54 protein-coding genes and 1 pseudogene (2 of these 55 only partly in view) are annotated in these 54,759 nt (G+C 69.3%); 29 read left to right on the top strand and 26 right to left on the bottom strand.

Annotation, left to right across the window (positions count from 1 at the left end):
• Nucleotides 1-1,671, bottom strand: the 5' portion of a protein-coding gene (locus tag DBV10_RS13305; protein WP_124514099.1) for a feruloyl-CoA synthase. It extends 207 nt beyond the left edge of the window; only the first 1,671 of its 1,878 coding nucleotides appear in the window; the start codon lies at nt 1,669-1,671; its stop codon lies beyond the left edge, outside the window.
• 57 nt (nt 1,672-1,728) lie between these two features.
• Complete coding sequence (locus DBV10_RS13300; RefSeq protein WP_124514098.1) at nt 1,729-2,511, bottom strand: crotonase/enoyl-CoA hydratase family protein; 783 nt, start codon at nt 2,509-2,511, stop codon at nt 1,729-1,731.
• A 159-nt stretch (nt 2,512-2,670) separates the two neighbouring features.
• On the opposite strand from DBV10_RS13300, the gene DBV10_RS13295 reads away from it, so the two are divergent.
• Entirely contained in the window at nt 2,671-3,561 is an 891-nt protein-coding gene (locus tag DBV10_RS13295) for an amidohydrolase family protein (protein WP_124514097.1), read from the top strand.
• Here the strand turns inward: DBV10_RS13295 and DBV10_RS13290 are convergent, their stop codons facing one another.
• Complete coding sequence (locus tag DBV10_RS13290) at nt 3,562-4,059, bottom strand: MarR family winged helix-turn-helix transcriptional regulator (RefSeq protein ID WP_124514096.1); 498 nt, start codon at nt 4,057-4,059, stop codon at nt 3,562-3,564.
• A 131-nt stretch (nt 4,060-4,190) separates the two neighbouring features.
• Nucleotides 4,191-5,735, bottom strand: a complete 1,545-nt coding sequence (locus DBV10_RS13285; RefSeq protein ID WP_124514095.1) for a YifB family Mg chelatase-like AAA ATPase — start codon at nt 5,733-5,735, stop codon at nt 4,191-4,193.
• Nucleotides 5,736-5,949: 214 nt separating this feature from the next.
• On the opposite strand from DBV10_RS13285, the gene DBV10_RS13280 reads away from it, so the two are divergent.
• The 12 genes from DBV10_RS13280 to DBV10_RS13225 all read left to right on the top strand — a co-directional run bounded on the left by DBV10_RS13280 (nt 5,950) and on the right by DBV10_RS13225 (nt 16,436).
• Complete coding sequence (locus DBV10_RS13280; protein WP_124514094.1) at nt 5,950-6,657, top strand: TorF family putative porin; 708 nt, start codon at nt 5,950-5,952, stop codon at nt 6,655-6,657.
• A 43-nt stretch (nt 6,658-6,700) separates the two neighbouring features.
• Nucleotides 6,701-7,039 carry a P-II family nitrogen regulator gene (gene glnK, locus DBV10_RS13275; RefSeq protein ID WP_108615702.1) on the top strand — a complete coding sequence of 113 codons (339 nt, stop codon included), beginning with the start codon at nt 6,701-6,703 and terminating at the stop codon, nt 7,037-7,039.
• A 36-nt stretch (nt 7,040-7,075) separates the two neighbouring features.
• Complete coding sequence (amt, locus tag DBV10_RS13270; protein ID WP_124514093.1) at nt 7,076-8,629, top strand: ammonium transporter; 1,554 nt, start codon at nt 7,076-7,078, stop codon at nt 8,627-8,629.
• A 271-nt stretch (nt 8,630-8,900) separates the two neighbouring features.
• Complete coding sequence (gene glcE, locus DBV10_RS13265) at nt 8,901-10,031, top strand: glycolate oxidase subunit GlcE (RefSeq protein WP_124514092.1); 1,131 nt, start codon at nt 8,901-8,903, stop codon at nt 10,029-10,031.
• 32 nt (nt 10,032-10,063) lie between these two features.
• Nucleotides 10,064-10,873 carry a YoaK family protein gene (locus tag DBV10_RS13260; protein ID WP_124514091.1) on the top strand — a complete coding sequence of 270 codons (810 nt, stop codon included), beginning with the start codon at nt 10,064-10,066 and terminating at the stop codon, nt 10,871-10,873.
• 45 nt (nt 10,874-10,918) lie between these two features.
• Nucleotides 10,919-12,172: a glycolate oxidase subunit GlcF gene (gene glcF, locus DBV10_RS13255; RefSeq protein ID WP_124514090.1), complete on the top strand. Its 1,254-nt coding sequence runs from the start codon at nt 10,919-10,921 to the stop codon at nt 12,170-12,172.
• Between the two features lie 130 nt (nt 12,173-12,302).
• On the top strand, nt 12,303-13,265 hold the full coding sequence (locus DBV10_RS13250) for a ProQ/FINO family protein (protein ID WP_233589910.1): 963 nt from the start codon (nt 12,303-12,305) through the stop codon (nt 13,263-13,265).
• 17 nt (nt 13,266-13,282) lie between these two features.
• Nucleotides 13,283-13,921 (top strand): alpha/beta fold hydrolase, encoded by a 639-nt coding sequence (locus DBV10_RS13245; protein WP_124514088.1) that lies wholly within the window; start codon nt 13,283-13,285, stop codon nt 13,919-13,921.
• A gap of 156 nt (nt 13,922-14,077) precedes the next feature.
• Nucleotides 14,078-14,365: a DUF2798 domain-containing protein gene (locus DBV10_RS13240; RefSeq protein WP_124514087.1), complete on the top strand. Its 288-nt coding sequence runs from the start codon at nt 14,078-14,080 to the stop codon at nt 14,363-14,365.
• Between the two features lie 186 nt (nt 14,366-14,551).
• On the top strand, nt 14,552-15,049 hold the full coding sequence (locus DBV10_RS13235; RefSeq protein WP_124514086.1) for a GyrI-like domain-containing protein: 498 nt from the start codon (nt 14,552-14,554) through the stop codon (nt 15,047-15,049).
• A 99-nt stretch (nt 15,050-15,148) separates the two neighbouring features.
• A complete protein-coding gene (locus DBV10_RS13230; RefSeq protein ID WP_124514085.1) occupies nt 15,149-15,883 on the top strand; it encodes a YafY family protein in 735 nt (244 codons plus the stop codon).
• A gap of 67 nt (nt 15,884-15,950) precedes the next feature.
• On the top strand, nt 15,951-16,436 hold the full coding sequence (locus DBV10_RS13225) for a GNAT family N-acetyltransferase (RefSeq protein ID WP_124514084.1): 486 nt from the start codon (nt 15,951-15,953) through the stop codon (nt 16,434-16,436).
• A gap of 27 nt (nt 16,437-16,463) precedes the next feature.
• On the opposite strand, the gene DBV10_RS13220 is transcribed toward DBV10_RS13225, so the two are convergent.
• From DBV10_RS13220 to lplT, 3 genes are all read right to left on the bottom strand, one after another.
• Entirely contained in the window at nt 16,464-16,949 is a 486-nt protein-coding gene (locus DBV10_RS13220) for a glutathione peroxidase (RefSeq protein WP_124514083.1), read from the bottom strand.
• Between the two features lie 43 nt (nt 16,950-16,992).
• Nucleotides 16,993-17,889, bottom strand: coding sequence for a DMT family transporter (locus tag DBV10_RS13215; RefSeq protein WP_124514082.1), 897 nt, complete (start codon nt 17,887-17,889; stop codon nt 16,993-16,995).
• 197 nt (nt 17,890-18,086) lie between these two features.
• Entirely contained in the window at nt 18,087-19,391 is a 1,305-nt protein-coding gene (gene lplT, locus DBV10_RS13210; RefSeq protein WP_124514081.1) for a lysophospholipid transporter LplT, read from the bottom strand.
• Between the two features lie 153 nt (nt 19,392-19,544).
• On the opposite strand from lplT, the gene alr reads away from it, so the two are divergent.
• A complete protein-coding gene (gene alr, locus DBV10_RS13205; protein ID WP_124514080.1) occupies nt 19,545-20,660 on the top strand; it encodes an alanine racemase in 1,116 nt (371 codons plus the stop codon).
• 344 nt (nt 20,661-21,004) lie between these two features.
• Nucleotides 21,005-21,907, top strand: a complete 903-nt coding sequence (locus DBV10_RS13200; protein ID WP_124514079.1) for a hypothetical protein — start codon at nt 21,005-21,007, stop codon at nt 21,905-21,907.
• 73 nt (nt 21,908-21,980) lie between these two features.
• Here the strand turns inward: DBV10_RS13200 and DBV10_RS13195 are convergent, their stop codons facing one another.
• The gene (locus DBV10_RS13195; protein ID WP_124514078.1) at nt 21,981-22,463 is read right to left on the bottom strand and encodes a MarR family winged helix-turn-helix transcriptional regulator; all 483 of its coding nucleotides are present in this window, start codon (nt 22,461-22,463) and stop codon (nt 21,981-21,983) included.
• 74 nt (nt 22,464-22,537) lie between these two features.
• On the opposite strand from DBV10_RS13195, the gene DBV10_RS13190 reads away from it, so the two are divergent.
• A complete protein-coding gene (locus DBV10_RS13190; protein WP_124514077.1) occupies nt 22,538-23,347 on the top strand; it encodes a siderophore-interacting protein in 810 nt (269 codons plus the stop codon).
• A 20-nt stretch (nt 23,348-23,367) separates the two neighbouring features.
• Here DBV10_RS13190 and DBV10_RS13185 read toward each other — a convergent pair whose 3' ends face one another.
• Nucleotides 23,368-24,255, bottom strand: coding sequence for a LysR family transcriptional regulator ArgP (locus DBV10_RS13185; protein WP_124514076.1), 888 nt, complete (start codon nt 24,253-24,255; stop codon nt 23,368-23,370).
• Between the two features lie 77 nt (nt 24,256-24,332).
• On the opposite strand from DBV10_RS13185, the gene DBV10_RS13180 reads away from it, so the two are divergent.
• Together DBV10_RS13180 and DBV10_RS13175 are read left to right on the top strand one after the other, a co-directional pair.
• A complete protein-coding gene (locus tag DBV10_RS13180) occupies nt 24,333-24,941 on the top strand; it encodes a LysE/ArgO family amino acid transporter (protein ID WP_124514075.1) in 609 nt (202 codons plus the stop codon).
• A gap of 73 nt (nt 24,942-25,014) precedes the next feature.
• The gene (locus DBV10_RS13175; RefSeq protein WP_124514074.1) at nt 25,015-26,595 is read left to right on the top strand and encodes an ABC transporter substrate-binding protein; all 1,581 of its coding nucleotides are present in this window, start codon (nt 25,015-25,017) and stop codon (nt 26,593-26,595) included.
• A 179-nt stretch (nt 26,596-26,774) separates the two neighbouring features.
• Here DBV10_RS13175 and DBV10_RS13165 read toward each other — a convergent pair whose 3' ends face one another.
• The 3 genes from DBV10_RS13165 to DBV10_RS13155 all read right to left on the bottom strand — a co-directional run bounded on the left by DBV10_RS13165 (nt 26,775) and on the right by DBV10_RS13155 (nt 29,334).
• The gene (locus DBV10_RS13165) at nt 26,775-27,398 is read right to left on the bottom strand and encodes a glutathione S-transferase family protein (RefSeq protein WP_124514073.1); all 624 of its coding nucleotides are present in this window, start codon (nt 27,396-27,398) and stop codon (nt 26,775-26,777) included.
• Nucleotides 27,399-27,473: 75 nt separating this feature from the next.
• Nucleotides 27,474-28,451 (bottom strand): 2-dehydropantoate 2-reductase, encoded by a 978-nt coding sequence (locus tag DBV10_RS13160; RefSeq protein ID WP_124514072.1) that lies wholly within the window; start codon nt 28,449-28,451, stop codon nt 27,474-27,476.
• A 49-nt stretch (nt 28,452-28,500) separates the two neighbouring features.
• Nucleotides 28,501-29,334, bottom strand: coding sequence for an aldolase/citrate lyase family protein (locus DBV10_RS13155; protein ID WP_124514071.1), 834 nt, complete (start codon nt 29,332-29,334; stop codon nt 28,501-28,503).
• Between the two features lie 154 nt (nt 29,335-29,488).
• Here DBV10_RS13155 and radA point away from each other — a divergent pair, with 154 nt between their 5' ends.
• On the top strand, nt 29,489-30,871 hold the full coding sequence (gene radA, locus DBV10_RS13150; RefSeq protein WP_124514070.1) for a DNA repair protein RadA: 1,383 nt from the start codon (nt 29,489-29,491) through the stop codon (nt 30,869-30,871).
• 8 nt (nt 30,872-30,879) lie between these two features.
• On the opposite strand, the gene DBV10_RS13145 is transcribed toward radA, so the two are convergent.
• A complete protein-coding gene (locus tag DBV10_RS13145; protein ID WP_124514069.1) occupies nt 30,880-31,569 on the bottom strand; it encodes a DUF4124 domain-containing protein in 690 nt (229 codons plus the stop codon).
• Nucleotides 31,570-31,711: 142 nt separating this feature from the next.
• On the opposite strand from DBV10_RS13145, the gene DBV10_RS13140 reads away from it, so the two are divergent.
• The 6 genes from DBV10_RS13140 to DBV10_RS13115 all read left to right on the top strand — a co-directional run bounded on the left by DBV10_RS13140 (nt 31,712) and on the right by DBV10_RS13115 (nt 36,455).
• Complete coding sequence (locus tag DBV10_RS13140; RefSeq protein WP_124514068.1) at nt 31,712-32,131, top strand: glycerate kinase; 420 nt, start codon at nt 31,712-31,714, stop codon at nt 32,129-32,131.
• A 115-nt stretch (nt 32,132-32,246) separates the two neighbouring features.
• On the top strand, nt 32,247-33,185 hold the full coding sequence (locus DBV10_RS13135; RefSeq protein ID WP_124514067.1) for a branched-chain amino acid transaminase: 939 nt from the start codon (nt 32,247-32,249) through the stop codon (nt 33,183-33,185).
• Nucleotides 33,186-33,190: 5 nt separating this feature from the next.
• Nucleotides 33,191-33,397 (top strand): zinc-finger domain-containing protein, encoded by a 207-nt coding sequence (locus DBV10_RS13130; protein ID WP_124514066.1) that lies wholly within the window; start codon nt 33,191-33,193, stop codon nt 33,395-33,397.
• Nucleotides 33,398-33,400: 3 nt separating this feature from the next.
• Nucleotides 33,401-34,216, top strand: coding sequence for a glycosyltransferase family 2 protein (locus DBV10_RS13125; protein ID WP_124514065.1), 816 nt, complete (start codon nt 33,401-33,403; stop codon nt 34,214-34,216).
• Nucleotides 34,216-35,469 carry an O-antigen ligase gene (locus tag DBV10_RS13120; RefSeq protein ID WP_124514064.1) on the top strand — a complete coding sequence of 418 codons (1,254 nt, stop codon included), beginning with the start codon at nt 34,216-34,218 and terminating at the stop codon, nt 35,467-35,469. Before DBV10_RS13125 ends, DBV10_RS13120 begins: the two co-directional genes overlap by 1 nt.
• An 11-nt stretch (nt 35,470-35,480) precedes the next feature.
• The gene (locus DBV10_RS13115; protein WP_124514063.1) at nt 35,481-36,455 is read left to right on the top strand and encodes a glycosyltransferase; all 975 of its coding nucleotides are present in this window, start codon (nt 35,481-35,483) and stop codon (nt 36,453-36,455) included.
• Between the two features lie 84 nt (nt 36,456-36,539).
• Here DBV10_RS13115 and DBV10_RS13110 read toward each other — a convergent pair whose 3' ends face one another.
• Together DBV10_RS13110 and DBV10_RS13105 are read right to left on the bottom strand one after the other, a co-directional pair.
• Nucleotides 36,540-37,643, bottom strand: coding sequence for a nitronate monooxygenase family protein (locus DBV10_RS13110; RefSeq protein WP_124514062.1), 1,104 nt, complete (start codon nt 37,641-37,643; stop codon nt 36,540-36,542).
• A gap of 12 nt (nt 37,644-37,655) precedes the next feature.
• Nucleotides 37,656-38,543: a LysR family transcriptional regulator gene (locus DBV10_RS13105; RefSeq protein WP_124514061.1), complete on the bottom strand. Its 888-nt coding sequence runs from the start codon at nt 38,541-38,543 to the stop codon at nt 37,656-37,658.
• A gap of 71 nt (nt 38,544-38,614) precedes the next feature.
• On the opposite strand from DBV10_RS13105, the gene DBV10_RS13100 reads away from it, so the two are divergent.
• On the top strand, nt 38,615-39,883 hold the full coding sequence (locus DBV10_RS13100; RefSeq protein ID WP_124514060.1) for a YbfB/YjiJ family MFS transporter: 1,269 nt from the start codon (nt 38,615-38,617) through the stop codon (nt 39,881-39,883).
• A gap of 23 nt (nt 39,884-39,906) precedes the next feature.
• Here the strand turns inward: DBV10_RS13100 and DBV10_RS13095 are convergent, their stop codons facing one another.
• The 3 genes from DBV10_RS13095 to DBV10_RS13085 form a co-directional block, all read right to left on the bottom strand.
• The gene (locus tag DBV10_RS13095; protein ID WP_124514059.1) at nt 39,907-41,190 is read right to left on the bottom strand and encodes an ATP-binding protein; all 1,284 of its coding nucleotides are present in this window, start codon (nt 41,188-41,190) and stop codon (nt 39,907-39,909) included.
• A 145-nt stretch (nt 41,191-41,335) separates the two neighbouring features.
• Complete coding sequence (locus DBV10_RS13090) at nt 41,336-42,058, bottom strand: response regulator transcription factor (protein WP_124514058.1); 723 nt, start codon at nt 42,056-42,058, stop codon at nt 41,336-41,338.
• Between the two features lie 154 nt (nt 42,059-42,212).
• On the bottom strand, nt 42,213-43,589 hold the full coding sequence (locus tag DBV10_RS13085; RefSeq protein WP_124514057.1) for an AmpG family muropeptide MFS transporter: 1,377 nt from the start codon (nt 43,587-43,589) through the stop codon (nt 42,213-42,215).
• A 33-nt stretch (nt 43,590-43,622) separates the two neighbouring features.
• On the opposite strand from DBV10_RS13085, the gene DBV10_RS13080 reads away from it, so the two are divergent.
• Nucleotides 43,623-44,474 carry a M48 family metallopeptidase gene (locus tag DBV10_RS13080; RefSeq protein ID WP_124514056.1) on the top strand — a complete coding sequence of 284 codons (852 nt, stop codon included), beginning with the start codon at nt 43,623-43,625 and terminating at the stop codon, nt 44,472-44,474.
• A 76-nt stretch (nt 44,475-44,550) separates the two neighbouring features.
• Here DBV10_RS13080 and DBV10_RS13075 read toward each other — a convergent pair whose 3' ends face one another.
• The 7 genes and pseudogenes from DBV10_RS13075 to DBV10_RS23395 all read right to left on the bottom strand — a co-directional run.
• The gene (locus DBV10_RS13075) at nt 44,551-45,705 is read right to left on the bottom strand and encodes a GGDEF domain-containing protein (protein WP_233589909.1); all 1,155 of its coding nucleotides are present in this window, start codon (nt 45,703-45,705) and stop codon (nt 44,551-44,553) included.
• A 134-nt stretch (nt 45,706-45,839) separates the two neighbouring features.
• The gene (locus tag DBV10_RS13070; RefSeq protein ID WP_124514055.1) at nt 45,840-46,142 is read right to left on the bottom strand and encodes a DUF2218 domain-containing protein; all 303 of its coding nucleotides are present in this window, start codon (nt 46,140-46,142) and stop codon (nt 45,840-45,842) included.
• A 33-nt stretch (nt 46,143-46,175) separates the two neighbouring features.
• Nucleotides 46,176-46,958: an ABC transporter ATP-binding protein gene (locus tag DBV10_RS13065; protein WP_124514054.1), complete on the bottom strand. Its 783-nt coding sequence runs from the start codon at nt 46,956-46,958 to the stop codon at nt 46,176-46,178.
• Nucleotides 46,955-48,016, bottom strand: a complete 1,062-nt coding sequence (locus tag DBV10_RS13060; protein ID WP_370451170.1) for a FecCD family ABC transporter permease — start codon at nt 48,014-48,016, stop codon at nt 46,955-46,957. The genes DBV10_RS13065 and DBV10_RS13060 overlap by 4 nt, the downstream gene beginning before the upstream one ends.
• 83 nt (nt 48,017-48,099) lie before the next feature.
• Nucleotides 48,100-49,050, bottom strand: coding sequence for an alpha/beta hydrolase (locus DBV10_RS13055; RefSeq protein ID WP_124514053.1), 951 nt, complete (start codon nt 49,048-49,050; stop codon nt 48,100-48,102).
• Nucleotides 49,050-49,970, bottom strand: coding sequence for an ABC transporter substrate-binding protein (locus tag DBV10_RS13050; protein WP_370451169.1), 921 nt, complete (start codon nt 49,968-49,970; stop codon nt 49,050-49,052). The genes DBV10_RS13055 and DBV10_RS13050 overlap by 1 nt, the downstream gene beginning before the upstream one ends.
• Nucleotides 49,970-50,026, bottom strand: a pseudogene (locus DBV10_RS23395) (hypothetical protein); the annotation flags it as partial. The gene DBV10_RS13050 and the pseudogene DBV10_RS23395, both read right to left, overlap by 1 nt.
• A gap of 418 nt (nt 50,027-50,444) precedes the next feature.
• Between DBV10_RS23395 and DBV10_RS13045 the strand changes: the two are divergent.
• Together DBV10_RS13045 and DBV10_RS13040 are read left to right on the top strand one after the other, a co-directional pair.
• Nucleotides 50,445-51,461, top strand: coding sequence for a helix-turn-helix transcriptional regulator (locus DBV10_RS13045; RefSeq protein WP_370451166.1), 1,017 nt, complete (start codon nt 50,445-50,447; stop codon nt 51,459-51,461).
• 392 nt (nt 51,462-51,853) lie between these two features.
• Entirely contained in the window at nt 51,854-54,025 is a 2,172-nt protein-coding gene (locus DBV10_RS13040) for a TonB-dependent siderophore receptor (RefSeq protein ID WP_124514052.1), read from the top strand.
• 163 nt (nt 54,026-54,188) lie between these two features.
• Here the strand turns inward: DBV10_RS13040 and DBV10_RS13035 are convergent, their stop codons facing one another.
• On the bottom strand, nt 54,189-54,759 hold the 3' portion of the coding sequence (locus DBV10_RS13035; protein ID WP_124514051.1) for an MBL fold metallo-hydrolase. Its footprint extends 68 nt past the window's final position; the window shows 571 of its 639 coding nt (coding positions 69-639); the start codon falls outside the window, past its right edge; its stop codon occupies nt 54,189-54,191.

Here is a 54,759-nt window from a genome sequence, read left to right as displayed (position 1 = left end):
CGCCTCGATGCGCTGGCGCACGGCGGGGTGGGCCACCACGTCGGCCCAGGGCGCGTCCGGGCCCAGGCCCGCCACTTCACGGCAGGCGGGCGATGGGAACAGCAGGGCGCCCACTTCCTTCATGTTCAGGCCGGTGAGCACCACGTCCTGGATGTAGGGCGCGCCCGCCACGATGATCTTGGCCCGCATGGGGCCCACGCTCACGAAGGTGCCGGTGGAGAGCTTGAAGTCTTCGGCAATGCGGCCGTCAAACGCCAGGCCCCGGTGGATGTCGTTCTCGTCGATCCACTTCACGGCATCGCCCGTGCACAGGTAGCCCTCGTCGTCGAACGCATCGCGCGTGGCCGCGTCGGAGCGCCAGTAGCCGGGCGTGACGTTGGGGCCCCGGTAGCGCACCTCGGTCTTGCCATCCACCTCCACCAGCTTGAGCACCATGCCGGGCACGGGCGCACCGATGTGGCCGGAGCGCACGTCGGGGCTGTTGCAGAACATGGCAGATGGTGCGGATTCCGTCATGCCCAAGCCCGTGCACATCACGATGCGCTCACCAATCGCGGCCTCTTGTGTGGCGTGCAGGCTGTCCCACACCGGCTGGGCCAGGCCCGCGCCGGAGTAGAAGAACAGGCGCACGCGCGACAGCAGGGTGCTGCGCAGCTGGGCATCGGTCTTCATCGCCTCGGCAATCATTTCAAAGCCGGTGGGCACGTTGAAGTACACGGTGGGTGCGATCTCGCGCAGGTTGCGCAGGGTCTCGCCGATGAGGGCTGCCGTGGGCTTGCCGTCGTCGATGTAGAGCGTGCCGCCGTGCTGCAGCGTGAGGCCGAAGTTGTGGTTGCTGCCGAAGGTGTGGTTCCACGGCAGCCAGTCCACCAGCACGGGCGGGGCCTCGGCCAGCACGGGCAGCGACAGCGTGATCTGCTGCAGGTTGGCGCACCACATGCGCTGGGTGTTGATGACCGGCTTGGGCATCTTGGTGGAGCCGCTGGTGAACAAAAACTTCACGATGGTGCCGGGGCCGGTGGCATGCATGGCCGCATCCACGGCGGGCGTGGCCACCGTGTGTTTCAGGCTCTGGAAGGTGCTGGCCTGGCGGCCTTCGATGGCGCCCTGGGCCAGCACCACCTCCACGTCGGCGGCAATGGTGGCTGCAATGGCCTTGCCGTAGCGTGCGCCATCGGCGGCAAACACCAGGCCGGGGGTGAGGGTGTTGATGACGTGGCGCAGCTTGTCGTAGTCCTGGCTCACGGTGGCATAGGCGGGCGACACGGGGCAGTAGGGAACGCCCGCGTAGATGCAGCCCAGCGCCAGCAGCGCGTGTTCGACGGTGTTCTCGCTCAGCACCACCACCGGGCGTTCGGCGCTCAGGCCCCGGTTCAGCAAGGCCTGGCCGATGCTGCGGGCGGCTTCCAGCGCCTGGGCGTAGCTCACAGCCTGCCAGTCCCCGGTCTTGCCGCCGGGCAGCTGCTCGCGCCGCGCCAGAAAGTTGTGGTCGGGCGTGGCCTCGGCCCAGTGCACCAGATAGTCCGTCACACGCCGGGCAAAGGCGCCCAGGGGCAGGTCGGCCTGCAGGTAGCGCACGCCCGGTGCACCGTCACGCAGGCTGACGCGGGTCACGCCGAAGTTCACGGGGCGGTAGCGGGCCGGGGCGAGGGGGGTAGAGAGGTCGCTCATAAGGAGTCCAGCGGGGCGAGGTCGGGGGAGGGGCTTGGGGGAGGTACGGCGCGGGGCTCAGTCCTTGCGGACTTTTGCGGCGCGGCCTTCGAGGAAGTCGGCCAGGCGGGCTTTTGCCTCGGGCGCGCTCTGGGCGATGGCGGCCATCATGGCTTCGGTGAAGAAGCCCTGGTCGGCGGGCTGCTCGGCAATGCGGGGCAGGGCGTGCATGAGTGCGTAGTTGGTCAGCGGTGCGTTCTGCGCCACGCGCACGGCCAGCTCAAAGGCCTTGGCAAACGCCTGGCCCTCGGGCACGAGGTACTGGGCAAAGCCCACCTTCTCGCCGTCTTGCGCGTTGTAGACGCGGCCGGTGAGCATCATGTCCGTCATGCGCGCCGCACCGATGAGCTTGGGGATGCGCACCGCACCGCCGCCGCCCACGAAGATGCCACGCGAGCCTTCGGGCAGCGCGTAGAAGGTGGATTCGTCGGCCACGCGGATGTGGCAGGCGCTGGCCAGCTCCAGGCCACCGCCCACCACGGCGCCATGCAGCGCGGCGATCACGGGCACGGGGCCGTACTGCACACGCTCCAGCGCCGCATGCCACATGCGCGAGTGGTGCAGGCCCTGGCCGGCGTCGCGCTCCTTCAGCTCCGACAGGTCCAGCCCCGCGCAGAAATGCGGGCCGTCGCCATCGATGACGGCAGCGCGCACGGTGCTGGGCATTTTTTCGAACAGGTCGCGCAGCGCGAGGATCAGGCCGTCGTTCAGCGCGTTGCGTTTGGCCGCGCGGGTGAGGCGGATCACGGCCACTTCCTGGTGGTCGCCGGAGAGCTCGAAATGGATGTCTGGATGGGTCATAGAGGCTTTCGTAATGGGTGAATTGTGGTTATAGTTAATAACCAATTCAAGCAAGCCAAGCCCGTTTTTTATTGGTATTTACCCTTGATCTGCGTCATGCACCGTGGCGCATGCTGGGGGTTGAACCAGCCCAGACGGGTGCCAACCCAGGAGACACGCATGGACCACGAAAACCTGCTCGCCATCGACATCCACACGCACGCCGAGGTGAGCTGCTGGAACCCGTTTGACAACTACGGCGAGGAATACGACCGCGCCGCCGACAAATACTTCAAGAACGGCCGTCGCCCCACGATTGCCGAGACGGTGGCCTACTACCGCGAGCAGAAGATCGGCCTGGTGATGTTCACCGTGGACGCCGAGTCCAAGATGGGCCGCCGCCGCATCCCCAACGAAGAGATCGCCGAGGCGGCCAAGGCCAACAGCGACATGATGATGGCGTTTGCCAGCATCGACCCGCACAAGGGCAAGATGGGCGCGCGCGAGGCCCGCCGCCTGATCGAAGAGCATGGCATCCGGGGCTTCAAGTTCCATCCCACGGTGCAGGCCTACCACCCCTACGACAAGATGGCCTGGCCCATCTACGAGGTGATTGCTGAGTACGGCATGCCCGCCATCTTCCACACCGGCCACAGCGGCATCGGCAGCGGCATGCGCTGCGGCGGCGGCCTGCGGCTGGAATACAGCAACCCCATGCACCTGGACGATGTGGCGATCGACTTCCCCGACATGCAGATCGTCATGGCGCACCCGAGCTTTCCGTGGCAGGACGAGGCCCTCTCCGTGGCCACGCACAAGCCCAATGTCTGGATCGACCTGTCGGGCTGGAGCCCCAAATACTTCCCCAAGCAGCTGGTGCAGTACGCCAACACGCTGCTGAAGGACCGCATCCTGTTCGGCAGCGACTACCCGCTGATCACGCCCGAGCGCTGGATGAAGGACTTCCAGGAAGCGGGCTTCAAGCCCGAGGTGATGCCCGGCATCTTGAAGGGCAATGCGGTGCGGCTCTTGGGGCTGGACAAGCCGAAGCCCGCCACCGCCACCGCCTGATCAGTCATACACCTTCTGCAAAAGGCGGATCAGCGTCTTGCGCTCGGCCGCCGTGAGGCGGGCCGTGGCGTCTTCTTCGAGCTGCGCGGCGGTCTGTTCTGCCTGCGCGGTCAGCTCCACCCCGGCGGGCGTCAGGTGCACGCCCATGGCGCGCCCGTCGCTCGGGTGCGGGCGGCGCTCGATCAGGCCGCGCCGCTCCAGCGCGGCAATCAGGCCCACCATGTTGGGCGGCAGCACGTTGAGCGTGGCACACAGCTGGCGCGAGGTGAGGCCCGGGTTGTGCGCCACCAGCGACAGCACCGAAAAATCCACCACCTTCAAGTGATAGACCGCCATGCGCTCCATGAACAGCGCAATGATGGACAACGAGGCGCGGCGCGCGTTGTAGCCCACCAGTGTGCGCAGCAGGCCGGTGTCCACCGGCTCATTGGCGGGGGCTGCGGCGTCTGCGGGAGCGGCGGAAGGCGTTGATTTCTTGCGGGGGCGGGCGCTGGACATGGGGGGATTGTGCCGGCCGCCGCGCGCGGGCGCGGGCCATGTTCGCCGGGTTTGATAAAAATCAGGCGCTGCGGCGGGCGGGGAAAGCGCTATGTGCTATCAATTTAATACTGAATGGATGGCGTGGCGGTTCAGCCCGGGCTGCGCAGCACACGCCGGTATTGCACGGCCTCGGCCACGTGGCGGACCTCGGTGGTGACCGCGCCTGCCAGGTCGGCGATGGTGCGGGCCACCTTCAGGGCGCGGTGCGTGCTGCGGGCCGACCAGCCCAGGCGGGCGGCGGCCGTGTTGAGGAACTTGGCGGCGGTGTCGTCCAGCTGCAGGTGGGTGTCGATGGCCTGCCCTTGCAGCGCCTGGTTGGTGCAGCCCTGGCGCGCCAGGGCGGCCGCGCGGGCGCGCTCCACCCGGGCCCGGATGGTGGCGGTGGCCTCGCCCGCAGGGGCCTGCACCAGCTGGTCGGCGGGCAGGGCGGGCACCTCCACATGCAGGTCGATGCGGTCCAGCAGCGGGCCGCTGAGCTTGGCCTGGTAGCGGTTCACCTGGTCGGGCGTGCAGCGGCAGGCGCGCTGGGCCGAGCCCAGGAAGCCGCAGGGGCAGGGGTTCATGGCCGCAATCATCTGGAACCGGGCGGGATAGTCCGCGCGCTGGGCCGCTCGCGCGATGGTGATGTGGCCGGTTTCGAGCGGTTCGCGCAGGGCCTCCAGCGCGGCCCGGGGAAACTCCGGCAATTCGTCCAGAAAAAGCACGCCCTGGTGGGCCAGGGAGATTTCGCCAGGGCGGGGCGGCGAGCCGCCGCCCACCAGGGCCACCGCGCTGGCCGTGTGGTGGGGCTGGCCGGTGGGCCGCTGGCCCCAGGCCTCGGGGCGAAAGCGCCCGGCCAGGCTGGCAATGGCGGCGCTCTCCAGGGCCTCCTGCACGGTCATCGCGGGCAGCAGGCCGGCAAAGCGCAGCGCCAGCATGGATTTGCCCGAGCCCGGCGGGCCGGCCATGAGCACGCTGTGCCCCCCGGCCGCGGCGATCTCCAGCGCGCGCTTGGGCGCAGCCTGGCCTTTCACGTCGGCCATGTCGGGGCCGGTGGTGCAGGCGGCCATGGGGGTGGGCTGCAGGCGGGTCCAGCCGTCGTTGGCGATATCGGCGTCGCCGCCCGCCACGCTGCCCGGCGGCAGAAAGGCGCGCACCACGTCGAGCAGGTGGCGGGCGCGCTCCACCTGGGCGGCGGGCACCAGGGCGGCCTCTTCGGCGCTGCCCGGGGGCAGCACGAGCTGGGCGTCGATCTGCTGCGTCTGCAGCGCCAGGCTGGTGGCGAGTGCGCCGCGCACCGGGCGCAGCGCGCCCGACAGCGACAGCTCGCCCGCAAACTCGTAGCCCGCCAGGCGGCTGGCATCCACCTGGCCGCTGGCCGCGAGGATGCCCAGCGCAATCGGCAGATCGAAGCGGCCGGAGTCCTTGGGCAGGTCGGCCGGGGCGAGGTTGACGGTGATCCTCTTGTTGTGCGGAAACTCCAGCCCCGCGTTCTGCAGGGCCGAGCGCACGCGCTCGCGCGCCTCTTTCACCTCCACCTCGGCCAGCCCCACCAAAGTGAAGCTGGGCAAACCATTGGCCAAATGCACTTCCACGGTGACAGCAGGCGCCTGCATCCCCAGAAGGGCGCGGCTTTGCACCAAAGCAAGACTCATGAAGCGATTTCTCCCCAGATGGGTGCGTTTTGTGGTGATTTGGCGGGGTGCGGTGGCTTTTTGCACCAGTTGGGTGCAACATGGCCGGCGCATCCACCGCCACTGTACTGGGGATTGTTGTAACGCAACGCAACGGTGCGCGGCCCCGTGCACCGCAGAGTGGCACGGTCCGTGCTTAAAGCGCATGTCCCTACTTTGTCCAACCGGAGGAAACATGACCCGCGCCATCATCAAGACCCTGGGCGTTGCCCTTGTTGCAACCCTTCCCATGCTGGCCAGTGCCCAGCTCACCGGCAACGTCAGCCTGACTACGAACTACAAGTTCCGTGGCCAGGACCAGGACGCCTCCAAGGTCAAAGCCGTCAAGCCCGCGCTGCAAGGCGGTTTTGACTACGCCTTCGGCGAAACCGGCTTCTACGTCGGCAACTGGAACTCCAGCGTGAACTGGCTGTCGGGCAACTCCATCGAATCCGATGTCTACGGCGGCTACAAGTTCAAGGCCGGCGATGTGGATCTGGACGTGGGCGCCCTGACCTACATCTACCCCGGCAACAGCAAAGGCAACACCACCGAGGTCTATGGCGCCGCCACCTTCGGCCCCGTGACGGCCAAGTACTCGCACACCCTGTCCAAGGACTACTTCGACTACGCCGGTTCCGGCAAGGGCCGCAACACCGGCTACCTGAACCTGGCATTCGCCCAGGAAGTGGCTCCCAAGATCACGCTGAAGGCCTCGGTGGGCTTCACCCGCTTTGGTGGCGACATCACGGCCCCCAACTTCATGGACTACAGCGTGGGCGGTGCCTACGATTTCGGCTCGGGCGTGTCGCTGGGCGCTGCCGTGGTGGGCGCCAACAAGAAGGACTACTTCGGTCCCGTCAACAAGTCGCGCGTGATCGTCACGCTCACCAAAACCCTGTAAGTCTCAATGGGCGCCGCTGGCGCCCATTCCGGAGGATCTGAAAATGAAAATGGTGACAGCCATCATCAAGCCCTTCAAGCTCGACGAGGTGCGTGAAGCACTCTCCGACATCGGCGTGCAAGGCATCACGGTAACCGAGGTCAAGGGCTTTGGCCGCCAGAAGGGCCACACCGAGCTGTACCGCGGTGCAGAGTACGTGGTGGACTTTCTCCCCAAGGTCAAGATCGAAGCCGCCATCGCGGACGACCTGGTGGACCGCGTGATCGAGTCCATCGAAAGCGCCGCGCGCACCGGCAAGATCGGCGACGGCAAGATTTTCGTGACCCACCTGGAGCAGGTGGTGCGCATCCGCACGGGCGAAACCGGCAAGGAAGCCCTGTAAGGGCCCGGCTGCTACAGACACAAGAGAAGAAATGCCATGAAAAAACTGCTTGCTTCCTTCATTCTGGGGCTCGGTCTGCTGACCATGGGCAATCTGTCCCTGGCCCAGGCCCCTGCCGCCACCGAGCCGGCCGCCGCTGCACCTGCGGCGGCTGCGCCTGCTGCGGATGCTGCTGCGCCCGCAGCCGCTGCAGCGGCCCCCGCCGCAGCCACTGCCGCCGCTCCTGCGGCGGCGGCTGCCGAAGCCCCCGTGCCGGTCCCCAACAAGGGCGATACCGCCTGGATGATGACCTCCACCCTCCTCGTGATCCTCATGGTCCTGCCTGGCCTGGCGCTGTTCTACGGCGGCCTGGTGCGCAGCAAGAACATGCTGTCCGTGCTGATGCAGGTGATGGTCACGTTCTCGCTGATCGTGGTGCTGTGGTTCCTCTACGGCTACAGCCTGGCCTTCACCGAAGGCGGCGCCTTCATCGGCGGCTTCGACCGCCTGTTCATGAAGGGCATCTGGGACAACGCCGCCGGCACGTTTGCCAATGCGGCCACGTTCAGCAAGGGCGTCGTGATTCCTGAAGTGGTGTTCGCGGCCTTCCAGGCCACGTTCGCCGGCATCACCTGCGCCCTGATCGTGGGGGCGTTCGCCGAGCGCATCAAGTTCAGCGCTGTCATGCTGTTCATGGTGCTGTGGTTCACCTTCAGCTACCTGCCGATTGCCCACATGGTGTGGTTCTGGGCCGGCCCGGATGCCTACGTCAGCAAGGAAGTGGTGGACAAGGTCAACGCCACGGCCGGCTACATCTGGCAGTCCGGCGCGCTGGACTTCGCCGGCGGCACCGTGGTGCACATCAACGCCGCTGTCGCGGGCCTGGTGGGCGCGTTCATGGTGGGCAAGCGCATCGGCTACGGCCGTGAAGCCATGGCGCCTCACAGCCTGACGCTGACCATGGTGGGCGCCTCGCTGCTGTGGGTGGGCTGGTTCGGCTTCAACGCCGGCTCGGCACTGGAAGCCAACGGCTTTGCCGCCCTGGCCTTCATCAACACGCTGGTGGCCACCGCCGCCGCCGTGCTGGCCTGGTGCATGGGTGAAGCGCTGATGCGCGGCAAGGCCTCGATGCTGGGTGCCGCCTCGGGTGCCGTGGCCGGCCTCGTGGCCATCACGCCTGCCGCTGGCAACGTCGGTATCGGCGGTGCCCTGGTGATCGGCCTCGTGGGCGGCTTTGCCTGCCTGTGGGGTGTGAACGGCCTCAAGAAGCTGCTGGGCGCGGACGACTCGCTCGACGTGTTCGGCGTGCACGGCATCGGCGGCATCGTGGGGGCCCTGCTGACCGGCGTGTTCAACGCGCCTGGCCTGGGTGGCCCGGGCTATGTGGCTGACTGGGTGACGGCTTCCATGGTCACCGCCGCCGACTACTCCATCGCTGCCCAGGTGTGGACGCAGGCCAAGGCCGTGCTGCTGACCATCGTGTGGTCGGGTGTGGTGTCCTTCGTGGCCTACAAGATCGTTGACCTGACGGTGGGCCTGCGTGTCTCGGAAGAAGACGAACGCGAAGGCCTGGACATCACCTCGCACGGCGAAACGGCGTACAACCGCTGATCCGCTGCTTGCGCCCTACGCGCTGCGGTGTCTGGTGGCACCGTGGCGTGGTAAGCAGAACAACAAGCGAGTTACTCTTCTCGGTTCTTTGGCCCGCCGACCACCGGCGGGCCTTTTTCGTGCCGGCAGGGGCTCGCGGGTTGTCTTTGGCGGCGGGGGCTTGGCGCCCCCTGCCGGCCCGCCACCAGGCCGTTGCCCTTCACAAGCGCTGTTCAAAAAATTCACGCGCCCTGCCTGCCGTGCCGCACACCGCTGCCGCTACGATGCACGGATGGATTTTTCCCTTGCCCCGATTGCCGAGCGTGTGCGTGCCGCTGCGGCCGACCAGACCCCGTTGCGCATCCGTGGCGGGGGCACCAAGGACTTCCATGGCCTGGCCCTGCACGGCGAGGTGCTCGACACCCGGGGGCTGCGCGGCATCGTGAGCTACGAGCCCAGCGAGCTGGTCGTCACCGTGCGCGCCGGCACGCCGCTGGCCGAGCTGGAAGCCGCCTTGGCCGAGCGTGGCCAGTGCCTGCCGTTTGAGCCGCCCCATTTCTCCAAAGGCCCGCAAGAAGCCGCCACCGTGGGCGGCATGGTGGCGGCAGGCCTGTCGGGCCCCGCCCGCGCCAGCGTGGGCGCGGTGCGCGACTACCTGCTGGGCGTGACGGTGCTCAACGGCAAAGGCGAACTGTTGACCTTCGGCGGCCAGGTCATGAAAAACGTCGCGGGGTATGACGTGTCCCGCCTCATGGCGGGCGCCTGGGGCACGCTGGGCCTGCTGACCGAGGTGAGCCTCAAGGTGCTGCCCGTGGCGCCCGGCGAGGCCACGCTCCGGTTCGAGGGCATCGCCCAGGCCGGCGCCCTGCGCCGGCTGCACGCCTGGGGCGGCCAGCCGCTGCCGCTCAACGCCAGCTGCTGGGTGCCGGATGAAGGCGTGGGCACGCTGTATGTGCGCCTGCGCGGCGCCGTGGCGGCGGTGGAGGCCGCGTGCAAGACCATGGGTGGCACGCGCATGGACGACAACGCCGCCGTGGCCGCCGACTGGGCCGCCTGCCGCGAGCAGACCCTGCCCTGGTTCAGCGCTCGCGCCGCGCACCCCGAGCACGCGCTGTGGCGCCTGTCCGTGCCCGCTACCGCTCCGGTGCTGGCCCTGCCCGGCGGTGCCGAGCCGCTGGTGGAGTGGCATGGCGCACTGCGCTGGGTGCAGGCCCCCGAATCGGCGGGTGAGGCCCTGCGCGAAGCTGCACAAGCCGTGGGCGGAAATGCTTCTGTTTTTGTAGCTGCTGGCGCAGGTGGCACCAGCGCAAAAGGCATATTCGATCTTCAATCCAGGGCGTTGGAGCAGATCCACGCGCGGCTCAAGCACAGCTTTGACCCGGCCGGCATCTTCAACCCGGGCCGGGTGGCGCGGGCCTGGTAGGCGCTGCCGCAGCCACCGCATACCGACCCCGCATGAAACGCCTGCGCCACCTCACCGGACACCGCCGCACGGTGGCCAGCAACCGCGTGCTGGGCCTGCTGCTGGCCTTCAATGCGGGGGCCGTGAATGCCGGCGGGTTCCTGGTGGTGCACCTGTACACCTCGCACATGACCGGCTTTTTGTCCTCGCTGGCCGACAACCTGGTGCTGGGCCAGATGAAGCTGGTGCTGGGTGCCATCGGCGCGCTGTGGGCCTTCCTGTCGGGCGCGGGCACCACGGCCATCATGGTCAACTGGGCGCGCCAGCGCAGGCTGCGCAGCACCTATGCGCTGCCGCTGCTGCTCGAAGCCGTGCTCATGCTGCTGTTCGGCCTGGTGGGCGCGATCACGCTCAGCTGGCCCACGCCGTTTGCCGTGCCGCTCACGGTGCTGCTGCTGTCCTTCATCATGGGCCTGCAGAACGCCACGGTGACCAAGATGTCCTCGTCCCAGATCCGCACCACGCACATGACGGGCGTGGTGACCGACCTGGGCATCGAGATGGGCAAGATGCTCTACTGGAACCGCACGGGCACCGCGCCCGAGTCGCAGGTGCGCGCCAACCAGGCCCGGCTGCGGCTGTTTGCCGGGCTGCTGGGGATGTTCCTGGTGGGGGGCATCGCGGGGGCCGCGGGCTTCAAACATGTGGGGTTTGTGTTTGTGGTGCCGCTGGCGCTGGTGCTGCTGGCCCTGTCCCTGCCCCCGCTGTGGGCCGACCGCGCGCGGCTGCACCACCCCTGGCGCAAGGCGCTTGTGCAGGGCGCGCAAATCGACCCGCCGCTGGACCCGCCGGCCGCGCGCTGAATCCGTTCTGAACTCTCTTTCCGCTTCCCCGCCCAGGCATGCACCATGCAAACCCAGCTTTCTCCTGAATACCGCGCCCGCGCCGATGGCCTCGCGGCCGAATCCATCCTGCGCAAATGTGTGCACTGCGGCTTCTGCACGGCCACCTGCCCCACCTACCAATTGCTGGGCGACGAGCTGGACGGCCCGCGCGGCCGGATCTACCTCATCAAGCAGGTGCTCGAAGGCGAAACGCCCACGCGCAAGACCCAGATGCACCTGGACCGGTGCCTCACCTGCCGCAACTGCGAAAGCACCTGCCCCAGCGGCGTGCAATACGGCCACCTGGTGGACATCGGCCGCAAGATCGTGGACGAGAAAGTGCCGCGCCCCCTGGGCGAAAAGGCCCTGCGCTGGGCGCTGAAGGAAGGCCTGCCCTCGCCCCTGTTCGCCCCCGCGATGAAGGCCGGGCAAATGGTGCGCGGCCTGCTGCCCGAGGCCCTGAAGGCCAAGGTGCCTGCACCGCAGGACGCCGGGGCCTGGCCCACGCGCGTGCATGCCCGCAAGGTGCTCATGCTCGCGGGTTGCGTGCAGCCGGCCATGATGCCGAATATCAACACGGCCACCGCGCGCGTGCTCGACGCCGTGGGCATCCAGACCGTGGTGGCTGCCAAGGCGGGCTGCTGCGGTGCCGTCAAGTTCCACCTCAACGACCAGGAGGGCGGCATGGCCGAGATGCGCGCCAACATCGATGCCTGGTGGCCGCTGGTCGAATCTGGCGAGGTCGAGGCCATCGTCATGAACGCCTCGGGCTGCGGCGTCACCGTCAAGGAGTATGGACACATCCTGAAGGACGACCCCCGGTACGCGGCCCAGGCCGCGCGCATCAGCGCCCTCACGCGCGACCTCTCGGAGCTGCTGCCGGCCCTGCTGCCCGAGCTGGCCGCCAAGCTGCAGGGCCGCGTGCAGCAGCCCGGCACGCTCTACGCCTACCACCCGCCCTGCACCCTGCAGCACGGCCAGAAGCTGCGCGGCGGCGTCGAGGCGCACCTGAACCAGCTCGGCTTTCAGCTGCGCACCGCACGCAACGACGCCCACCTGTGCTGCGGCTCGGCAGGCACCTATTCAGTGTTGAACCCCGACCTGTCGTACCCACTGCGCGACCGCAAGCTGGGCGTGCTGGCCGAGGCCTTCGGCGATCAGCCGCCCGATGTGATCCTGTCGGCCAACATCGGCTGCATCACCCACCTGCAAAGCGGCACGGGCACACCGGTGCGGCACTGGGTGGAGGTGCTGGACGAGGCGCTGCGCACCCCGTGACAGGGCCCCGGTCGGGGGGCTCCGGCCCTGCTGCGCAGTCCCCCATCCGGGGCCGTTGGCGGCACGCCGGTGCAACGCTGGCATGATTGAGGGTTTTGTCGCTTCCCATTCGCCCCCGAACCGCATTGCCATGACCGACTCCGCGTCCGCACAAGAACAACCCCACGCAGCCCCTGCCGCCCCCGTGGCCGCGCCTGTGGTGGCCGAGGCTGCCGCCTCCGTGGCAACCGCTGCGCCTGCCGATGAAGCCGGTGCGCCCCAGCCGCAGCGCAAAGGCGGATCCCGCCGGGGGGGCCGCAACCGCCGCAAGCCCGAGGGGCGCCCGGCGCCCGAAGGGGCGACCGAGGGCGCACCCCAGGCCGCTGCGCCCGGCGCAGCCCCGCGTGCGCCCCAGCGCGTGCACCCGGCGCTGGAGCAGTTGGCGGCGTTGTACCCGCACCTGTTCGGCGCCGTGTTCCGCCCGCTCAAGCGCGGCATCTTCCAGGACATCCTGGCCCAGCATGCCGAGCAGTTCGAGCGCGAGGCGCTCAAGGTGGCGCTGGGCCTGCACACCCGCTCCACGCGCTACCTGCAAAGCGTGGCGGCGGGCGACAAGCGCCACGATCTGCAAGGCCAGCCGGTGGAAACCATGGCGCCCGAGCATGTGCACCATGCGCTGCTGGAGGTGTACCGCCGCAAGAAGGCCCGCGCCACCGACGACCTGCTGCCCAAGCTGCGCAACCGCATGATGGCTGCGTTCGAGGCCTCGGGCCTCGCGCGCGAGGCCTACACCGAGCTGGTGCAAAGCCGTGACGAAGCCGCCAATGCCCTCCTCGAAGAGGCCTTTGCCGAATGGGCCGCCCGCAACGCCAAGGACGAAGCCCTGCTGCGCGCGTTTGAAGCCAGCGGCCAGACGCTCGACGCCTTTGCCGACATGTACGGCCTGGTGCCCCGCACCGTGGGCCAGCAGCTTGAACGCGCACGCCGCCTGGCTGCCGCGCGGGCGGCGGATGCCGCCGCCGTTGCTGCTGCTCCAGCGGCATCAGCGGCATCCGCTGATGAGGGGACCGCAGCGGCGGAGCCATCGGCTGCGGCCCCGGCCCAGGACCGCTGACGCCGGGCACGCCCTTCGTGTCTGCCACCCCCGTCCGCCTGATCTTCCTGCCCGGTGTGGGCGGCAACCCGGCGTTCTGGCGGCCGGCCTCGGCCGCGATCACGCTCCCGGCCGAGCGCGTGCTGCTCGGCTGGCCGTGGTTTGGGTTGGCATCGGCGACGGACATGCCGCCGAACGCGGCGGGCCGCATGCAGGACCTGGTCGACGCGGTCACGCCGCACATGGACCAGCCCTGTGCACTGGTCGCCCAGTCCCTGGGGGGCGTGGTGGCGGTGCTGGCCGCCCTGCAGCGGCCCGAACATCTCACGCACCTGGTGCTCGTGGCCACGTCCGGCGGTGTGCCGATCGACGACCTGCGCCCGCACGACTGGCGCCCTGATTTCATGCGCTCGAACCCCGCCTTCCCGGCGTGGATGGCCCAGGAGCGCTGGAACCTGGCACCGCAGCTGGCATCGGTGCGCCCACCCACCTTGCTGCTGTGGGGCGATGCCGACCCCATCAGCCCCGTGGCGGTGGGCGAGCGCCTGCAGGGCTTGCTGCCCCGTGCGCAGCTGCACGTGCTGCCGGGCGGCGCCCACGACCTGGCCCAGACCCACGCCGAGGCGGTGGCAGGGCATATCAGCCACCACCTGCAGGCGGGCGCCGAGACCGCCTAGAATCCTGGTGCGACCCGGTTCATGGGTTGCCGTAAGCGTTTACGTCAATCAACGTGCCAACCAACGCCGGCCCTGCCGGGGTGGTGGCCCCCAGCCTGCAGATGCTGCAGGGCGGGGGCGGCACCTTGCTTGACCGGTTTGCTTTCTGGAACTTCAATGAACCAACCTTCTTCGCTCCCCCCGTCTCCCCGCCAGACCTTTCTCGGGCTGCCCAAGCTGCCCGCACGCTCGGCGGCCTGGGTCATGCCGCTGCTGCTGTCGCTGCTCATGACCTTCATCGTGTCCCTGATCAGCACCGTGCGCGTGGCGGGCTTCTCGCTGGACCTCCCGCGCCTGTGGCTGAGTTCCTGGGCGCTGTCCTGGGTCGTGGCCTTCCCCACGCTGCTGCTGGTGCTGCCGGTGGTGCGCCGCGCCACGGCGGCCCTCGTTGAGCAGCTGGGCTGACCCGGAGCAGGGCGGGCAGCGGGCGCCTGCACGCCGGCGCCCGCTGCGCCCACCCCGGGGGCGCCGGAGTGGGCAGCATGACGCTGCTGACATCAGGCTGTCAGCAGCGTGCACGCACCATGCCTCTCTCGCACGGCGCCATCGGCCCGGGCGTCGATTTCATCCACTGTAGAGAGAGGACCTGCCATGACCACCATCACCACCACCCCACCCACCCCCCTCCAGATCCCCGCGTTCAGCGTGGCCGGCATCGGCGTGCGCACGCGCAACAGCGAAGAGATGAACCCCGCCGTCGCACGCCTGGGCGACCTGTGGAGCCGGTTTTTCAGCCAGAGCTGGGAGCGCAAGCTGCCCAGCCGGGGCGACGACGGCCGCATCTTTGGCGTGTACAGCGGCTATGAATCGAACGAGCATGGCGCTTTCGACGTGACCGCCGGCGTGGCTGTGGCCGAGCCGGACCTGGTGCAGAAGACCGTGCCGGGGGCGAGCCGCATTGACATCGAGGCGGGCGACTACCTGGTCTTCAGCGGCGAGGGCGACATGCCGCAGATGGTGATCGACACCTGGGTCCGCATCTGGCACTACTTTGCCGAGAACCCGCAGGTGCAGCGCCGCTTCGGCACCGACTTCGAGGCCTACGAGGGGCCCGACAAGGTGGCCATCCATGTGGGCGTGAAGCCATAAGACATCTTCTGGGAAGGTGCTATTTATTTGGTAGCTGCTGGCGCTTGTGTAGCTAGCGCCAGCAGGCCAAAATCCTGGAAGAAAAACGGAATCCCACCCATGCGCCGCGCCGACCGCCTTTTCCAGATCGTCCAGCTCATCCGGGGCCGGCGCCTGTCCACGGCCGCCTTCCTGGCCGAGCGGCTCGAAGTCTCTGCGCGCACCATCTACCGCGATGTGGCGGACCTGCAGCACCAGGGCGTGCCCATTGAGGGCGAGGCCGGCGTGGGCTACCGCCTGGGCGCGGGCTTCGAGCTGCCGCCCCTGATGTTCAGCCAGGGCGAGGCCAATGCGCTGGTTGCGGCCGCGCGGCTGGCCCAGGCCTGGCTGGACGCCGGCCTGGCGCGCGAGGTGGAAGGGGCGCTCCACAAGATCCTGTCGGTGCTGCCCCCGGCCGCGCGCGTGGCCGCCGAGGCGCAGGCGCTGTACGCCCCTTCGGTGGGGCTGGACCCGCGGGCCCAGGCCACCCTGCAGGCGCTGCGCGAGGCGGTGCACAGCCGCCATGTGGTGCAGATCGACTACGCCGATGTGCACGGCCGCCCCAGCCTGCGCCGCCTGCGGCCGCTGGGTTGCTTCTACTGGGGCAAGGTCTGGACGCTGTCGGCCTGGTGCGAGCTGCGCAATGACTTCCGGGGCTTTCGCATCGACCGCATCGTGGACCTGGCGGTGCTGGACGAACAGTTCCGCCAGGAGCCCGGCAAGACCCTGGCCGACATGCTGCGCAAGGTGGAGGCGGAGATGGACTCGCGGCCGCCGGAATGGCCGCCGGCGCAGGTGCCCGGGTTGAACGCCTGAGCGGCGCTGCGGTGGTGACGCGGGCGGGAGGGTGGCCGCTTTTGGGGCTGGCCCGCACAATGCGTGCATGACCCACCCTCCACCAGCACTGGTGCTGCGTTCCGCAGTCCCAGGCGACATCCCCCGACTCGCGCGAGTGTGGCGTGCCTCCTGGGGGTCTGCCAACCCGGCGGTGCAGACCGTGGCGCCTCTGGCGCACTGGGAGGCGCGGGCGAGTGCGGAATTTGGCCCGCCTTGCACCACCGTGCTGGTGGAACGCGGCCACGCCGTGCAGGGCTTTGTGGTGCTGGACCAGACCCTGGGCCATCTGCACCAGCTCTTCGTGGCGCCCGAGGCACAGGGCCACGGCCTGGGGGCGGCCTTGGTGCAGCAAATCTGCGAGCACTTTTGTCCCCGGGGATGGACGTTGCATGTGGCAACGGGCAACCAGGGGGCCCGGCGTTTCTATGCACGGTGCGGGCTGGTTGAGGAAGGCATCGACCGGCACCCACAGACGGGCCGGGAGCGCGTGTTGTGCCGCTGGGCTCCGCCAGCCCTTAGAACAGGTTTCTAGGGGCGGTGCGCCTGCCTGCAGGCACCGTCAAGCCAGCGCCGCCTCAATATCCCCCGCCAGCTTCTTCGGTGCATCCTGCGGCGCATAGCGGCGGATGACCCGGCCGTCTTTGCCGACCAGGAACTTGGTGAAGTTCCACTTGATGGCCTTGCTGCCCAGCAGGCCCGGGGCCTCGGCGGTGAGCCACTGGTAGAGGGGCGAGGCGCCGGCGCCGTTCACGTCGATCTTGGCCATCATCGGAAAGCTCACGCCGTAGTTGAGCTGGCAGAAGCTTGCGATCTCGTCGTTGCTGCCCGGGTCCTGCGCACCGAACTGGTTGCAGGGAAAGCCCAGCACCACCAGGCCCTGGCCCGCGTACTGCTGGTGCAGCTCTTCCAGGCCGCCGAACTGGGGTGTGAAGCCGCAGGCGCTGGCGGTGTTCACGATGAGCAGCACCTTGCCTTTGTACTGTGAGAGCGGCACGGTCTGGCCGTTCATCTGCTGGGCGTCGAAGTCGTAAATGCTGCCTGGCATGGCACAAGCTCCTCAGGGTGGAAGATGCCCCATGGTAGTGTGTTCAGTGCGGCGTGGCGCCGGGCCGGCGGAACTGCAGCGCAGCGAGCAGCGAGGCCAGCAGGATCAGCCCGCCGCCCAGCACGGTGCGCGGGTTCAGAGTGGCCGCGCCCAGCAGGGCCGAGGAGACGCTGGCGAACATCACCTCCGACAGCATCACCAGTGCCGTGGTGCCCGCCGCCAGCCGCGCCGCGCCGAACTGCAGCGCCCAGTTGCCCAGCATGAGCACGCCCGCCAGCAGCAGGCCGGTGACGACCCAGGTGCTGTTGAATGCGGGGAAGGCATCGACCACGCCCGCCTGCCGCCCGATGCCGGCCACGGCCAGCGCCATGAGCATGCAGCCGCCGAACATCGAAAACATGCGCGCTGGCCCGGGCACGGTGTGCAGGCGGCGCAGCGTGACATTGGTGAGCGCGAACATGAAGCCGCCCAGCAGGGCCAGGCCGTCGGCCAGCGACAGGTTCTGCACCAGGCGCGATGCGGGCGCATCTGCAGGCAGCAGCACCAGCACCACGCCGGCAAAGGCCAGCGCCAGGCGCAGCAGGGCCGAGGCCGTGGGCCGCTCGCCCAGGATCTTCCAGGCCAGCAGCACGGCCCAGGCGGGCATCAGATAGAACAGCAGGATCACGCGCACCACGTCGCCAATGGTCACGGCCCAGTTGAACGCCACGTTGTTCAGGCCCGAGGCCAGCGCCAGCAGCCACAGCTCGGGGTGCTGGCGCACCTGGGCCCACAGCGTGGGGCGCCAGGCCAGCAGCGCCAGCAGCACCACCGCATACATGAACGCCGTGGCCCACAGCGGGTGCAGGCCCGCCTGGTGCATGTGCTGAAACGGCCACCACGCCAGCCCCCAGACGAAGGCGTTGAACAGCAGGGCGGCGAATGGCAAAGGCGATTGCATTGAAGGAGAAATGGCCGCTACCGCACTATAGATAAGCGCTGATAGCTATGAAAATAATAGTAATCGGCGCAGCGCCAGAAACTGGCACACCGTCCCCGCCAGCGCACCCGTGGAGCTGGCTTTGCCAGGCCACCGGGTGCGTCCCCCTCCCGCGCAGCGAGAGAGGGGGAAGGCGCGCAGCGCCTCAGGGGGTGTCTTCAGTGGTGCGTGTCGTGCCGCGCAATGTGCAGCAGGTGCTCCACCTCTTCGCGGTGCGCAACGCAGTTGTTCTGGTGCCAGCGCTGGATCAGCCACATCACACCGGCCACCACCAGCCCGAAGGCCGTGATGGCGCCAAACACCGACAGCCCCAGCTTGAGCGAGAGGCTGTAGAACGCGCCCAATGCCAGGATGCAGGCGTTCTCGTTGAAGTTCTGCACGGCAATGGAGCGGCCTGCGCCCATGAGGTTGTGGCCCCGGTGCTGCAGCAGCGCATTCATGGGCACGACCAGGTAGCCGCCCAGGCCACCCAGCACGATGAGGAAGGGGATCGCCAGCCAGATGTTGTTGATGAACACCATGAGGATCAGCAGCAGCCCCATGGCAATGCCCAGCGGAATCACCTTGGTGGCCATGTCCAGGCGCATGCGCATCGAGGCCACCACCGCACCCACAGCGGTGCCAATGGCCACCACGCCGGTCAGCGCCGATGCCTGGGTGGTGTTGTAGGCCAGCGCGGCGCCGGCCCAGGCCAGCACAATGAACTTGAGGTTGGCACCCGCCCCCCAGAACAGGGTGGTGGTCGAGAGCGAGATTTGCCCGAGCTTGTCGCGCCACAGGCGGCTGTTGCAGGCCCAAAAGTCGGGCAGCAGGCCCAGCGCGTTTGACAGCACGCTGCGCGACGGGTCCGTGCGCATCGGCCGCATTTCCACGCCGGTGTGCGGGATGCGGGTGTTGAACCAGGCGGCCACGCCATACACGGCGATCAGCGCAGCGATGGCCGACTCGGCGGGGGTGTCCACCCCGGTGTCGACGAACGGGATGTCGATGCCCAGCAGCAGGCCCGACAGCTGCTGGCCCACGAGCTGGCCGCCAAACAGCACGCCCAGGATGATGGAGGCGATGGTGAGCCCCTCGATCCAGCCATTGGCCTTGACCAGCTGCGAGGCGGGCAGCAGTTCGGTGAGGATGCCGTACTTGGCGGGCGAGTAGGCTGCGGCACCCAGGCCGACCACGGCGTAGGCGATGAGCGGGTGCGAGCCGAACAGCATCATCAGGCAGCCCACCACCTTGATGGCGTTGCTCACGAACATGACCTTGCCCTTGGGCAGGGCGTCGGCAAACGCGCCCACAAAGGGCGCGAGCACCACATAGAACAGGGCAAACATGGGCACCAGGGCGGCGCGCTGCCATTCGGGGGCGCCTTCGGTGCGCAGGAGTTCGACGGCCGCCACGAAGAGTGCGTTGTCGGCCAGCGAGCTGAAGAACTGCGCCGACATGATGGTGTAGAAACCGCGCTTCATCGAATGGCTGGTGGGAGCATCAGCTGGGCTGATACCCTGGTAAATGTGAGGAGTCGTAGCAGGGGACAGGCGGTTATATCACGCGGATAAACGGCCACAGTGCCAGAATCCTGCGCGTATTCCCGGTAAATCCCGAGCCACCAGGTCCCTCCCATGCCCCGTCCCATCGCAGCCACCATCCACACCACTGCCCTGCACCACAACCTCGCGCGCGTGCGCCAATCGGTGCCCGACGCCAAGGTCTGGGCGGTGGTCAAGGCCAATGCCTACGGCCACGGCATCGAGCGCGTGTTCGAGGGCCTGCGCGGGGCCGATGGCTTTGCGCTGCTGGACCTGGCCGAGGCCGAGCGCGTGCGCCACCTGGGCTGGCGCGGGCCCATCCTGCTGCTCGAAGGCGTGTTCGAGCCGCGCGACCTGGAACTGTGCTCGCGCCTGGGGCTGTGGCATGCCGTGCACTGCGACGAGCAGATCGACATGCTGGCCGCGCACAAGACGCAGGTGCCGCACCGCGTGTTCCTCAAGATGAACTCGGGCATGAACCGCCTGGGTTTCACGCCCGGGCGCTACCGCACCGCCTGGGCGCGGCTCAACGCGCTGCCGCAGGTGGACGAGATTTCGTTCATGACCCACTTCAGCGACGCCGACGGCCCGCGTGGCATTGCGCACCAGATGGCCGCCTTCAATGCCGCCGCGCAAGACCTGCCCGGTGAGCGCAGCCTGTCCAACAGCGCGGCCACGCTGCGCCATGCGCAGGATGCGGGCGTGCGCGCCGACTGGGTGCGCGCGGGCATCGTGGTGTATGGCAGCGCCCCTGACTTCCCCGAGCACGATGCCGGCCACTGGGGCCTGCAGCCCACCATGACCCTGTCCACGCGCCTCATCGCCGTGCAGCAGCTGCAGGCCGGCGACACGGTGGGCTACGGCTCGCGCTTCACGGCCGATGGGCCGCTCACCATCGGCATTGCCGCCTGCGGCTATGCGGACGGCTACCCGCGCCACTGCGACACCGGCACCCCGGTGCTGGTGAACGGCGTGCGCACGCGGCTGGTGGGGCGGGTGAGCATGGACATGGTGACGGTGGACCTCACGCCCCTGCAGCAGGCGGGGGTCGACGCCGGCTTTGGCAGCGAGGTCACGCTGTGGGGGCAGGCCCGCAATGGCACGGTGCTGTCCATCGACGCGGTGGCGCAGGCCGCGGGCACCGTGGGCTACGAGCTGATGTGCGCGCTGGCGCAGCGCGTGCCGGTGGTGGTGGACGGCGTGGCCTGAGTGAAACACCCCCTGAGTCGCTTCGCGCCTTCCCCCTCTCTCGCCTTGCTGCGCAAGGCGGGAGGGGGACGCCCCCGGTGCGGCGGGGCGGCCCTTGCACGGGGGCGCTGGCTTGGGCCGCGCCGGTTTCATCCGCTGCGGGTGGCGCGCAGCGCCATGGATAACTGAGATGGAACACCTCCCCTGAGCGGCTTCGCCGCTTCCCCCGTTCTCGCAGCGCTGCGGGGCGGTCCTGGTCTGCGTGCAGCTGTTCATGCCCCCGGTGATTCCGGGCTGGGCCGGCACACCAAAGTGGTGTGAAATGGCGCACTTCTTTCATCGCGCTTTCCCACCGCATCCCTCCCATGGCCACTTCCCGCAGCGATCGCAACGGCAACAACGGCAGCAGGCACGACCGAAAAGGCGGCTCCACCTGGCGCTCGGTGCGCATGCCGCACCACGGCACGGTGGCCCGCAGCCTGCAGCAGCGCTACAGCCTGCGCTGGCACGGGCTGCTGATTGGCAGCTTCACGCTGCTGCTCATGTGGGGCAGCGCGCATGTGCAGAGGCTGCTGGGCGTGGATTCGCTGGCGCTGCGCTACCTGGTCACGCTGTCGGTGGGTTACCTGGGGTATCTGCTGGTGCTGCGCCTGTGGGCGGCGCGGCTGGTGCAGCGCCAGCGCGCATCCGATGGCGACAGCGGCGTGGGCGACGCGGTGGATCTGGCGGCCGACCTCCCCTGGCCGAGCGGAGGCGGGGGCGGAGGCGGCGCCCGGGTGCCCCTGCCGCGTGCGGGCGGGGGCGATTTTGGCGGCGGCGGGGCCTCGGGGGACCTGGGCTGGGCCTCCGGCCTGGCGGATGCCGGGGGCGCGGCCAGCGACAGCGGGGCCAGCGCGCTGGGCGACCTGGCCAGCGGCGCGGCCGATGCCCTTGGCAGCGCGGACGAAGGTGCCGTGGTGGTCGTGCCCGTGGTGGCCATCTTCCTCATCGGCGCTGCGCTGATCTTGGGCGCGGGTTCGCTGGCCATGCTGTTCTTTGGCTGGGACGTGCTGCTCACCGTGGCGGTGGAGATTGCCTTCTCGGTGGCCACGGCCCGCGCCGCCGTGGGCGTGGAGCGCGAGGGCTGGCTCACCGCCGCCGTGCGCCTGACCTGGAAGCCCTTGCTGGGCGCGCTGGTCTGCGCGGTGCTGCTGGGCGCCACGATCGACCATTTCCTGCCCCATGTGCATTCGCTGCCCGAAGCCGTGCGGGCCTTGCAAGGGCGCTAGTGCGCTCCTGTTTTTGTAGCTGGTGGGGCTGGCTGAATAAGCCCCAGGGCCTGCTGAGATTGTAAAAACGTTCTTAGCGGCCCGGCGGGTGCTTGTCGCCGCCGCAGCCACTGTCCGGGGGCAGGGCACCGAGGTTGCTGCGCACGCGCTCCAGCAGCACCAGCAGCTGGGTTTGCGTGGCCTCGTCGCAGCCCGCCAGCACCGAGGCCGACAGCGTTTGCCGCGCGGCACGCAGCGCCTGGTACAGGGCCGCGCCCTCGCCGCTGAGGGTGAGGCAGCGGCTGCGCTTGTCTTCGGCATTGGGCAGGCGCTCCAGCCAGCCCTTGTCCTGCAGCAGGCCCAGCATGCGCGCCACCTGGGCCTTGTCGGCGCCACTGTGGCGCACCAGCTCTTTTTGCGTGGCGCCGGGGTGGCGGCCGATGAAATTGAGCGCGCGCACCTCGTTGAAGGTCAGCTCGGGGTGCACCGCCGTCATGGCGCGCACCATGCGCGCCCGGTAGGCGTGCATCAGGTCGTGCATGGCTTCAAACACATCGGGGCGGGGGCGCGAGTTCATGGGTGCAAACCAACAGGTTGACAAAGTCAACTTGTTGGCGGATGATTTGGTTGATCAAATCAACATTTTAAGTCATGAACGCAGCTTTGCCCCTGGCCGCAACGGCCATCCCGCTGGTCGTCGAACGCATTCGCCACCCGCTCCAGGCCCGCCACCTCCAGGTGGTGCGCCGCACCCCCGTCAGCCCCGGTTTTGTGCGGCTCACGCTGGGCGGCCCCGAGCTGGCGGGTTTTGCCAGCGCCGGGTTTGACGACCACCTCAAGCTCATCCTTCCCCAACCCGGGCAGGACCGCCCCACCTTGCCCACGCTGCAAGGCGGCCGCCCGGTGTTTGCCGGCCCGCGCCCCGTGCTGCGCGACTACACCCCGGCCCGTTTCGACGCGGCCGCGGGCGAGCTGGACATCGAAGTGGCCCTGCACGACGCGGGCCCCGCCACCGACTGGGCCGCCAGCGCCACCGTGGGCCAGTGGGTGGGCATTGCCGGGCCGCGCGGCAGCATGGTCGTGCCCACGGGGTTTGACTGGCACTGGCTCATTGGCGACGAAACCGCGCTGCCCGCCATTGCCCGCCGTCTGGCCGAGCTGCCCGCCAGCGCGGTGGCCACTGTGCGCATTCAGCGGAACAACCCGGCCGATCAGCGGGTGCTGGCCAGCGCGGCGCAGGTGGACCTGCAGTGGGTGAGCGCGCTGCCGGCCGCCGTCGAAGCCCTGGCGCTGCCCCCCGGCGCGGGCTTTGTCTGGGCCGCGGGCGAACACAACGACATGGCCGCCGTGCGCCGCGCGATGCTGGCCAAGCCGGGTGTGGACCCGAAACGCATGCGCATCTCCGCCTACTGGAAGCGCGGCGCCGCCGACCACCACGAGGACTTGGCGAACGCCGCGTAGTCGGCGCCCGCGGCTTCCTCTCAGCGCAGCAGCGTCAGTGCTGCCGCCTTTTGCACCGCCTGCGTCATGTGCTGCAGCGCCTGCACGTTCAGTCGCCAGCATTGCCAGTACAGCGGCACATCCACGGGCTTGTTCGCAATCAGCTCGACCAGGGCGCCGGTCTTCAGATCGTCCTCCACCAGGGCGTCGGGCGTCATGCCCCAGCCCAGGCTGGCGCGCGTGGCTTTGACGAACGCATGGGCCTCGGGCAGCCAGTGCACGGGAGGTGCGAGCTTGCGGCGCGTGATGCGGCCCACAAAGCGCGCTTGCAGCGCATCCTTGCGGTTGAACACCAGCATGGGCGCCTGCGCCAAGGTGGCGGCGTTCACCCCTTGCGCAAAGTGGCGCTGCAGGAAGGCCGGGCTGGCCAGCGCGCGGTAGCGCAGCGTGCCCAGCGGCAGCACCTGGCAGCCCTGCACGGGCTGGGGGTCGGCCGTCACCGCGGCCATCACGCGGCCTTCGCGCAGCAGGTTGGCCGAGTGGTCCTGGTCTTCCACATGGACGTCGAAGGTGATGGCCTGCCCCTCGGCCGCCTGCGCCATGGCGTGGGGGAACCAGGTGGCCAGCGAGTCGGCATTGACACCAATCGCCAGGCGCGTGGCGCTGCGCTGCCCACCGCCGATGGTGGCCAGCGCGTCGGCCTCGCTCAGCGCCACCTCGCGCGCATGCCGGTACAGCGCCTGCCCGGCCTCGGTGGGCGTGCAGGGCGTGGCCCGGCGCACCAGCACCTGGCCCACGCGTTCTTCCAGCAGCTTGATGCGCTGCGACACCGCCGAGCGGGTCACGTGCAGCACGGCGGCGGCGCGCTCGAAGCTGCCCTCATCAATGACGGTGGCAAAGGCGTTGAGCTGGGCCGAGTCGAGCTGCATGCTGGGTTAGAAATTTTGACGGATCGTTAAAAAGTATAGCTGGCATCAACAGGCGGCGGTGCGCACAATCCGCGCCCATGAGCACCACCGCATTTGCCCACGGCTTCACCTCCACCGCCTTGCTGATCATGGCCATCGGCGCACAGAACGCGTTTGTGCTGCGCCAGGGCCTGCGGCGCGAGCATGTGCTGCCCGTGGTGCTGGTGTGCGCCCTGTCCGACGCCGTGCTGCTGCAGGCCGGCGTGTGGGGCATGGGGGGCGTTTTGGCTGCGCGGCCGGAGTGGGCGCAGTTCATGCGCTGGGCCGGCGCGCTGTTTCTTGCGGCCTATGCCGTGCAGGCGGCGGCCCGGGCGCTCCGGCCCGCGCACCTGCTGGTGTCGGCCAACGGGCCGGGGGCGAGCCTGCGCAGCACCGTGCTCACGGTGGTGGCCCTGACCTGGCTCAACCCCCATGTCTATCTGGACACCGTGGTGCTGCTGGGCACCATGGCCAGCCCCTATCCCCTGTGGGGCCGGGCCACGTTTGCGGCGGGGGGCTCGCTGGCCAGCGCCCTGTGGTTCCTGAGCCTGGGGTTTGGCTCGCGCTGGCTGGCGCCGGTGTTCGCATCGCCCCGCGCGTGGCGGGTGCTGGACGGGGGCACGGCCATCACCATGATGGGGCTGGCGGTGGCGATGGGTCTAAGCTAAGAAGGATAAGTTCGTTACGCAAACGGAGGGTTTGGGCCATAGTGCGGGGCTGACTGATCTGGAGTGACCCTTCATGCGTTTCAAGACACTTTTGCTGGCCGCTGCCGTGGCCACCGCCCTGCCGATGGCGGCACAGGCCAAGACCTTCCGCTGGTCCCGCTCGGTGGACATTTCGACCTGGGACATCCACACCCAGAACGTGGGCGTGAACAACACCATGCACGGCGCGGTGTACGACACGCTGGTCGAATACAACAGCAAGACCTTCAAGCCCGAACCATCCCTGGCCACCGAGTGGAAGCTCATCAAGCCCACGCAGCTGCGCCTGAGCTTGCGCAAAGGCGTGAAGTTCAGCGACGGCAGCGAGTTCACGGCCGACGACGCCAAGTTCTCGCTGGAGCGTGCCAAGGCCAAAAGCTCCAACTTCGCCGTCTACACCCAGGGCATTGACCGTGTGGAAAAGGTCGATGCCTACACCATCGACATCCATTCCGACCTGCCCAACCCGGTGCTGGTGAACCAACTCACCGAGCTGCGCATCATGAGCCGGGCCTGGGCCGAAAAGAACAAATCGGTCGAGCCCAAGGACATCAAGACCAAGGACGAAACCTTTGCCCACCGCAATGCGCTGGGCACCGGCCCCTACCAGCTCAAGCAGTGGGCACCCGACCAGCGCGTGGTGCTGGAGCCCAACCCGCACTGGTGGGGCAAGGGCAAGTACCCCACCAACCTGACCGAGATCGTCTATACCCCCATCAAGGCCGACGCCACGCGCACGGCGGCGCTGCTGTCGGGCGAGATTGACTTTGTGATCGACCCCAGCCTGCAAGACCTGGCGCGCATCAAGCAGATCCCCACCCTGCAGGTGCTGGAGGGGCCGGAGTACCGCACCATCTTCCTGGGCCTGGACCAGTTCCGCGACGAGCTGCCCGGCTCGGACGTGAAGGGCAAGAACCCGCTCAAGGACCTGCGCGTGCGCAAGGCGCTGTACCAGGCCATCGACATCCAGTCCATCCAGCGCGTGGTGCTGCGCGGCCTGGCCCAGCCCACGGGCGCGCTGATTGCCAACCAGGTCAATGGCTGGACCAAGAAGGCCGATGTGCGCTACCCCTACGACCCCAAGGCCGCGCAAAAGCTGCTGGCCGATGCGGGCTATCCCAACGGTTTTGAAGTGGACTTTGCGTGCAGCGCCGGCCGCTACATCAACGACGAACAGCTGTGCCAGGCCATCACCTCGCAGTGGGCCAAGGTGGGCGTGAAGGCCAGGCTGCGTTCGCTGCCGTTTGCCACCTATTTCCCGATGATTCAGCGCAACGAAGCCAGCATCTACCTGCTGGGCTGGGGCGTGCCCACGTTCGATGCGTTCTACAGCCTGCAGTCGCTGGTGCGTTCGCCCGGTGCAGGCGGCGACGGCAACTTCAACCTGGGCCGCTTCTCCGACCCGCAGCTGGATGCCCTGGTCGAGCGCGTGAAGAAGGAGACCGATGCCCCCACGCGCAACCAGCTGATCGAGCAGGCTCTGATCAAGGAGCATGAGCTGGTCTCGCACATCCCGCTGTACAACCAGGTGATCCCGTGGGCGGGCACGAAGAAGGTGGAGATCATCCACCGGGCCGACAACCGCATCGACTGGCGGTACCTGAAGGTGAATTGAGAGTGACAACCCCCTGAGGCACTTCGTGCCTTCCCCCTTCTCTCGAATTGCTGCGCAATTCGGGAAGGGGGACGCCGCCAGCGCGGCGGGGCGGCCCTTGCGCGGCGGCCCCGGCCTGTGCCGCGCCAGTTTCACAAGCCGCGCACTCGAGCGGCGTGGACGTTGAGCCTCAAGAAAATTCAGGCCAGTGCGCGCTGCACGGCGGGGCGCTGCAGCATGCGCTGCGTGTGCGCAAACACCTTGGGAAACCGGGCAATGTCCACGCCATCGCTGTGCAGCCAGGTGCCGATGGTGAACAGGTAGCCGTCGGCCACGGTGTACTGCTCGCCCATCACCCAGGGGCCCTGGTCCACAGGCGGCAGGTAGTGGCTTTCGATGAGGTTGAAGCAGTCGGTCATGTTCTGCGGCACCTTGCGTTGCATGGCGGCCTGGGCCTCGGGCTCGTCGGCCCAGCGGCTGGCGCGGGGGCGGTGGGCGTGGGCGATGTGCACGGTGGACGCGAGGTAGCTGTGGAACTCTTGCAGACGCGCAAAACCATAGGCGTCGGTGGGCGCAAGGCGGGCTGCGGGAAAGCTCTGCGCCACATAGGCCAGCAGCGCAGGGGTTTCGGTCAGCGTGCCCTGCGGTGTGGCCAGCGCGGGCACGCGGCCCTTGGGGTTCACGGCCAGGTAGTCGGGCGTGCGTTGCTGGCCAGCGGCGAAGTCCACGCGCACCAGTTCGTAGGGGGCGCCCGCTTCTTCCAAAGCGATGCGCACGGCCTGCGCGCAGGTGCCGGGGGTGTAGTAGAGCGTGAGGGTGGTCATGGGTGGATTGCTATTGAATATGGAGCTGGTAGGGCAAGAGGGACGTGCGCAAACGGCCTTTTGGGCTTGGTGCCTTCAGTACAGGCCCCGCGTGCGCGCCATCAGCCGCACCAGGCCCAGCAGCGCATCGGTGTGGGGCGTGGGCGTGGCGGTGATCTGGCCCAGCTCGCGCACGGCCCCCACCAGGGCGTCGATCTCCATAGGCTTGCCCGCTTCCACGTCCTGCAGCATCGAGGTCTTGAACGCGCCCAGCTTGCGGGTGACGGCGTGGCGGTCTTCGGGCTGCTGGTCGATCGGCAGGCCCAGCTGGTCGCCAATGGCCTTGGCTTCGAGCATGACGTGCGAGACAAACCCCCGCACCAGCTCGTCGTCCAGGATGCGGTCGGTGGTGGCGCCGGTCAGGGCACTGATGGGGTTCATGGTGAGGTTGCCCCAGAGCTTGAACCAGATGTCCTTCTGGATGCAGTCGCTCAGCTCCACGTCGATGCCGCCGCGCTGCAGCGTGTCGGCCAGGGCCTGCAGGCGCGCGCTGCGGGGGCCGCCCGGCTCACCCACGATGAGGCGGTTGCCAAAGTGCTGGCGGACGAAGCCCGGCGCCTCCAGCGAGCAGCTGGTGTGCACCACGCTGCCCACCACATGGCGCGTGGGGAGGGCGTTGGCGATCACGCCGCCCGCGTCCACCGATGCGAGTGCGCGGCCCTGCGCAGCGCCGCCAAAGCCATCCAGAAACCACCAGGGCACACCATTCATGGCCGTGAGCACGAGGGTGTCCGGCCCGATCAGCGGGGCCATGGCGCGTGCCACCTCGGGCAGGCCGGGCGCCTTGACGGCCACCACGACCAGGTCCTGCACGCCCAGGGCCGCGGGGTCGGCCGCCGCCGTCACCGCCACCTGGGCCACCGTGCCGTCGGGGCGCCGTAGGCGCAAGCCATCGGCCTGCAACGCCGCCAGCGTGGCGCCGCGCGCCACCAGGCTGACATTGCAGCCCGCCTGCGCCAGGGCCACCCCGAGCCAGCCACCGATGGCGCCCGCGCCGTAAATACATGCTTTCATGCTTGTCGATCCTTGCGTGTTTTGTGTGTGGTTCTGAAGAAGGGGATGCTCAGTAGCCTGCGGGCCGTGGCGGGGCGGCAGCGTCCGTGCCGGTGCGAAACCGCGCCAGCAGATTCTGCGCAGCGCTGGCCAGCAGCATGGTGTCCACCCCCACGGCCACAAACAGCGCACCGGCCGCCAGCCACTGGCGCGCCTGCGCTTCGTTGGTGGCCAGGATGCCCGGCGCCTTGCCCGCGCGCAGGATGCGTGCAATGCCATCGTGGATGGCGGCCTGCACCTCGGGGTGCCCCGGGTTGCCCGGGTGGCCCATGGAGGCGGACAGGTCGGCCGGGCCGATGAACACGCCGTCCACGCCGGGGGTGGCGGCAATCGCATCGAGGTGGGCCATGGCCTCTACCGTCTCGGCCTGCACCAGCAGGCAGACCTGCTGGTTGGCCTCGTGCACATACCGGGGGTAGGCCTGCCAGCGCGACGAGCGGGCCAGCGCGCTGCCCATGCCGCGCATGCCTTCGGGCGCATAGCGCGTGGCGCGCACCAGCTGCTGGGCCTGCTCGGGCGTGTCCACCATGGGCACCAGCAGGGTTTGCGCGCCGATGTCCAGGTACTGCTTGATGAGGGCGGTGTCGCCCACCGGCACCCGCGCAATGGCGTGGGGCGCGCGGGCTCCCGGCGGCAGGGCGCTGGTGGCGCTGGCAATGGCCTGCAGCTGGTGCAGGATGGAGCGCAGGTCGTTGGGCGCATGTTCGCCATCGACCAGCAGCCAGTCGTAGCCGGTGCCCGCCAGGATTTCGGCGGTGTAGGCGTCGGCCAGGCCGAGCCACAGGCCGATCTGTGCCTCGCCCTGGGCCAGGGCCTGCTTGAAGGAGTTGGTGGGTGTGTGCATGGCGTGCATTCTTGCCGATGCCGGAGGGCAGTGTGGCCAGGCCGCCATCGCAGGGGTGTGGCGCCAGGGGGCTCTCGGACCTTGGCCGGGGGAGGCCGGGGGCGCCGCTATAGTCTGCCACCCGCGCCTGTGCCCACCGACCATCCCCCTTTTCATGGCCAAAGACAAAACCATCTTCACCTGCACCGAATGCGGCGGCACCAGCCCGCGCTGGCTGGGCAAATGCCCGGCCTGCGGCGCCTGGAACACGCTGATCGAATCGGTGGCCGAGGCCGGGCCGGGCAAGAACCGCCTGAGCGCGCCGCAAGGCTATGCGGGCCTGGCCCATGCGCAGCCCGTGATGCCGCTGGCCGCCATCGAGGCCCAGGACGTGGCGCGCACCCCCAGCAGCATCGACGAGCTGGACCGTGTGCTCGGCGGCGGCATTGTGGAGGGCGGCGTGGTGCTCATCGGGGGCGATCCGGGCATTGGCAAGTCCACCCTGCTGCTGCAGGCCATGGACGCGCTGCAGCGTGCGGGCCTGCCCACGCTGTACGTGACGGGGGAGGAAAGTGGTGCCCAGGTGGCGCTGCGCTCACGGCGCCTGGGCATCGAGGGCAGCCAGGTGCGGCTGCTGGCCGAGATCCAGCTCGAAAAAATTCTGGCCACGGTCGAAGCCACACAACCGGCCGTGGTCGTGATCGACTCCATCCAGACCACCTACTCTGACCAACTCACCAGCGCACCGGGCTCGGTCGCGCAGGTGCGTGAATGCGCTGCGCACCTCACGCGCATGGCCAAGGGCACAGGCATCGCCGTCATTCTGGTGGGCCATGTGACCAAGGAGGGCGCCTTGGCCGGCCCGCGCGTGCTGGAGCACATGGTGGACACGGTGCTGTACTTCGAGGGCGACACGCACAGCCAGTTCCGGCTGGTGCGCGCCATCAAGAACCGCTTTGGCGCCGTGAATGAGATCGGCGTGTTCGCGATGACCGAAAAGGGCCTCAAGGGCGTGAGCAACCCGAGCGCCATCTTCCTCTCCCAGCACAGCGAGCCCGTGCCCGGCAGCTGCGTGATGGTCACGCTGGAAGGCACGCGCCCCATGCTGGTCGAGATCCAGGCCCTGGTGGACAGCGGCGGGCCCAGCCCCCGGCGCCTGTCCGTGGGCCTGGACAAGGACCGCCTGGCCATGCTGCTGGCCGTGCTGCACCGCCACGCGGGTGTGGCGTGCATGGACCAGGACGTGTTCGTGAACGCGGTGGGCGGTGTGCGCATCAGCGAGCCCGCCGCCGACCTGGCGGTGATGCTGTCCATCACCTCCAGCCTGCGGGGCAAGGCATTGCCGCGCGGCTTCATCGCGTTTGGCGAAGTGGGCCTGGCGGGCGAGGTGCGCCCCGCGCCGCGCGGCCAGGAGCGCCTGAAGGAGGCCGCCAAGCTCGGCTTCAGCGTGGCCGTGGTGCCCAAGGCCAACGCGCCCAAGAAACCCATCGAGGGGCTGACCATCCACGCGGTGGAGCGGGTGGAAGAGGCGATGAACGTGGTGCGCGGGTTGGACTGAGCCGGGGCTCAGCCCACCGGCTTGCAGGTCGCATTGACGCGCTGGTAGAGCACGCTGCCGCTGTAGAGGCCAAACACTTCCTCGCGCGTGCACTGCAGGGTCATCAGGTGCTGGCCCTGCATCGAAATGGTGGATGCCGTTTCGGACTTTGCCGTGGCCTGGGTGCCGTCGGCGTTGATGCGGATGTCGGTCTTCCCCAGGCGGATGGAGGCACGCAGGCCGCCGGCCTGCATGGCCTGGGCGGACTGCAGCTGCAAATCGCAGATCTCGCGGCGGCCGCCGGAATACACGCTCGCGGGGCTGCTGCTGTGGTCCGTCAGCTTGAAAACCAGGTCTGGCGCGGCCAGCGCACATTGGGCCCGGTAGTCCGATCGCTCTGCCAGCTCCAGCGCGCGCCGGAGCATGCCCTCCACGACGGGGGTGGTGAGCCTGGTGATGTTCTCGGCCTTCCCGGTGGCGGCTGTCGCTGGCGGGGGCACGGCAGGCGCCGCACTGGCGGCCTTGGCGGCGCTGGAGGGCGGCGGCGTGGCGGGCCGCTGGGCCACGGGGGCGGCCGGGCGCGGGGCCTGCATGCAGGCCCGGTCGGAATAGGTCGTGTGCCCTTTGTCGTCCGTGCACTTGAACAGGGATTGGGCGGCCGCAGGGGCGGCCCCCAGCGTGGCGGCCAGTGTGGCAAGCAGGAAGTGGGGGGAGCGCATGGGGCGGACTGCGGGGCGGGTTGGGGCTGGACGGGGAAAGTGGCGCTATTAAACCGTGTCTGCCATCCCCCGGATGGGGCGCGTGGGGGATCTACGCAATCCCCACAGCCCCGGGCGGGCCGCGCCGTAAGACAATCGCGCCATGAATTTGCGCAATATCCTGGTGCCCCTGGGGGCGGTGGCCCTGGTCGGGTTTGGTTTCATGGCCTATGGCTGGGCCGGTGTGGCGGCGGTCGTCGGCGGGCTGGTCATGTGGGCCCTGCTGCACTTCACGCGGCTGGTGAACGTGATGAAGAAAGCCGCCAAGCGGCCCATCGGCTATGTGGGCAGCGCCGTGATGCTCAATGCCCGGCTGGCCGAGGGCGTGAACCTGATGCATGTGGTGGCGATGACGCAGGCCCTGGGCGAGCTGCTGTCTGCCGAGGGCGTGGACCCGGAGATCTACCGCTGGACCGACGGCACCCGCTCCCACGTGACCTGCGAGTTCCGGCACGGCAAGCTGGTGAAGTGGACGCTGGAGCGGCCTGCGGCGGACGACAACACCCCGTCCCACGCTGGATGACACCCCGCCCCTGATCCGGCGGGTTTGCTGCACTGCACCCTCGGGCGGCGGTTCCTGGCGGGCTGGGGGCCCGTAAAATCCCGGTTTTGCGACCCACAGCAACCAAAGGAACCCCATGAGCCCCGTAGTTCCCTCGATGGCCGACCGTGACGGCAAGATCTGGATGGACGGCCAGATGGTCGATTGGCGCGACGCCAAGATCCATGTGCTGACCCACACCCTGCACTACGGCTGCGGCGCCTTCGAAGGCGTGCGCGCCTACAACACCGCGAATGGCACGGCCATTTTCCGTCTCGAAGAGCACACCGACCGCCTGTTCAACAGCGCCAAGATCCTGCGCATGAAGATCCCGTTCACCAAGGAAGAAGTGAACGAGGCCCAGAAGGCCGTGGTGCGTGAAAACAAGCTCGAATCCTGCTATCTGCGTCCATTGACCTGGATCGGCTCGCAAAAACTGGGCGTTTCGCCCAAGGGCAACCAGATCCACCTGATGGTGGCGGCCTGGGCCTGGGGCGCCTACCTGGGTGAAGAGGGCATGAAGCGCGGCATCCGCGTCAAGACCAGCAGCTACACGCGCCACCACGTCAACATCACGATGACGCAGGCCAAGGCGGTGAGCAACTACACCAACTCCATCCTGGCCAACATGGAAGCGCTGGACGACGGCTATGACGAAGCCCTGCTGCTCGACAGCTCCGGTTTTGTGAGCGAAGGCGCGGGCGAGAACATCTTCGTCATCAAGAACGGCGTGATCTACACGCCCGACCTGTCGGCCGGTGCCCTGAACGGCATCACCCGCAACACCGTGTTCCACATCGCCAAGGACCTGGGCCTGGAGATCGTGCAAAAGCGCATCACGCGCGACGAGGTCTACATCGCCGACGAGGCCTTCTTCACCGGCACGGCCGCTGAGGTCACGCCCATCCGCGAACTCGACCGCATCGAACTGGGCAGCGGATCGCGCGGCCCGATCACCGAAAAAATCCAAAGCGCCTTCTTCGACATCGTCGGTGGCCGCAATTCCAACTACGCCCACTGGCTCACCAAGGTCTGAAGAACATGTCGCAAGCTTCCGTAGAACTCCTGGCCAAAGACCTGAATGCACAAGGCGGTGTCTTCTGCCCCAGCCCCAAGGCCGACATGAAGCTGTGGAACAGCCACCCCAAGGTGTACCTGGACGTGGCCCGCACCGGCGAGGCCAAGTGCCCCTATTGCGGCACCGTCTATCGCCTGAAAGCGGGTGAACATGTCCACGCTGGCCACTGATTGATGCCAGTTGCCACCGGTGGCGCGTCGGCGCCGCCCACGTTGACCGTTGCGGTGCTGACCCACAACGAGGCACACCGCATTGAAGCCTGCCTGAAAAGCGCCGCGTTCGCCGACCAGCTCCTGGTGGTGGACAGCGGCAGCACCGACAACACCGTGGCCATGGCCCAGGGCCTGGGCGCCGAGGTGCACAGCCACCCCGACTGGCAGGGCTTTGCCGTGCAGCGCAACCGCCTGCTCGCGCAGGCGCGCGGCGACTACGTGTTTTTTCTGGATGCCGACGAGGTGATGACGCCGGCGTTCGCCCAGGAGCTGCAGGCCATCGTGCGCTCGGGCGCGCAGGCGGTGTGGACCATCCGCTGGCGCATGGTGGCCTTCGGGCATGAACTCCGGTACTTCCGCTCGCAGTCGCAGATCGAGCGCCTGTTCGTGCGGGCGCTGGTCAAGGAGTTCACCGGCGTCGTGCACGAGCAGGCCGAGCTGCATGCCCTGCCCGGCGGCGGGGCGGTGCCGCGCCGGCTCATCCAGGCCCGCCTGCTGCACTACTCGCGCACCACGGTGCGGGGCAGCCTGGAGAAGCTCACCCAGTACGTGATGCTGGGCGCCGCCAAGCGCGCCCAGAAAGGCCAGCGCGGCGGGGTGCTGCACGGCCTGGCGTCGGGGCTCTCCATGTTCCTGCGGCTGTATGTGTTCCGCCTGGGGTTTCTGTGCGGCGGGGCCGGGTTTCTGTATTGCCTGTTTGTGGCGCTGGAGGGCTTTTTTCGCTATGCCGCCCTGCACTATGACCGTGACAGCCTGACCGACAAGGTGATTCGTTGATGACCGCACAACGCTGGTGGGGGCGCTGCGCGAGCATCGGCGCCTTCCTGGTCCCGGGGCTGGCGCTGTGTGTGCCGTCCGGGTACTCCTACGGTGCCGCACTGCTGTTGCTGGCCGCGCTGGCCAGCGCCCCCGTATGGTGGCGCCGCCCCGCGCCGCGCGCCGCCTGGTGGCTCACGGCTGCGTTTTCCTGCATGGCCGCACTGTGGATGCTGGACGTGGGCGCCGCCTGGGGCTGGGGCAGCATGGACCGCCCGATCAAATACCTGCTGGCCCTGCCCTGCATCTTTTACCTGATGACCTTCCGGCCCCGCGCCGCCTGGCTGTGGATGGGCATCGCCGTGGGGGCCGTGGGCAGCGGGCTGGTGGGGCTTTACCAGACCTATGGCATGGGCCTGCCGCGCGCCAACGGTTTCACCAACGCCATCCAGTACGGCAACCTGAGCATGCTGCTGGCGGTGATGAGCGGCCTGTTGCTGGTGGCGCAGTGGCGGCGCTGGGTGCTGTGGCAGCGCCTGCTGCTGGTAAGCAGCGTGGTGCTGGGCGTGGTGGGTTCCGTGCTGTCGCAGTCCCGCGGGGGCTGGCTGGCGCTGGCGCTGCTGCTGCCGGTGTGTGCGTGGCTGCTGGTGCGCACGACCGGCCAGCGCCGGGTGTACTGGGGGCTGTGCGCCCTGGTGGTGGCAGCCGCCGCGCTGTCGCAGCTGCCCGCCGTGGAGCTGCGGGTGGTCGAAGCCCGCCAGGAGGTGCAGACCTACCAGCAGCGCGGCGATGGCCGCAGCTCGGTGGGCCAGCGCCTGGCGCATTGGCGCCTGGCCTGGGAGATGGGCTGGGACCGCCCGCTCACCGGCTGGGGCCGGGCCGGCTACACCGAAGAAAAGGCCCGGCGCGTGGCGGCCGGGCAGGCCCACCCCGTGGTGCTCGAATTCGGCCATGCGCACAACGAAATCCTGGACCTGTTTGCCAAGCGCGGCCTGCCCGGCGTGCTGCTGCTGCTGGCCTTCTATGGCATTCCGCTGGCGATGTTCTGGCCCACGGCGCAGCGCATCCAGGGCGCTGAGGGCAAGATGGACCGCGAATCGCTGTCGCTGTGCCTGGTGGGCGTGCTGCTGCCGCTGTCGTACATCGGCTTTGGCCTCACGCAGGTGTTTTTGGCCCACAACAGCGGCAACATGTTCTACCTGTTCATGTGCCCGCTGGTGCTGGCCGCGCTGCACCAGCGGCGCGCCCGCCTCGGCTGCCCCCGTCCTCTGTGAGAGCCCCTTCCATGCATATCCTGCTGGTCAACAACTCCCCCATTCCCGTCTACGGCTACGGGGGCACCGAGCGCGTGATCTGGGACCTGGGCAAGACCTTGGTGCAGCAGGGCCACCGCGTGAGCTACCTGGTGCCCGAGGGCTCGACCTGCGATTTTGGCCAGGTGCTGCCCATCCGCCCGGACGCGCCGTGGGAGGGCCAGATCCCGGCCGACGTGGACATCACGCATTTCCAGTTCAACCCGCGCACCGAGTTGGCCAAGCCCTACCTGGTGACCGAACACGGCAATGCGCGCAAGCCCAAGCCGCTGCCGCGCAACACGGTGTTCCTCTCGCGCGACCATGCGGCGCGTTATGGCTCCAGCGAGTTTGTCTACAACGGCCTGGACTGGTCGGGCTACGGCCCGGTCGATTTCAGCCGGCCGCGCCCGCACTACCACTTCCTGGGCAAGGCGGCCTGGGGGGTGAAGAATGTGCGCGGCGCCATCAAGGTGGCCCAGCTCGCGGGTGTGGAGCTGGATGTGCTGGGCGGCAACCGCATCAACTTCAAGCGCGGCTTCCGCTGGACCTTGTCGCGCAAGATCCATTTCCACGGCATGGTGGGCGGCACGCAGAAGACGGGCCTGCTCAACGCCTCGCGCGGGCTGATCTTTCCGGTGCGCTGGCACGAGCCCTTTGGCCTGGCCGTGATCGAGAGCCTGTACTTTGGCTGCCCGGTGTTCTCCACGCCCTATGGCGCGCTGCCCGAGCTGGTGCCGGTGCACTGTGGTGTGCTGTCGGCCGAGGCGGGCGTGCTGGCCGAGGCCGTGCAGGGCAACCACTTCGACCCCCGGGCCTGCCACCAGCATGTGGTGGAGCACTTTGGCGCCGAGCGCATGGCGCGCAACTACCTGCGCATGTACGAGCGCGTGCTGGCGGGCGAAACCCTGAATGCGCAGGCCCCGGTCATCCAGGGCCCCGCGCGCGAGCTGCCCTGGAAGAACTGACGGGGCAGGCCCCTGGGTTGTGATGCAAATGGCCGTTTGCGCTAGATGGGTAAGCGCAAGCAGCTATTAAAAATATAGCAATCTTCAGGCGCTGGCTGCCTGCAGCTCCTGCGCCAGCAGCGCCATCAGCTCGGCCGCAGGCAGCGGCCGCACCTGGGCCACGCCCTGGCCTGCCCACAGCGACAGGTGGTCGGCCCGGCCCGCCTGGGCCGCCGCGCGGCGCAGCGCGCCCGTCAGCGCGTTCTGCACGGGGTAGGGCGGCACGCTGCGCTCATCGGCCCGCAGGCCGTCCATCATGGTGTTGACGATGCCCCGTGCCGGCCGACCCGAGAAGATGCGCGTGGTGCGGGTGTCCGTGGGTCCGGCTTGCGTCAGCGCCTGGCGGTAGGCGGGGCCAATGCCCGACTCGGGGCAGGTCAGAAAGGCCGTGCCCATCTGCACCGCCTGGGCGCCCAGGGCCAGCGCCCCCGCAATGCCGCGCCCGTCCATGATGCCGCCTGCTGCGATCACGGGGATGGAGGGCAGCGCGTCCACACATTGCCGCACCAGCGTCAGCGTGCCCAGCATGCTGGCCTCGAAGTCGTCCACCGACGGCCCGCCCGGTGGCGGTGCCTCGTGGCCGGGTGACAAGAAGGTGCCCCGGTGCCCGCCCGATTCCATGCCCGAGGCGCAGACCGCATCCGCCCCCACGGCGGCCCAGGCGCGGGCTTCGGCCACGGTGGTGGCGGTGCCCACCACCGTGCTGCCCGTGGCCTGCAGCCGTGCCACCTGCGCGGCCGAGAGGATGCCGAAGGTGAAGCTGGCCACTGCCGGGCGCGCGGCCACCAGGGCCTCGAACTGCGCGCCAAAGTCCTCGCACCACCGCGCGGGCCGCTCGGGCACCAGGCCGAATTCGGCATAGAACGGCGCCAGGCGCTGCAGCGCGGCCTGCACCGTGGCCTCGTCGGGCGTGGGCGTGGGCGTGGCCTGCACGAACAGGTTCATGCCAAAGGGCCGGTCGGTGCGGCGGCGCACCTCGGCGGCCACTTCGGCCATGGCGGCGGGCGAGCGCATGCCGCAGCCCAGCATGCCCAGGCCCCCGGCCTGGGACACGGCGGCCGCGAGCGCGGGTGTGTCGGAGCCCGTCATGGGGCCCTGGACGATGGGCAGCGCCAGGCCGAAGCGGGTGGTGAAGGGGGAAGAAGGCATCAGAAACTCCTCTCAGGCAATGGAACGGGGTGGGCGGGGTGCGCTGCTGGCCTGCAGCGTGGCCAGCAAGGCTTCCAGCGCGGGCGACTGGTAGCCGCGCCGGCGCACCAGCACCGTGTCGCAGCTGGTCAGCGGCACCAGCCGCAGGGCCGGGGGCTCGCGCATCAAATCGATCACGGCCTGCGGCACCACGCCCGCGCAGCGCCCGGCCGCCACGCAGGCCAGGATGGCGTGGTACGAGGCCAGCTCCAGCACCTGGGGTGGTGTGCCGCTTTTTTGCTGCAGGAAGGACTCGCCCATGCGGCGGTAGGTGCAGCCGCTGCCGAACGCGGCCAGGGTGTCGAGCCGCAGGTCCTGCGGCGTGTGCACGGGCGGGTGGTCGGCGGGCAGGGCCAGCAGCAGGGTTTCGGTGAACACGGCGGTGCGTTCCACCGGGGCGTCGGCATCCACACCCGGCGGCGGCCAGGCGACCAGCGCGCAGTCGATGCGGTGGGCCAGCACCTGCTCCACCAGCTGGCGCGAAGGGGCGGTGCTCAGCTCCAGCACCAGCCCGGGCCACTGCGCGTGCAACTGCGCCAGCGGCTGCGGCAGGCGTGCGGCGGCCGTGCTTTCCATCGCGCCCAGGCGCAGGCGGCCACCGGGCTGGCCGGGGTGTACCGACTGGCGGGCCTCCTCGGCGAGCGCCAGCAGGCGGTCGGCATAGCCGCGCAGCGATTCGCCCGCAGGCGTGGGCACCATGCGCTTGCCCTCGCGCAGGAACAGCGTGGCGCCCAGTTGCTCCTCCAGCTGCTGCACACGCGTGGTCACGTTCGACTGCACGCGGCCCAGGCGCTCGGCGGCGCGGGTCACGCTGCCTTCCTGCGCCACGGCGCGGAAGATTTCCAGTGCGGCAAGGTCCATGTTTATTCTCTTTGTGAGATGATTATTTGAAAATAAATCTCAAAAAAGTATCATAGACCGGAATTGCCGCCATGGAAACGCTGACCTCCCCCCGCGCCCCCGCCACCGCCCTTGCAGACCAGCCGCTGGCCGTGGCGCTGGCGGGCATGGCCGCCCTGGCGGCGGCCATGGGCATCGGGCGGTTTGCCTTCACGCCGCTCTTGCCCATGATGCTGCACGACGGCGTGGTCACGTTGGCGGGCGGCAGCTGGCTGGCCACGGCCAACTACCTGGGCTATCTGATCGGCGCGTTGGCCTGCATGGCGCTGCCCTGGGTGGCGCCCCGCGCGCGGCAGCGGTGGCATGCGGTGCGGCTGGCGCGCTGGGGGCTGGCGCGCTGGGGGCTGGCGGCCACGGTGCTGCTCACGCTGGGCATGGCGTTGCCGCTGCCCGCCACCTGGCCTGCGCTGCGCTTTGCGGCGGGCGTGGCCAGTGCGATGGTGTTCCTCAACGTCTCGGTGTGGTGCATGGTGCGGCTGGTGGCACTGGGCCAGCCGGCGCTGGGCGGGTTGATCTTTTGCGGGCCGGGGCTGGGCATCGTGCTCACCGGCCTGTCGGCCAGTGCCATGGTGGCCCTGGGCTGGCCCGCTGCCGCCGGGTGGGCCGTGTTTGGCCTGTTGAGCGTGGGCTTGTGTGCCGCCGTCTGGCCGGTGCTGCAGGGCGTGGCCTTGCCTGCACCGGCAGCGGCCACGCACGCCTTGGGCGCTGCCCTGCCGGGCCAGGGCCCGTTGGCGCGCACCGGGCTCACGCTGGCCTATGGGCTGGCGGGGCTGGGCTACATCGTCACGGCCACCTTCTTGCCGGTGATCGCGCGTGCGGCGCTGCCCGCCGGGTCGCCCTGGCCCGACCTGTTCTGGCCGCTGTTTGGCGCGGGTGTAGCGCTGGGGGCGCTGCTGTCCACCCGCACACCGGCCGCGTGGGACCGGCGCTGGCTGCTCATGGCGGCCTATGCGGTGCAGGCCGGGGCCATCGCGCTCAGCCTGGTGTGGCCGGGGCCGGCGGGCTTTGCGCTGGGCAGTCTGCTGCTGGGCCTGCCGTTCACGGCCATCACGTTCTATGCCTTGCAGGAGGCGCGGCGGGTGTGGCCTGCGGCGGGCGACAGCTTTCCCGGCCTGCTCACGGCGGCCTATGGCATCGGCCAGATCGTGGGCCCGCCCATGGTGGCGTGGATGCTGCACCACGCGGCCACGCAGGGCCAGGGTTTTGTCTATGGGCTGGCCGTAGCGGCTGCGGCGCTGGGGCTGGGGGCGGTGGTGTATGCCGCGATGGCCTGGCGCTGGCCATTGGGCCGCGGCCGCTGAAAGCGCCCGGCGCGGCGCCTGGGTCAGTGGGGGGCCGGACCCGGGGACGGCGCAGCGGCCACCAGCGGAAGGGCCAGCACAAAACAGGCGCCGTGCTCGCCATCGGGCCGGTCCTGGCAGTGCACGGTGCCCTGGTGGCGCCCGGCGATCGAGCGCACCAGCGACAGCCCCAGGCCCACGCCGCCCGCACGTTCGCTCGCGCCCGGCAGGCGGTAGAAGGGCTCGAAGATGCGTTCGCGCTGGCTGGGCGGCACGCCCGGGCCGTGGTCGCAGACATGTACCTCGGCGCGCCCCTGGCGGCGGTGCACCACCACCGTGATCTCGCCGGTGCTGTAGCGGCGCGCGTTCTCCAGCAGGTTGCGGATGGCCCGGCGCAGCAGCTTGGCCACGCCGCGCACCTCCAGCGAGTCGGGGCTGGCGCCCACGTCCAGGTCGGCGTCCACGCGGGCGCATTCCTCGGCGGCCAGGCCGATCAGGTCCACCAGCTCCACGGTGCCCACGTCGGCCTCGCGCGCATCCAGGCGGCTGGCCAGCAGGATCTCGTCCACCAGCTGGTCCAGCTCGGCGATGTTGCGCAGGATCTCTTCGCGGAACGCGGGCGAGGGTTGCTGCCCGCCCATCAGCTCCAGCCCCATGCGGATGCGGGTGAGGGGCGAGCGCAGCTCGTGCGAGGCGTTGGCCAGCAGCGACTTGTGCGACTGCACCAGGGTTTCCACGCGCCCGGCGGCAGCGTTGAACTGGCGCGCCAGGTCGGCCACCTCGTCGTGCCCCTGCTCGGGCACGCGCACCGACAGGTCGCCTTCGCCAAACTTCTGCACGCTGCGCTGCAGCGCTTCGAGCCGCTGCGTGAGGCGCCGGATGATGGGGTACACCCCCACGGCCACGGCCAGGCTCACGATGCCCAGCAGCCACAAAAAGCCGAACGGCGGCCGGGTCCAGAACGGGGCCCAACCCGGGTTGGGCCCGGCGCCCCCGGGGCGCCCGGCACCGCGCTCGCCGCGTGGCTGGCGGGGCGCCATCTGCAGGGTGAAGATCTGTCCGGTGTCGGATTCGATGCGAAATTCAAGGCCTTCGCTGGGATCTCCCGGCTGGCGCGTGCCCATGCCGTGCAGCAGCAGCCGGCCCGAGGGGTCGCGCAGCGCGATCTCGCGCGAGGGCGGCACAAAAGGCTGGTTGCTCTGTGCCTTCTGCTCTTCGGCCATGCGCCAGGCCCAGCCCACGGTGAGCGTCAACACGGCGATGCCGGCGACCACGGCCAGCCAGATGCGCAGGTACAGGCGGCGCGAGAAAGGGGTGGAGAGGGACATGGAAACTCGATCGATCAGTGTCAGCAGCACGCGCATTGCTGGAAACTGGCGCAGCCCAGGCCAGTGGCCGCCGCGCAAGGGCCGCCCCGCCGCGCTGGCGGCGTCCCCCTGAGGGGGAAGGCGCGAAGCGACTCAGGGGGCATGACTAATCCTGTTGTTTGGCGAACACGTAGCCCACGCCGCGCACGGTGAGGATGCGGCGCGGGTTCTTGGCGTCCTGCTCGATGGCCGCGCGGATGCGGCCCATGTGCACGTCGATGCTGCGGTCGAACGCCTCCAGCTCGCGGCCGCGCACGGCCTCCATGATCTGGTCGCGCGTGAGCACGCGGCCCGCGCGCTCGGCCAGCGCCGCGAGCAGGTCGAACTGGTAGGAGGTGAGGTCGGCCGGCTCGCCGGCCACCGTGACGGTGCGCGCGTCGCGGTCGATCTCCAGGGTGCCGAAGCGCAGCACCTGGGTGGCGGCCGCCATGCTGCCGCCATCGGTGCGGCGGCGCAGGATGGCGCGGATGCGCGCCAGCAGCTCGCGCGGTTCAAAGGGCTTGGGCAGGTAGTCGTCGGCGCCCAGCTCCAGGCCGATGATGCGGTCCATGGGGTCGCCCTTGGCGGTGAGCATGAGCACCGGCACCTGGGCCGCATGGCCCTGCAGCGAGCGGATGCGGCGGCACACCTCCAGGCCGTCCATGTCGGGCAGCATGAGGTCGAGGATCACCAGGTCGGGCAGCGGCCCCGCGTCGGGCCCCTGCAGCTGCGCCAGGCCGCTCCTGCCATCGGCGCAGTGCGTGACCAGCAGGCCCGACTGGCCCAGATACTCGCCCACCATCTGCGCCAGGCGGGCATCGTCTTCGATCATCAGCAGTTGCGAACTCATGGGGGCAGTGTAGTGGGAGGCTCCAGGCAAGGAACCGCCATGCTCGCGCACGGGCGTCTCCCCGTGTTGAAGCACCCGTAAAGTTGCGGTAAACCGCCGCTGGCGGTGCGGCGGCCGGGTTGCTATGAATTAAGTAGCTGTATGCGCTGGATGGTCAAGCCGCAGGGCCGATTTTTACCTTGGAGGCCAGCCAGACCAGCACCAGCACCGGCAGCCCCAGCAGCGCCGTGGCCGTGAAAAACTGCGCATAGCCGAACGCGTCCACGTAGTCGCCCGAGAAGCCCGCCACGAACTTCGGCAGCAGCAGCATCATGGAGCTGAACAGCGCGTACTGCGTGGCCGAGTAGCTCACATTGGTCAGGCTCGACAGGTAGGCGATGAACGCGGCCGACGCGATGCCGCTGGCCAGGTTGTCGGCCGAGACCACGGCAATCAGCGCCGTCACGTCGTGCCCATGCCCCGCCAGCCAGGCGAACAGCAGGTTGCTGGCCGCGCTGAGGATGGCGCCCAGCATCAGGATGCGCATCACGCCAAAGCGCATGGACAGCACACCGCCCACGAACGCGCCCACCAGGGTCATGACCACGCCGTAGATCTTGGTCACGGCGGCCACCTCGTCCTTGGTGTAGCCCATGTCCACATAGAAGGGGTTGGCCATGATGCCCATCACCACGTCGCTGATGCGGTAGACGGCGATCAGCGCCAGGATCAGTGCCGCATGCCAGCCGTAGCGGCGCAGGAAATCTGCAAACGGCTCCACCAGCGCGCCCTGAACCCATTCTGCGGCGTTCTTGGCCGGGGGCAGCGCCACCGGCGCGGGCTCGCGCGAGAACAGCACGGTGACCACGCCCACCGCCATCGACGCCGCCATCACCAGGTAGGCCGCCTGCCACGCGCCGTTTTGGTACGCGGCGGCACCCTGCAGCACGGCCTGGCCCACGGCGGGCGCCACCTCGGCGCGCGCCGCAATCCACAGCACACCCGCCCCGGCCCAGATCATCGCTAGGCGGTAGCCCGTTTGGTACGACGCCGCCAGCGCCGCCTGGCGGTTGGCATCGGCCGATTCGATGCGGAAGGCGTCCAGCGCAATGTCCTGCGTGGCCGAGCCAAAGGCCACGGCCAGTGCGCACCACACGATGGGCCCCAGCGTCTGGCGCGGGTCGGCCAGCGCCATGCCGATGAGCCCGCCCACGATCAGCGCCTGCGCCAGCAGCAGCCAGCTGCGCCGCCGCCCCAGCAGCGGCGTGAGCAGCGGGATGGGCATGCGGTCCACCAGCGGCGCCCACACCCACTTGAAGCCATAGGCCAGGCCCACCCAGCTCAGGTAGCCGATGGTGCTGCGGTCAATGCCCGCCTCGCGCAGGCGAAACGAGAGCGTGCCCAGCACCAGCAGCAGCGGCAGTCCGGCCGAGAAGCCCAGCGTCAGCATGCGCAAGCTGGCGGGCTCCAGGTACACGCGCAGGGTCTGGAGCCAGGAGGGGCGGGCGGCGGGCGGGGAGGATGGGGCGGGTGGAGAGGAGGTGTCTGACATGGGCGCCGGGAGGTTTTTGTCTATTATTCCTGCATGTGCCTGCTCTGCCCCCCCACTTCCGTAGCGCCTTCGTCCCCGTGGTCGGCGCGCCGTGCGTTTCTGCTCGCCGCCGGGGCCAGCGTGAGCGCGCCGGTGCTGGCGCAGGTGGACGTGGGTTCCGCCTCCAGCCTGCGCAAGCTGGTGCCGGCCGAAACGCTGGAAAATTCCGCCGCCCAGCAGTACCGCCAGATGCTGGAGCAGGCCCGCGCCAAACGCGCGCTGGCGCCCGAGGGCCACCCGCAGCTGCAGCGCCTGCACACCATCGCCCGGCGCCTGATCCCGTTCACCGCGCCCTGGAACGACCGCGCCAAGCACTGGCGCTGGGAGGTCAACCTCATCGGCAGCCCGCAGATCAATGCCTTCTGCATGCCGGGCGGCAAGATCGCGTTCTACACGGGCATCCTGGAGCAGCTCAAGCTCACCGACGACGAGGCCGCGATGATCATGGGCCACGAAATGGCCCACGCGCTGCGCGAGCACGCGCGCGAACGCCTGGCCAAGACGCAGGGCACCAACCTGGCGCTGCGCCTGGGTTCGCAGCTGCTGGGCCTGGGCGACCTGGGCCAAGCGGCGGCCGGTTTGGGCGGGCAGCTGCTCACACTGCAGTTCAGCCGCTCGGACGAGAGCGAGGCCGACCTGGTGGGGCTGGAGCTGGCCGCGCGCGCGGGCTACGACCCGGCCGCCTCCGTGAGCCTGTGGAAGAAGATGGGCAATGCCACCGGCAGCCAGCAGGGCGGGCTGGCCTTTTTGTCCACCCACCCCTCGGGCCCCGCGCGCATCAAGGAGCTGGAGCAGAACGTGCCCAAGGTGCAGGGGCTGTACGAGGCGGCCCGGCGCCCGGGTTGATTTGCTATTGATTTGGTAGCTGGTTGCGTTGGATAGGCAAGCCGCAGCGCCTGCTTTATTGCCAACGGCTGATGACCTACCCCCGGCTCACGCGGTTGCGCCCCGCGTGCTTGCTTTCGTAGAGCGCCTTGTCGGCGCGCGCAATGGCGGCCTGCAGGTCGTCGGCGCCATGCACCAGGGCCACGCCGAACGACAGGGTCAGCGCAATCGGCGTGGAGCCCACGGGCAGCGGCGCCTGGGCCACCACCGCGCGGATGCGCTCGGCCGTGGCGCAGGCGGCGTCCAGCGGGCTGGCGGGCATGAGCGCTAGGAACTCCTCGCCGCCCCAGCGCGCCAGCACGTCGCCCTCGCGCAGGTTCTCGCCCAGCGTCCCGGCCATGGCCACCAGCACCTCGTCGCCCACGGCGTGGCCGTGCTGGTCGTTGATGCGCTTGAAATGGTCCACATCGCACAGCAGCAGCGCCACCGGCGTGCCATCGCGCTGGCTGCGCGCCAGGGCCTGGGTGGCCTGGGCCTGGAAGTGGCTGCGGTTGGCCAGGCCCGTGAGCGGGTCGCGCGTGGCCTGGGTGCGCAGGCGGCTTTCGGCGATGAGGATGGTGCGGCGGTAGAACGCGGCCAGCGCGGCCGACATTGCAAACACCAGGCAGATGTGGATCCAGTTCACGATCTTCACGCTCTGCGCGGGCAGCGGATCGAGCGGCCCCAGGTGATCGCACAGCGCCTGCAGGCCCAGGTAGTACGCCAGCAGCGCCAGCACCACCGGCGCCGCAAAGCCGCGCGTGTTGGCAATCACGATGGCCGGGATGAACAGCAGCAGGTAGTAGTGGAAGCCGCTGTTCCAGCCAATCAGCAGCGAGCCCAGGGCCGCGTGAGCGACCACCTCGGTCCAGATCAGCACCAGCGCCGGCGCGTTGTAGCGCTTCTGGATCAGGCCATAGGCCCCCAGGTACATCGCAATGCTGACGGCGTTGATGGCCGCCAGTGGCACTGATCCCAGCCACAGGAACAGCAGGATGTAGCCCACGTCAATGGCCGCCGCCGTGAGCGCCACCCGCTGCACCATCGCCCAATAGGCCTTGCCCGCGAGGCTGGAGCCCCGCTGCGGGAGGGAAAACGCCCGGGGTGGGTGGCGGAGGGCGCGGCGGCCGCAGTGGCCGGGCCGGTGGGCAGGGGGGCAGAGCGGGATGCAGAACGTGCCATGGCGGGCAGGGGCCCGCTGGCGTTCATCCACCCGCCGGGCTTGAAAACAGAAGGCACCATTCTAGAAAACCTCCCTGGCCACCCATCGCCGGATCTGGCAGGTGGTGGGGGTGCTGTTGGGCAGACCGCACGGTGTGCTGGCCCCCCCCGGGGGGCTGCGGCCGGTCAGCCCGGCAGCACTGCCTGCACCGGCTGCCAGCTCACGGCCACGGGGCTCTTGCGCGAGAACAGCTCCACATGCGAGTCGATGGCGAACTGCACGCGCGCCAGGCTGGCATCGTCTTCGGCGCTGCAGTCGAAGTGCAGGGCCGCGTCGTCGGCGCGCAGCACGCACAGGCCCCAGGGGAAGTGGGCCTCGCCCCGGTGCTCGTCGTAGTCCACGCGGATCTTGCGGGTGAAGTGGTAGCACAGGCGCTGCAGGTAGCGGCTGGCCTCGGGGGTGGGCACATGGCCCTCGCGTCGCATCATGGGTGGGGATGTCGTTGTGGAGGAAATGAGGGGCTACAGCGGCAGCGCCGCATCGGCCAGCACCAGCAGGTTGCCTTGCGAGCAGCGCTCCACGCGGGCCTGCACGCCATAGGCGCGCTGCAGCAGGGCAGGGGTCAGCACCTCGGCCGGGTCGCCGGCCGTCAGCACGCTGCCGCCGCCCAGCACCAGCACATGCTGGCAAAAGCGCAGCGCCAGGTTCAGGTCGTGCACGGCCACCAGGCCGATGGCGCCTTGCTGCAACACCATGGCGCGCACGGCCTGCAGCACCTGCAGCTGCCAGCGCAGGTCGAGCGCGCTGGTGGGCTCGTCCAGCAGCAAGAGGCGCGGCGCGCGCACGATGACCTGGGCCAGGCCCACCATCTGCCGCTGGCCGCCCGAGAGTTCATCCAGCCGCCGCAGCGCCAGCGCCTGCAGGCCCAGCGCCGCCACCACCGACTCGATGGCCGCCTCGCGCTGGGCGGTGCTCCATTCGCTGCGGCCGGCGCGCAGCGCGCTCTGCCAGGTTTCGTAGGCCACGAGCGAGGTGCTCTGCGGCAGTGCCTGGGGCAGGTAGCCCACACGGCGCAGGCGCTCGCGCGGGGGCAGGGTGCTCAAGTCCGTGCCCTCCAGCCACACGCGGCCCTGCGCAGGCCGCAGTCCGGCCACGGCCTTGAGCAGGGTGGACTTGCCCACGGCATTGGGGCCCACCACGGCCACCAGGGTGCCGGGCGGCACGCCCGGCAGGTTCACGCCCTGCAGCACGGGGCGGCCGGGGTAGCCGGCGGTGAGCTGGTCGATTTGCAGGCTGTCCTTCATGCCACCCTCCGTTGGCGCAGCACCAGCGCCATGAACAGCGGCACACCCACCAGCGCGGTGATGATGCCAATCGGCAGCACCACGCCGGGCACCAACGCCTTGCTCAGGATGGACGCGAGCGACAGCATCAGCGCCCCGGCCAGCGCGCTGCCCGGCAGGTAATAGCGGTGGTCTTCGCCCAGCAGCATGCGCGCGATGTGGGGCCCCACCAGGCCCACAAAACCGATGGTGCCCACGAACGACAGGGCCGTGGCCGCCAGCAGGCTCACGCGCAGCAGCGTCACCAGGCGCAGCCGCTCCACGGCAATGCCGAAGCTGCGCGCCTGGTCCTCGCCCGCGCGCAGCGCCGTGAGCGCCCAGGCCTGGCGTGCCGACCACAGCAGGCACAGCAGCAGCACCGTGCCCACGATGCCGATCTTGGTCCAGGTGGCGCGGCCCAGGCTGCCCATGGTCCAGAACACGATCTGCTGCAGCGCATTGCTGTCGGCGATGAACTGCAGCAGCCACAGCAGCGCCTCGAAGCTGAACAGCAGCGCAATGCCGAACAGCACCACCGTGTCCACCGTGGCGCCCTGGCGCCAGGCCAAGAGCTGGATCAGCGCCGTGGCGCAGGCCGCACCCACAAAGGCGCACAGCGGCACCGCCAGGTTCTCGCCCCAGGCCACGAGCGTGAAGCCGCTGACCACGGCGGCCGAGGCGCCCACGGCGGCGGCGGCCGACACGCCCAGCGTGAACGGACTGGCCAGCGGGTTGTTGAGCGCGGTCTGCATCTCGGCACCCGCCAGGCCCAGGCTGGCGCCCACCAGCACGGCCATCACCGCATAGGGCAGGCGCACTTCCCACAGGATGACCTGCTGCGCCTGCGGCAGCGCGCCGGGCGTGAACAGGCCCCGCAGCACATCGGCAAACGCGAAGGTGGAGGGGCCCAGCGCGATGTCGGCCACCACGCTGGCGCACAGCACGGCCAGCAGGGCGGCCAGCAGCAGCAGGCGCCGGCGCACGAAATGCCGGTAGCGCTGTGCGAGCGGGCCAGTGGCATCAAGGGGGGAGGGGGCAATGGGGTTCAACGGGACGGTTCCGGGGGGCGGGGCACGCGCGGTGCGGGGAGGGTTTCAGGCGCGGGCGCGCTCTTTGGGGGCTCTCAGCGGGGCTGCTGGGCCAGCGCCAGCGCGTCGATCAGGCCGGGTGCCATGGCGCTGCCATGGTCCAGGCCGGGCAGCACGGCCATGTCCACGCGCAGCTCGGGCCATTGCAGCACGCCCAGCTGGTCGGCCAGGGCCTGGGTGCGCTCGATCATGCGGCGCTCGGCCTGCACGGCGGCGCGCGCAGCGGTGGGGGCGGCCTGGGCCTGCTCCAGGCTGCCCACGCGCAATTGCAGCTGCGCCTTAAAGGGACGCGGCGCCGTGGCGTGGAGCTGCATGAACTGGCGGGCGGTGTGCAGCAGCTGTGCGTTGTTCCACCACACCGAGGGGCTGGTGGCGGCGTAGCGCGTGAACTGTGTGGGGCGCGTGAACAGCGCGTGCAGCACCAGCAGGCCGCCGAACGAATGCCCGCTGATCGTCTGGCGCCCAGGGTCGGTGGCAAAGGCCTGGGCCACGCGCGGCTGCAGTTCGTGGGCGATGAAGTCGAGCAGGAGGTCCGCGCCGCCCGCCTCGGGCGTGGCCGCGCGGCCGGGGGCGGGCGGCGTGTAGTCGCGCTGGCGTTCGGCGGGGTGGATCACGGCGTCGCCGGGGTGGCCGATGCCGACCACGATGGCGTTGTCCGCGCCCATGTCGCTGGGCCGCCCCGCGCTGTTGCGCGCCAGCTGGGCCGCGAGCGCAAAGGCGGCGTTGCCGTCCAGCACATACAGCACCGGGTGGCCCGCGGCGGGCGCGGGGCCCGCAGGCGGCTGCACCCAGATGCGCCAGGTGTGGCCGCTGGCCGGGTCGCGCAGGTCGAGCTGGTGCGTGCCGGGCAGGCGGGCGGCAGGTGCCTGCAGCAACGAAGCGGGCGGTTGCGTTGCTGTGGCGGCGCAGCCTGGGAGTCCAACGCCCGCGCCCGTCGCTGCAGCGGCCACCAACAGGGCGCGGCGGCGCGTGGTGGGGGCGGGCATCAGAGGCTGGTCCAGTACACGCCGGTCAGCGGGATCGGCTGGAACTGGGTGAACATCGTCTGCAGCGTGGCGCGCGGGTCCAGGTCGGCAAACAGCGCGGGGTGCAGCCATTTGGCAAACACCTGCACGGCCACCACGTTGAAGGGCGAGTTGTAGTAGTGGTGCCAGATGGCGTGTGCGCGGCCGGGCTGCTGCACGGCCTGCAGCTGGGCGATGCCTTTGCGCTGCGTGGCGCGCTGCAGCGAGGCGCGGGCCGCCTCGGGCGTGGCGTCGGCGCCCAGCACGATGCGCAGCGGCGACTTCTCGGCCGTGGCCATGCTGCCGATGCCGGTGCCGATGTACAGCCGGGGTTGGGTGGCAATCAAGAACTCGGGGTTCAGCGTGCCGTGTTCGCCCGGGATGCGGCCGCGCGCCACGTTGTCGGCGCCGGCCGCATCGAGCAGCACGCCCACCAGGCCCACCATGGTGGCGCAGCATTCATCGGCCAGGCCCACGCGGTTTTCCAAAAACACGCCAGGGTGGCGCGTGCCAGCGGGCAGGGTGCGCAGGCGCGACTCGACGCGTTCCAGTTGGCCCCGCCAAAAGCTGTTGAAGGCCTCGGCCTCCTTGCGCTTGCCCAGCACGGCGCCCAGCAGCTCCATGCTGCGCGTCGTGTTCTTGAGCGGGTCGTGGCGGAAGTCCACAAACACCACGGCCACACCGGCGGCTTCCAGGCGGGCCAGGGTTTCGCGGTCGTTCTTGCTGGGGCCATGGCCGCCCGCCAGGCCCAGGATGGCCAGCTGCGGGCGCAGCGCAATCGCCTGCTCGTCGCTGAAGCTGCCGCTGCTGTTGCGGCCCACGCGCGGCACCTTGTCGAGCTGCGGGAAGCGGCCGCGCCACTGGGCATAGCCTGCGGCATCCAGGGTTTCGTAGTCGCCCATCATGCCCACCAGGCGGCGGGCCACATCCTGGCGCTCGAACACACCCAGCGCGGGCAGCAGGCGGCCTTCGCCGAGCAGGATGCGGTCCACCCTGGTGGGCAGGGTGACGCTGCGGCCGGCCAGGTCGGTCACGGTCTGGGTGGCGCCCTGGGCGTGCAGGGGCGACGAGGTGCCCAGGAGCAGGGCGCAGAACAGGGCCGCCAGCGGGGCCAGGGAGCGAAGGCGTGTCAACAGCATGAAGGACGGTGTGGCAGGGGGCCGGCCAGGATGGCGACCGCATCAATGCCAATATTGAGAATCATTTGCATTTATTATGACAAGTTGTTAGCATCCCATGCGCAAGCGGCCGCCGTGTTTGCCAAGAAGAGAAAAACCTTTGCGCCAGCGTCTGGCGCGGCCCGGGCGGCGGCGCACCCCGGGTTTTGCGCTGCCTCGCGCCCATCCCGTCCCATCCGCTTTTCACCACGCCTGCCCTTGTCTGCCCGCCTGCCCCTGTCTGCCGTCAGCCCCTTGAATGTTTTGTCCGCAGCGCCCGCGTCGGACGGCATGCAGGCGTCGCTGCAACGCCATCTGCAGCGCCTGCGCGTGCTGCGCCCCGGCCTGCACCTGCATGCCGACGATGCGGCCGACGCGCAGGACTTCACCGCCAGCGGCGAGATGGACGCGGGCCTGCGCATCGTCGTGCTGCTGGAGGGCTCGGTGGACGTGAGCTACGGGCCGCGCCGCGTGGCGCTGTCGAGCGCCGCCGACCGCGCCCGGGTGGCCGGCCGGCCCGGCCTGCCGCGCGCGCTGCTGGTGTCGGTGGCCGAGCCCGAGCGCTTTGAGCGGCGCGCGCGCAAGGGCGCCTATGCGCGCCGCGTGAGCGTGGGCCTGGGCGGCGAGTGGCTGGAGCAGGTGGCCGGGCCCGCCGCCTCGGAGGCGATTGAGGCCTTTCGCCGCCAGCACCTGGCCATGCACCACTGGCAGCCCTCGGCACGCATTGCCGCGCTGGCCGAGCAGATCACCCACGCGCCGGACCTGAACCCCCTGCTGCTGCACCTGTACCTGGAGAGCCGCGCGCTGGAGCTGGTGGGCGAGGCGCTGGGCAGCCTGGCGCAGCACGCCCCGGGGCCGGCGCCTGCGCCCGTGCCGGCTTCGGCCCCCGCGCCCACGGCGCTGCGGCTGCTGCCCCATGAGCACCGGCGCATGCGGGCCCTGCACGCCTTTTTGCAGACCGAGGGCGCCATGGACCTGTCGCTCGACGCGCTGGCGCGCCAGGCCGGCACCAACGCCACCACGCTGCAGCGGCACTTTCGCGCGGTGTATGGCACGACGGTGTTCGACTTTGTGCGCGAACACCGCCTGCAGCGCGCCCGCCAGGCGCTGGAGCAGGACGGCCTGACGGTGGGCCAGGCGGCCCTGGTGGCGGGCTACAACAGCGCCGCCAACTTTGCCACCGCCTACCGCAAGCGCTTTGGCATGCCGCCCAAGTTGGCGCGCGGAAGGATTTGAAGCCCCCCTGAGTCGCCTGCGGCGCCTTCCGCCCGAGGGGGGCGCCGCCAGCGCGGCGGGGCGGCCCTTGCGCGGCGGCCCTGGCGGGGCCGCGCCCGCTGCAGGCGCGTGGGGGATTTGAAGCCGCCAACGTGGCGGTTAACGCCCACCGCGGGCAGCGCGGGTGCTGCAAACATCTTTGTTGGCCCTGCAAACACAGCCTGGCGGGACGCATGAAATCATCGCTGCATGCCGGATGCAACAAGCCGGCATGCCTTGCAGCACATTCTGGGCACAGCGTCTTCACCGCTCCATCGCGGAGCGGGTTCGTGTTTTGGATGAAATCGCACTCATTCTTGTTTGCGGTTCGGTTGCCTGGCATCCCCTTACTTTGTTTTTGATTCAGGACCGCTATGCAGACTCGCCGCCCATCCCGGGGGACCTCCCCGGCACATCCTTTTGCCCTGCGCCAGATCGCCCAGGCCTGCGCGTGGACCCTGCTGGCCGGTGCCGGCGCGGCCTGGGCCCAAAGCCCGGCCGCTCCGGTGGCGCTCAAGGAAGTGACCGTGAACGCGGCGGCCGAAACGCCCGAGAGCCTGCCCGCCGCCGCGCCTGGCGGCAAGGTGGCCAAGGGCACGCGCCTGGGCGTGCTGGGCAATGTGGGCGTGATGGACACGCCTTTCAACATGACGGGCTACACCGCCGAGGGCATTGCCGACCAGCAGGCCCAGACCGTGGGCGCGGTGCTCAAGAACGACCCCTCGGTGCGCACCACCACCAACGAAGGCCACATCGTCGAAAACTTCATCATCCGGGGCTTTGGCGTGGGCGCCAACTCCATGGCCATCAACGGCGCCTATGGCCTGGCGCCCGAGCAGAACACACCCACCGAGATCTTCGAGCGCGTGGAAGTGCTCAAGGGCCCCGGCGCCATGATGATGGGCTTGCCACCTGCGGGCGATGTGGGCGGCGCCATCAACCTCGTGCCCAAGCGCGCGGGCAAGGAGCCGCTCACACGCGTGACCACCACCTATTCGTCCCAATCCAACCTGGGCGTGCACGCCGATGTGTCGCGCCGCTTTGGCACGGACCAGCGCCTGGGCGTGCGCGTCAACGGCGTGCTGTCGGGCGGCGAGACCTGGCTCAACCGCCAGACCAAGGCGCGCGAGATCGGCCACCTGGCGCTCGATTACCAGGGCGAAGGCTGGAATGTCGAGGCCGATGCCTATTCGCTCAAGAACAAGGTGCGCAAGGGCTCGCCCATGCAGCCCATCCTGACCGGCTGGACCACGGTGCCCAAGGCGCCCGATGGCTCCACCAACTTCTTCTACGGCGAGGGCGTGTACAGCAACACGCAGACGCAGGGCCTCATCGTGCGCGGCCAGGCCAGGATCAACGCGGGCTGGACGGCCTTTGCCTCGGCCGGCCGGGCGCAGCATGCGTATGACGGGTTCATCTTCGGCACCCGGCCTGTGTGGACCCCGGCCAACGCCGCCACCGGCAACGCCACGGGCACGGCCTACAACTCCTGGGGCGAGTACGACACCACCACGGCCGAGCTGGGCCTGCGCGGCCAGTTCAGCACGGGCGCCGTGGCGCACAAGCTCACGCTCGCGGCGAACGTGATGAACTACGAAGGCGGCAGCCGCGCCAATGGCACGGCCGCCATCAGCAGCAACATCTACAACCCCCGGCCCATCACCATGCCCAATGGCGCCGCAGCCTCGACCTTCACCCAGTACAACGACGACGTGATGACGGCGCTGAGCGTGGTAGACACCCTCGCATTGGCCGACGACAAGCTGCAGCTCACCCTGGGCCTGCGCGCGCAGCAGGTGAACCAGAAGCTCAGCAAGTACAAGGAAAGCGCCGTGACGCCGCTGGTGGGCGTGGTCGCCAAGCCCTGGGGCGAGAACGTTTCGCTGTACGGCAACTACGTGGAAGGCCTGAGCGCCGGCACCACCGTGAAGGCACCCTATGCCAACGAGGGCGAGACCTTCAAGCCCTACAAAAGCAAGCAGATGGAACTGGGCGTGAAGTGGGTGAGCGGCAGCCTCACGCAGACCGTGAGCCTGTTCCAGATCAGCAAGCCCGCGCTCATCGAGGCCAACAACCGCCAGGTGCTGGATGGCGAGCAGCGCAACCGGGGTGTGGAGTGGAACGTGTTTGGCCAACTGAACCCGGCCCTCACGCTGCTGGGCGGCGTGGCCTACACCGAGGCCGAGCAGACCCAAACCGCCAAGGGCGTGAACCAGGGCCGTGCGCAGTTCGGCGTGCCCAAGCTCACGCTGAACCTGGGCGCCGACTGGGCCATCCCCGGTGTGCAGGGCCTGTCGGTCAACGGCCGTGTGAACCACACGGGCGCGCAGTGGCTCACGGGCGACAACAGCGTGAAGCTGCCCGCCTGGACCACGCTGGACGTGGGCGCCCGCTACGCCACGCGCTTCGGGCCGCAGCCCGTGGTGCTGCGCGCCACGGTCACCAACCTTGCCAACCGCGCGTACTTCGACAGCATCTGGGGTGCGGGCCGGGTGAACGTGGGCGCACCGCGCGCCGTGCGCCTGTCGGCTTCGTTTGACTTTTAAGGCGGCGTAACGCCCCTTTGCCACGGAGGCCGGCACGTGACCTGGTGGGCGTGCCGGGCTTCTGGCATGGGGTGTTAAATGCTTCTGATTTGATAGCTAATACCGCTTGCCCAGAAAACGGTAGTGGCCAAAAATACCCATGCCGGTGTGGGCCGGCCGCCGCTCAGGTTCCGCCCACGTAGGGGTTGCTCTGGCGCTCGCGGCCAAAGCTGCTCTCGGGCCCATGCCCGGGGATGAACACCGTCTGGTCGCCCATGGGCCACAGGCGCCCGGTGATGCTGTCGATCAGGTCCTGGTGGTTCCCCATCGGGAAGTCCGTGCGGCCGATGCTGCCGGCAAACAGCACATCACCCACAAAGGCCCGGTCGATCTGCGGCGCATGGAACACCACATGGCCGGGCGTGTGGCCGGGGCAGTGGCGCACGGCCAGCGTCTCGTTGCCGATCTGCACTTCATCTCCATCGTGCAGCCAGCGCGTGGGCGTGAAGTGCTGCGCAGGCGGAAACCCAAACATCGCGCTCTGCTGCGGCAGGCCATCAATCCAGAACTGGTCGCCCGGATGCGGCCCCACGATGGGCAGGCCCATGCGCTGCGCCAGCTCGCCCGTGCCGCCCGCATGGTCGATGTGCGCATGGGTGAGCCAGATCTGCGAGAGCGTGAGGCCCAGGCGCTGCACCTCGGCCAGCAGCACATCAAGGTCGCCCCCGGGGTCGATCACGGCGGCTTCGTGGGTG

This window comes from Acidovorax sp. FJL06 (assembly GCF_003852545.1).
GTDB lineage: Bacteria > Pseudomonadota > Gammaproteobacteria > Burkholderiales > Burkholderiaceae_C > Acidovorax.
This window is presented reverse-complemented; position numbering and strand designations above follow the sequence as displayed.

Excerpts from the sequence above, each read along its gene's own strand:
- DBV10_RS13300 (WP_124514098.1), bottom strand. The coding sequence starts at position 2,511 with ATGACCCATCCAGACATCCATTTCGAGCTCTCCGGCGACCACCAGGAA.
- DBV10_RS13295 (WP_124514097.1), top strand. The coding sequence starts at position 2,671 with ATGGACCACGAAAACCTGCTCGCCATCGACATCCACACGCACGCCGAG.
- DBV10_RS13290 (WP_124514096.1), bottom strand. The coding sequence starts at position 4,059 with ATGTCCAGCGCCCGCCCCCGCAAGAAATCAACGCCTTCCGCCGCTCCC.
- DBV10_RS13285 (WP_124514095.1), bottom strand. The coding sequence starts at position 5,735 with ATGAGTCTTGCTTTGGTGCAAAGCCGCGCCCTTCTGGGGATGCAGGCG.
- DBV10_RS13280 (WP_124514094.1), top strand. The coding sequence starts at position 5,950 with ATGACCCGCGCCATCATCAAGACCCTGGGCGTTGCCCTTGTTGCAACC.
- glnK (WP_108615702.1), top strand. The coding sequence starts at position 6,701 with ATGAAAATGGTGACAGCCATCATCAAGCCCTTCAAGCTCGACGAGGTG.
- amt (WP_124514093.1), top strand. The coding sequence starts at position 7,076 with ATGAAAAAACTGCTTGCTTCCTTCATTCTGGGGCTCGGTCTGCTGACC.
- glcE (WP_124514092.1), top strand. The coding sequence starts at position 8,901 with ATGGATTTTTCCCTTGCCCCGATTGCCGAGCGTGTGCGTGCCGCTGCG.
- DBV10_RS13260 (WP_124514091.1), top strand. The coding sequence starts at position 10,064 with ATGAAACGCCTGCGCCACCTCACCGGACACCGCCGCACGGTGGCCAGC.
- glcF (WP_124514090.1), top strand. The coding sequence starts at position 10,919 with ATGCAAACCCAGCTTTCTCCTGAATACCGCGCCCGCGCCGATGGCCTC.
- DBV10_RS13250 (WP_233589910.1), top strand. The coding sequence starts at position 12,303 with ATGACCGACTCCGCGTCCGCACAAGAACAACCCCACGCAGCCCCTGCC.
- DBV10_RS13240 (WP_124514087.1), top strand. The coding sequence starts at position 14,078 with ATGAACCAACCTTCTTCGCTCCCCCCGTCTCCCCGCCAGACCTTTCTC.
- DBV10_RS13235 (WP_124514086.1), top strand. The coding sequence starts at position 14,552 with ATGACCACCATCACCACCACCCCACCCACCCCCCTCCAGATCCCCGCG.
- DBV10_RS13230 (WP_124514085.1), top strand. The coding sequence starts at position 15,149 with ATGCGCCGCGCCGACCGCCTTTTCCAGATCGTCCAGCTCATCCGGGGC.
- DBV10_RS13225 (WP_124514084.1), top strand. The coding sequence starts at position 15,951 with ATGACCCACCCTCCACCAGCACTGGTGCTGCGTTCCGCAGTCCCAGGC.
- DBV10_RS13220 (WP_124514083.1), bottom strand. The coding sequence starts at position 16,949 with ATGCCAGGCAGCATTTACGACTTCGACGCCCAGCAGATGAACGGCCAG.
- DBV10_RS13215 (WP_124514082.1), bottom strand. The coding sequence starts at position 17,889 with ATGCAATCGCCTTTGCCATTCGCCGCCCTGCTGTTCAACGCCTTCGTC.
- lplT (WP_124514081.1), bottom strand. The coding sequence starts at position 19,391 with ATGAAGCGCGGTTTCTACACCATCATGTCGGCGCAGTTCTTCAGCTCG.
- alr (WP_124514080.1), top strand. The coding sequence starts at position 19,545 with ATGCCCCGTCCCATCGCAGCCACCATCCACACCACTGCCCTGCACCAC.
- DBV10_RS13200 (WP_124514079.1), top strand. The coding sequence starts at position 21,005 with ATGGCCACTTCCCGCAGCGATCGCAACGGCAACAACGGCAGCAGGCAC.
- DBV10_RS13195 (WP_124514078.1), bottom strand. The coding sequence starts at position 22,463 with ATGAACTCGCGCCCCCGCCCCGATGTGTTTGAAGCCATGCACGACCTG.
- DBV10_RS13190 (WP_124514077.1), top strand. The coding sequence starts at position 22,538 with ATGAACGCAGCTTTGCCCCTGGCCGCAACGGCCATCCCGCTGGTCGTC.
- DBV10_RS13185 (WP_124514076.1), bottom strand. The coding sequence starts at position 24,255 with ATGCAGCTCGACTCGGCCCAGCTCAACGCCTTTGCCACCGTCATTGAT.
- DBV10_RS13180 (WP_124514075.1), top strand. The coding sequence starts at position 24,333 with ATGAGCACCACCGCATTTGCCCACGGCTTCACCTCCACCGCCTTGCTG.
- DBV10_RS13175 (WP_124514074.1), top strand. The coding sequence starts at position 25,015 with ATGCGTTTCAAGACACTTTTGCTGGCCGCTGCCGTGGCCACCGCCCTG.
- DBV10_RS13165 (WP_124514073.1), bottom strand. The coding sequence starts at position 27,398 with ATGACCACCCTCACGCTCTACTACACCCCCGGCACCTGCGCGCAGGCC.
- DBV10_RS13160 (WP_124514072.1), bottom strand. The coding sequence starts at position 28,451 with ATGAAAGCATGTATTTACGGCGCGGGCGCCATCGGTGGCTGGCTCGGG.
- DBV10_RS13155 (WP_124514071.1), bottom strand. The coding sequence starts at position 29,334 with ATGCACACACCCACCAACTCCTTCAAGCAGGCCCTGGCCCAGGGCGAG.
- radA (WP_124514070.1), top strand. The coding sequence starts at position 29,489 with ATGGCCAAAGACAAAACCATCTTCACCTGCACCGAATGCGGCGGCACC.
- DBV10_RS13145 (WP_124514069.1), bottom strand. The coding sequence starts at position 31,569 with ATGCGCTCCCCCCACTTCCTGCTTGCCACACTGGCCGCCACGCTGGGG.
- DBV10_RS13140 (WP_124514068.1), top strand. The coding sequence starts at position 31,712 with ATGAATTTGCGCAATATCCTGGTGCCCCTGGGGGCGGTGGCCCTGGTC.
- DBV10_RS13135 (WP_124514067.1), top strand. The coding sequence starts at position 32,247 with ATGAGCCCCGTAGTTCCCTCGATGGCCGACCGTGACGGCAAGATCTGG.
- DBV10_RS13130 (WP_124514066.1), top strand. The coding sequence starts at position 33,191 with ATGTCGCAAGCTTCCGTAGAACTCCTGGCCAAAGACCTGAATGCACAA.
- DBV10_RS13125 (WP_124514065.1), top strand. The coding sequence starts at position 33,401 with ATGCCAGTTGCCACCGGTGGCGCGTCGGCGCCGCCCACGTTGACCGTT.
- DBV10_RS13120 (WP_124514064.1), top strand. The coding sequence starts at position 34,216 with ATGACCGCACAACGCTGGTGGGGGCGCTGCGCGAGCATCGGCGCCTTC.
- DBV10_RS13115 (WP_124514063.1), top strand. The coding sequence starts at position 35,481 with ATGCATATCCTGCTGGTCAACAACTCCCCCATTCCCGTCTACGGCTAC.
- DBV10_RS13110 (WP_124514062.1), bottom strand. The coding sequence starts at position 37,643 with ATGCCTTCTTCCCCCTTCACCACCCGCTTCGGCCTGGCGCTGCCCATC.
- DBV10_RS13105 (WP_124514061.1), bottom strand. The coding sequence starts at position 38,543 with ATGGACCTTGCCGCACTGGAAATCTTCCGCGCCGTGGCGCAGGAAGGC.
- DBV10_RS13100 (WP_124514060.1), top strand. The coding sequence starts at position 38,615 with ATGGAAACGCTGACCTCCCCCCGCGCCCCCGCCACCGCCCTTGCAGAC.
- DBV10_RS13095 (WP_124514059.1), bottom strand. The coding sequence starts at position 41,190 with ATGTCCCTCTCCACCCCTTTCTCGCGCCGCCTGTACCTGCGCATCTGG.
- DBV10_RS13090 (WP_124514058.1), bottom strand. The coding sequence starts at position 42,058 with ATGAGTTCGCAACTGCTGATGATCGAAGACGATGCCCGCCTGGCGCAG.
- DBV10_RS13085 (WP_124514057.1), bottom strand. The coding sequence starts at position 43,589 with ATGTCAGACACCTCCTCTCCACCCGCCCCATCCTCCCCGCCCGCCGCC.
- DBV10_RS13080 (WP_124514056.1), top strand. The coding sequence starts at position 43,623 with ATGTGCCTGCTCTGCCCCCCCACTTCCGTAGCGCCTTCGTCCCCGTGG.
- DBV10_RS13070 (WP_124514055.1), bottom strand. The coding sequence starts at position 46,142 with ATGATGCGACGCGAGGGCCATGTGCCCACCCCCGAGGCCAGCCGCTAC.
- DBV10_RS13065 (WP_124514054.1), bottom strand. The coding sequence starts at position 46,958 with ATGAAGGACAGCCTGCAAATCGACCAGCTCACCGCCGGCTACCCCGGC.
- DBV10_RS13055 (WP_124514053.1), bottom strand. The coding sequence starts at position 49,050 with ATGCCCGCCCCCACCACGCGCCGCCGCGCCCTGTTGGTGGCCGCTGCA.
- DBV10_RS13050 (WP_370451169.1), bottom strand. The coding sequence starts at position 49,970 with ATGGGCGACTACGAAACCCTGGATGCCGCAGGCTATGCCCAGTGGCGC.
- DBV10_RS13040 (WP_124514052.1), top strand. The coding sequence starts at position 51,854 with ATGCAGACTCGCCGCCCATCCCGGGGGACCTCCCCGGCACATCCTTTT.